Below are 57,367 nucleotides of genomic sequence, written 5' to 3'. Positions count from 1 at the left end.
TGAGGACACCTTTCGGGAAACCATAAGGGTTCTGGGCACTCTTGACGACGGCACGTCTTTGGCTGACTTCATGCGCGTTGGCGTATGGGCGTCCCTCATAGCAGAGGTGTATCGGGAACAACCAGCATTATTTACTGCTGCCGTCCAAGCGCGATTGACGCAACGGGCTGCCTTGTCCACGTGGATGCCTCGACTTCATGAGGACGAGGCAGCGGGCAGCGCTGGGTCCGAATTTGGGCAGTCCGATGAAGGCAAATGGGAACCCCTAAGTCTTTGCATACTCGACCGAGTCGTACGGGAGTACGTCCGCCCTTCTATCGGTTCGACAAGCATTTCCGGTGAGGACCTTCAAGACCCCAACCGCGAGTATCTGGTTGATGGTTTGGTGGACCGCTGGTGCCGGCACCTGACTCAGTCACCAGACCGCGGTCTTGCCTGGGTTGTCCAAAAAGGGCAGAACCGAGCCGTTGAAGTTCATCAATCCGCCCAAATACCACTTGGGCGATTCATAGCGGAGGTTCTACTCCTTTCGCCGATGATCGTTCCTTTCGGCACTACGACAAGCCCCCGAAGTTGGCAACCATTCGATCCCCGAGAAGCATCTCACAGGCTGAGGGTACGCCCTCGCATCCCTTCGCTAGCTGAACTAAGCCCGATGCCGGAAAGATCCAAACTAGCCGTTGTGCACTCGCTCATCTGCCTGCATCGAGTGCTCCGCACAAATTCAAAGTTCAACCACAAAGAGATGCTGAAAGAAGTAAGCGCTGACCAAGAGCGCGTCGCCGCGATCTCCACCGCTCTATGGGGCAAAGAGGCACCCATGAGCGTGACCGCAAGACTTCTATGGATACGCGGAAGGGTTTCGGCCGGGCGGGAAGCGGACCCAGACTTCGCCGATGAACACTGGCCTCAACTGCTTCAGGACCTCCACCTATGTCGCCAGCTAAGAGAGCAGGGGAAAATCTCTGTTGGCGAGTGGGTTGATCTGTTCAGCACCACATCGCCGGACGTCAACGGTCGAATCCGCGACCTTAACGCCCGCGGTCAAACGAAGGAAGCAAAAAGCCTTCGAGAAAGCCTCCTGGACGGCTGGCGGGAACTCTTCAACCTCCTTGAGATAGACCTGAAGCGAGAAATCGAAAAGACCTCCACAGCGGGGACCCCCGACCCGGCACTCCTCCGGCTCGCCCCTTTGCTTCACAATTACACCGGCGTAGCAGTCCGGTCCGATGACCAACAACAAAGACTTGAAGCTGTCCGGTTTGGATCACTTGTCCTCCTTCCTCTTCGCCGCCTCATCGCCCAAGACCGGGGCAATGACACAGCAGCGCGTCAGACCATGCAAGTAATTTCCGGCGCCGCCGGGCGCTTGGTCATGGAAACACATGATGACTCTGTGCGGCGCGAAATGCTTCGACTTTCAAACGATCTCCTAGGCGACCTCCTGAACACCACACTTGTCACGGAGCTTCTCAATGGTGACAGGCCACCAGTTAAAGCAGCCGATCTCAACGCCCTGAACGCTATAGCCGAAACGGCGTTGAACCTACTGGAAGCCGACCCCACAACAGCCTCCGTTGACTACCAACTTCTTGGAAAAATCATCAATCTAGCTGAAGACGCCTTAAGCGCTGTAGCCGATGGACAAGACCCAAACCAAAAAAATGCAAGCGAACGGGCACGAAAAGTCGGCCTCAACAGAGAACGATGGTTGCGATTAGGAGAGGCCGAACGGCCATGACCCAACGCATCCTCACAGCGCTTGAAAGCATTGCCAAAAACTTCTCCACCAGCACATGGACGCAACCCCACAATGCGCCATCTCACCGGGAAGCCCTCGCCAAGGCCATTCAGGAAGGACGCCCCGAATACCCGCACGCCTTCCACTACCCAGAAATTGACATAGCTGGCTACCTCAGCGCACTCGACGACGTCTCCGACATGGCACGTACAGATTTGTCCGGAGACCTCCTTATCGGCGTCGAAGAGCACCTGCACCAGTGCCGGGCAAGGGCAGTCTCCCTGGCATCCGGCGACGACGACGAATACCGGCACGCTGCAGTTTCCCTCGATGGCCTCCCGCATCCCGACTTAGTAAGGGAAGCGATGTCAATATTGGAGCAACCCGTTCATTCGGCAGGTACAAACCAAGCGTCTGTAACGGCCGAAGCCCTTGCCGGCCGCTTCAAAAAGGCCCTGTCAAAGTACAGCCTGAATGAATGGACTGTGGAAACCAGCACGCATATGTCAGCCAGGGCGAGCGTAAACGGTCCCCTAAAACGCCTACGGATCCGCTCTAATACTTCCTTCACTCCAGATGACGCCAACAGGCTCCTCGTGCACGAGGTTGGGGGCCACGTCCTCCGCTGGGAAAATGCCAGGCAGCAAGTGGAACCACTAGCCGCCCTAACCATGGGCTCAACAGTAGCCACCGAAGAAGGCCTCGCATTGTGGGGAGAATCAACCGCAGGTTACCTCAACCCCACAACACTCCGTACATACGCAGCACGGGTAATCGCTGTCAATCAAGCACGAGAAAAAGGAGTTCTCGCAATAGCAGCGAACCTCCAAGAAAGCATCGGCAGGGAAGCAGCCGTAGAAACAGCTCTAAGAGTCAAACGCGGCCTGAAAAACCCAAATGCTCAAGGCGGCCTGACCAAGGACTGGGGATACCTAGGTGGACTGAACTTGATCAGAAGTCTTTCCCGGACCAACAAAGCAGGGCTGGAAGTCATGCAGGCCGTGAAATGGTCGGTGGACTACTTGCCTCTAGCGATGAGCCTCTGTGAGAACAACAGACTTAGAGGCCCTGCATTGCGCTTGGACTTAGAACGACTCGGAGTGCCGATCGACTGATGACTCCTTCGTATTCACACCACGACGGCACAATGTGAGTTCATAGTCGCTGGTAGAGGGGTAACCGCTCAGTACTAGTCGCGCCGTTCTCAGCCCGTTCTGATTGGGCAACAAGAGTGTTAGGTGTATTCTGAACATAACAAATTACTTGACGCTTAAAGCAAGCAACTTTACATAAGATAAATTATCGGCGTTCCAAAATGGGCGGGGGAGTGCCTGCAAAAGGGCGGATTTTCTGGGCGTTTCTCCCGTAAATCCGGAAGCCAACACTGCTCAATTTACTTGCGATTTGCGGCGGGGCTTTCCAGGAAGGAAAGCTCAAGGTGCATCGGAAGTTCCTACGTCGCCGAACCTGCGTCTTGACGTGCGTCCTTGGTGGGGCGGCTGGGCTTTCTCAGTCTGGGCTTGCCGTGCCAAATGAGCTAACCCACGTGAAATTCCTGTTCCTTGGCTTCGCCGTTCTCCGCCCACCGAATTCGGAGGATGTCAGGGGAACTACCACCCATGGTGTACATGACGTTCAAGCGCCGGGTTTGTCCCCCATGGATTATGGTCGGGGTTCCGTCGTGGGCTAGGTGCATGCTGGTTTGTTCGCCGACAGGCTCAAAGACGACCTCTTGCGCATCCTGATCACCCTCATTCGTTATATCGATCCAATGCCTCGTTGTATAACGCGGTTTGCCGTTCTTGTCGTAGTCGCGAACTTCCCGTTCCTGCTGCGGTTGCACAGAAAAGCGCACGCCTTGCGTTGCGGGTTTGGTAACCGGAACGCCAAGTGAGAGTTTCGCAATGTCATACTCGATTGTTTTCCATACCTCATGTTCGAGCTGACTGGGGTTGTTGAATTCGCCCAGGAGTCCTCGTTGGCTGATCTCAGCCGAAAGGCGCGTAATCCTTCGAGCTGTTTGATATCCACGTCACTGGGCAGCGGCGCCGTCGAGAAGTAAAGGTGAACCGGCTTGCCCTGCTCAATGGCTCGTTCAATCTCTTCCACGGTTCCGGACACGGCCTCAGGAGTCGGTGAACCGAGTCGGCCGCCGAAGAGGGCGAAAACGATGTCAGATTCATCAACGCCTTGCGCATTAATCAGCGACTGCGGATGTGCTCCCAGGACGGGAACTGATGAGGTCTCCCAACGCCAAGGTTGCAGGATCGTTTGCTTGGACTCCGCGTTGGCCCCGTTCCACCCATGAATTGCCGATTCGACCGCATTGCGTGCCTCAATCGTGTCCGACGGTGAAGCGATCATGACCCGAAGAACGTTTGCTGTATAGACCATGCCCTCAACGCTAACTGAAAGCACCGACACTCTTAGGCGGGGTTGCTGCTGGCGAAACGGTGTACTCAGGACCGGCGAATGCCCGATGGGATGCGCCCACCATGCGGCGCCATGGGCCCTTTGCGTGTTCGTTTGTTCGGTTTAGTGTCGTAGCAAGGCCGGCAGGGTGGACGTCATCTTCTGCTGGTATCGCGAGGCATTGGGAGGCCTCCAATACAGTGCGTCGCCCGCAAAGGAATCAACTCCCCCAGCTTGACAGAATCTCCATTATCGGCGTTTGAAATTGGCGGGGAAGTGGGCCGAAACAGGCCCTAACCTGCCGATGAGCACATTAGAAACGTCCAGGAACGCAACACTCTGCGCGTGCGGCCGTATTCTCGCAGAGCTATATGGTGTCTTTGCCCGTCGGTGATCCCTTCTCGGGGCGTGCGTTTCGCATCTAGCGGAACGACAGCGCGAGGCCAAGCATGGCTAAGGCGAGTATGGGGAACAGCCAGTTGGTCACGTGAACGAATGCCCTCGCGCCTGTTCCGGCGTTGTCCGTTGGCCCGGAAAGCGGATTGGTGATGTCGTAGTCGTCCTTGGAGTGGGATGACCGGATGGTGTTCATGATTGATAGAGCCACCATGACGAGGGCGCTGGCGATGAGCCATGGCAGGGGGTCGATCGCTAGCCATGCTTCGGCCCGGTCTGTGGGGGTCATGACGGCTGAGAGGAGGCCTGACAGCACGCAGATAGCAGTGATTACGATACAGACCCAGATGCGTCGGATGACGGCTTCGAGGTAGAGCGGCAGCAGGGCTATGAGTATGACTGGGGTAGCGAGGAGGGCCAGCTGGGCAGGTGAAACCAGCAGTAGTTCTGACCGCGTCCAAGGCACGACTGTTTGGTTGAAGAGCAGGAAGGCCAGGAGTCCGAGCAGGGATGGCCAGAGTGCTATTCGTATCCAGTCGTTCTTCGGCGCGGATGGGAGTTCAAGGGCGGCAGCGTAGTCTCGGGCTGACCCGAAGGCTTCTTCGGCCTGTTGTCCGGTATCGCTGAGCAGCTCCCTGGCGCTTGCTATGGTGTCGCCGATGGCGCTCCCGTGCACTTGGCGCAGACGAAGCTCCATGACGAGTTGGTCGAACCATTTCTTATCGCTGGTCTGCTGCATCATGCGGGGATCTCCTTTGTGAGGCGCTCGGGGTTGAGGTAATGGGTGCTGATGTCGGCGAAACGGAGCCAGTCAGTGCTCATGCGGGTTAGTTCGGCGCGGCCCTGATCGGTGAGTGTGAAGTATTTGCGGCCGGGACCGCCGTCACCGGCCCGCCATTCCGTAGTTACCAGACCGGCAGTCTCGTATCGGTTGAGGAGCGGGTATAGGGTCCCGCCCTTGATGGTGCCGAATCCATGGTGCTCGAGTTCGCTAATAATCGCGTATCCATAAGAGGGACCGGTGGCTAGTGCTTGGAGGGCAAGGAAGCCCAGCGTGGCCCGCAGCCAATCGCTCGGCCAGTCCTGGCTCCTTGCGGCTTGTGGGTCAGAGCTCGATACATCCATGACTAGATTGTCTCTCTAAGTAGTTAGTCTGTAAAGATCGCTATTTCCTGGTTGGTTGTGTGGTCCATTGCCCTCAGGCGGCAGCGACGCGCGCATTAAACAGACGCAGGGCCCTTAAATACGAGGCGGGCAATCGTCGCATCGGCCGTTTTCTGTTTGAGGACGCTCAGGTAGGCTCAACGGCATCGAACCAGGGGGCCGAGCGATGAAGCAGCCTGAACTAAGGCCGATGACGGAGGACGACCGCGTCTCAGGAAAGATCGGGGCCTGGATGGGTCTCGTTGTCACGGTGCTGGTGATGATCCCATCGCTGTAACGACTCGCGAACGAGCCATTTCATTGGGGAGATGCGGGAATGCTGGTAGCGGGCCTCGGCCTGATCGTCTTCCATATGGTCAGATTGACCCGATTGAAGCGGTTGCCTTAGCACCGGAGGGTCAGCAGTGCACTGGAAGAGATCGCATCCGTCACCAACTCCTACTTCCCCAGCGGAGGATACGGCTACCGCTACCTCGGCAAAGGCCACCGCGGCTTCATCAGCGGCGGACCCCAAATCGACATCAAGCTAAAAGACGGCAGGGAGTTCACCGTCAGCGTCCGGTCAGCACCTGATTTTTGCACTGCAGTAGAGGAAGCGAAAAACCCGTTTTAGACACCGCTCGGCCCTCGGGCCAAACCTCCCTTGCGGACGCCGGAGTCCCGCAGTCCATGGACTCACCCATCGATCCTGGTGGCACTCGGGGCATGGCCATGGGCCGGGCCTGCCCGTCAAAGCAGCGACCCAACAACTCTGCGCCAACAGGAAAGTACTTGACGGAATGGAAAGTACTTGCTTTGATGGTCCTGTCTGTACAGCTAACCAGGAGACCCCATGAGCAATCACCTCACGCCCGAGCAAGCCCGCGAGCAGCTGGCCGCTATCAAAGGACGGACGGTCGAAACCTCCCGGGACCGTGCGGCGCACGCCGGGGCAACAGCGGTATTTGGCGCGATCACGGCCTTCTACATGGCCAGCCAGAACATCCTTGCCGGCCCGGTCAGCCACACCGTGAAGACTGCGGTGTTTGCAGCCTTGTGGCTGCTCACGGTCTGGTGGATCGAACGGGTGGCACGGACCGTGCCGCGCCGGGCCAAGGTCTGGTCGCGCAGCGGGATCATGGGTTCCTTCGTGCTGACACTGACCCTGGTGCTCCCGTGGCTGAACCACTCCGCCCAGAACGCACCCAACACCTGGCCGATGGTGCTGACGGGTGCAACCGCAGCTGCCGCTCCCGCCCTGGTTGCCGCAGCTGTTATCCGCTGGGGGTCCAAGTGACTACCCCCAGGGGCCAGCACGCCCGACACCGGCTGGATGAACACATCCACGCCCCGGTGCGCCTGAGCATCGTCGCCGCACTGGCCCAGGTCGACGAGGCCGAATTCGCCCTGGTGCGCGACACTATCGAAGTCTCTGACTCGATGCTCTCCAAGCAGGCCTCCCAGCTGGAGGCCGTGGGCTACGTGAAGATCCGCAAGGGTCACGTCGGCAAACGCCCCCGGACCTGGCTCTCACTCACAGCCGCAGGGCGCACCGCCTACACCCACCACCTAGCGGCTCTGCGCGCCATCGCCGAAGACCTCTAGGTTCCTCCCGCCCCCTTGAGCAGTTCGGACAGGAACCTACCCTGGATGCGACGCCGGGCACTGTCATGACGCCCGCTCTCCTGTCTCGGGCCGGTCTACCCCTCGGCTTCTGGTGGGACGGGTCCGCGTGTGGAGGTCGCCACAATCAGCCACCAGGCAGGTTGCGGGCTGCAACTCCCCCAGCGGTGCGGTGAATGAAGTGTGGCCGTCAGAAGCAGGGCCGGGATCGCTTCTTCAGGGCACGGAGATCTTGCAGCCCTCCCAGCCCGCGACCCCAACAGCCAGTCCTGGGGCTACTTGAACTTGGCAATTGGCCGCGTCTTTTGGCCGACCTCGGATTCCTCGTTTCGCGGACCGGCGGTGTTTACCGGTTCGCCGGGGATCTGTTCGCGGTCGTCCTTGTGCTGATTGCCGCGGGTCTTGAGTAGACTCGCGATTGTCGCTATGGCGATGGTGGCGGCGATAAAGAGCAGCGAGAGCCAGATGGGGATCTCTGGCACCCAGAGGAGCGGTTTCCCGCCGTTGATGAAGGGGAGCTCATTGACGTGCAGAGCGTGGAAGACGAGCTTCACGCCGATGAAGGCGAGGATAACGGCCAGCCCCTGCGCGAGGTAGACCAGGCGCTCGAGCAGTCCGCCGATGAGGAAGAACAACTGCCGCAGACCCATCAGCGCGAACGCGTTGGCGGTGAAGACGGTGTAGGCCTCGTTGGTCAGGCCGTAGATTGCAGGGATCGAGTCGACGGCGAAGATAAGGTCTACGAAGCCGATCGCAATGATGGTGAGCAGCATCGGCGTGACAAAACGCTTCCCGCCCTGCACGACGGTGAGCTTGTCGTGGTGATACTCGTTAGTGACGGGCAGGACCCGGCGGACAAGATTCATGAACTTGCCGCTCGCCGGGTTGGACTCGTGATTGCTGAACGCTTGCCGGTAGGCCAAGACGAGGAGCAGGGCACCGAAGATGTAGAAGACCCAGGAGAAGTTTTCGATCAGGGCCGCACCGATGGCAATAAACCCGCCCCGCAGGATCAGGGCGATGATGATCCCGATCATCAGCACCTTCTGCTGGAACTTCTTCGGTACGGCGAATCCGGCCATCACGATGAGGAACACGAACAGGTTGTCGATCGACAGTGCCTTCTCCGTGAGGTAGCCGGCGAAGTACTCGCCGCCGAATGTCCATCCGGACACCGTGCCGATGCCCACTCCGAACAGCAGAGCGAGTCCGATGTAGAACGCTGACCAGCGGGCGGACTCTGCGATGGAGGGTTCGTGGGGTGTACGCAGGTGGGCGAAGAACTCGTAGACGAAGAACAGGATCGTCACGGCGATTGTGATGAGCCAGATCAGAGGTGTGACCTGCATGTGGTTGCTCCCAAGGGGTAGGCGTTGGACAGATACGCCAAGGTCTCCTCCGCCCGGATGACACCGGAACCAAACGGCCCGAGATGCTTCAGTGCATCCGTATTGACGGGCCGATCACAGACGGGAGTACTCCCCTTGATAAGAAGATCATAACCGACCTCCACCGTCGTCCAAACCGCCAGATCATGCCGTCGTTGGCACCCAGCGTCACCCAGATCTCGCCAAGAGCGAGGCCTGAAATGGTGGGAACTGAAAGGCTGTTGGCCTTCCGCTGTGGGCTTATCGGAGAGGGCCTGTTCAGGTTGGGCCGATAGGATGAGTGCATTATGGATGACCCTCCTTCACATATGCCCTGGCCCCTCCACCTTCTGACCGGTTCGCCGGCCATCACGGGAGAGGGGCGCCCGAATGTATGAATGGATCATGCTCGGCATCGGCCTCGTTCTCACGGTCGGTACCGGTTTCTTTGTTGCCTCCGAGTTCGCGCTGGTCAATCTGGACCGCAACGATCTTGAAGCCCGCCAAGCCCGCGGGGAAAAGCGCCTCACCTCCACCATCAAGGCGCTGAAGATTACGTCGACGCACCTGTCCGGTGCCCAGCTGGGAATTACCCTCACAACTCTGCTTACCGGTTACACGTTTGAGCCGGCGATCAGCTCCATGCTGCGCGGCCCACTGCTCTCGGTGGGAATCCCCGAAGGCGTTGTTCCCGGCGTCGGCGCAGTGGCCGGCATCTTCATCGCCACCATTTTCTCCATGGTGATCGGTGAGCTGGTGCCCAAGAACTTCGCCCTGGCCCTGCCGCTGGCCACGGCCAAAGTCGTGGTTCCGTTCCAGACCTTGTTCACCACTGTGTTCAAGCCCGTGATCCTGCTGTTCAACAACACCGCCAACCGGATCATCCGCTCTTTCGGGATTGAGCCCAAGGAAGAGCTTTCCGGTGCCCGAAGCGCCGAGGAGCTCAGCTCCCTGGTCCGGCGCTCAGCGATGGAAGGCGTCCTGGACGCCGACCACGCCGTCCTGTTGCACCGGACATTGCGGTTTTCGGAGCACTCCGCCGCGGACGTCATGACACCCCGTGTGCGGATGACAGCCGTAAACGCCGACGACACGGCCGAAGAGATCGTCGCCCTCGCCACGACCACCGGCTACTCCCGTTTTCCCGTCATCGGGGAAGACCGCGACGACGTGCTGGGCGTCCTGCACGTCAAGCAGGCCTTCGCCGTCGCCCTGGAAGAACGGGCCCGGATCACTGCTTCGGAACTGATGATCGAACCGCTGCGCGTGCCCGAATCCATGGGCGTGGACACGCTGTTGGTCCTGCTGCGCAAGCAGGGCCTGCAGGTAGCCATCGTCTCGGACGAACACGGCGGAACCGCCGGCATCGTCACTCTTGAAGACCTCGTGGAAGAGATCGTCGGCGAGCTTGAGGACGAACACGACCGTGCCCGCACCGGTGTCGTCAGGACCGGGCGGTCCATCACCTTTGATGCCTCGCTGCGGCCGGATGAGCTGCTGGACCGGACCGGCATTGCAGTGCCGGACGGCGAGGAGTATGACACCTTGGCCGGTTTCGTTACCGACCAGCTGGACCGCATCCCGGAACTGGGCGATGAAGTGGAGATCGACGGCGGCACCCTCCGTGTGGAGCGGGTTCTGGGAACCCATGTGGAGCGGATCCGGTTCACCCCGGACACCTCCCAGGAAGCACCACGGAGTGCCCACGACCGCATCATCGATGACCTCACGCAGGAGCTGACCCATGAGTGAATATCTCCCCGGCATCATCTGGCTGGTTGTGCTCCTGGTGGTCAATGCCTTCTTCGTCGGCGCCGAATTCGCCGTGATCTCGGCCCGCCGCTCCCAAATCGAACCCCAGGCGGAGGCCGGCAGCAAGGCCGCGAAGACAACCTTGTGGGCGATGGAGCATGCCACGTTGATGCTGGCCACCAGCCAGCTGGGCATTACCGTGTGTTCCCTGGTGATCCTGAACGTCTCCGAACCGGCCATCCACCACCTGCTGGAAATCCCCCTGGGCCTGACGTCCCTGTCCTACGAAGCGATCAGCATCATTGCCTTCGTCATCGCACTGCTGCTGGTGACCTTCCTGCACGTGGTCCTTGGCGAGATGGTCCCCAAGAACATCTCCTTCTCGGTTCCCACCCGCGCTGCCCTGATCCTGGCCCCGCCGCTGGTAATGGTCGCGCGGATCTTCAAACCCGTCATCTGGACCCTGAACGGGATCGCGAACTCCATCCTGCGGCTGTTCAAGGTGGAACCAAAGGATGAGGCCACCAGCGCCTACACCCTGGATGAGGTCGCGAACATCGTCGAGCAGTCCACCCGCGACGGCATGCTCACTGACACCAGCGGAACCCTGACCGCCGCCTTCGAGTTCACCGCCAAAACAGTGGCAGATGTCGAGGTACCGATCGCCGAGATGGTGCTCCTGCCCGAAACCGCGACACCGGCTGACATCCAGCATGCGGTGGCCGAGCACGGGTACTCCCGTTACATCCTTACTAATGACGACGGTGTCCCGTCCGGTTACCTGCACCTCAAGGACGTTATGGACCTGATCACGGCTGAGAAATTCAGCCAGCCCGTCCCGGCCAAGCGGATCCGCCGCCTCGCTTCCGCCTTCAGCGGCGCCGAGCTCGAGGACGCCCTCGCCACCATGCGCCGCACTGGTGCCCACGTGGCACGGGTCTTCGATGCCCAGGGCACCACCACAGGCGTGCTCTTCCTGGAAGACATCATCGAAGAACTCGTCGGCGAAGTCCAGGACGCCACCAGCGCCTGAAAACCATCTCTTCCCACTGAGAGGGCGCAGCTCCAGCACGGAGTGGCGCCCTCTCTTATCGGCTAGTTCAGTCCTTCTTGACGCGTCCTTGACCTTTTACCGCCTACTTCAAATCACCCTTAGCCTGGTCGCACTGGCCTTAAGTGACGATCTCGTGGAAAGGTCGGGACCCTTTTACGGCTCGATGAGCCCGGTGCGGATGGCGAACCTTGTGAGGTCCAGCCGGTCTCGTAAGCCCAGTTTTTGCAGGACGTTGGCCCGGTGTCGATCGACGGTCTTTACGCTAATGGTGAGGATGTCGGCGATCTCTTTGGTTGAGTTTCCCTCTGCGATGAGTTTCGTAATTTGCTCTTCGCGGGACGTGAGGATGCTGTCCGGCATTCGGTCGCCGCGGCGGTCGCGCTCAAGGTAGTCGCGGATGAGTGCTGTGATCGCGCCTGGGTAGAGGAATGACTCCCCGTGCATCGCCGCGCGGCAGGCCTCGATAAGGTCTCGGTCAGCGACTGACTTGAGGACATACCCCGAGGCCCCCGCACGCAGCGCCTCGAAGAAGTACTGCTCGTTGTCGTACATCGACAGGATGAGGATCCGCACGTCGGGTGCGCTCCGGGATATCTGACGCGCCGCCTGGATACCGGTCATCTGCGGCATGGCAATGTCGAGGACCGCGAGGTCCACTCCACCGGCGGTCGCGGCGGCGACGGCCTCGGTGCCGTCGGCGGCCTCAGCCACAACGGTGAGGTCGGGTTCGGCGTCAAGGATCAGTCGAAGGCCGCGCCGGACCAGGGCGTGGTCGTCGGCGAGCAGGATCCGCGTGGGTTCGGCCATCGTTTCAGCTCCTTGGTTCGACGCCGGGAACGACGAGGCGAACATCAGTCCCCCCGCCCGGTCCTGTCGTGATCGTCAGCTCGGCCCCAATGAGGAGGGCGCGTTCGCGCATCCCGCGGATGCCGGCACCCTCGCGAAGGTTACCGCCCTTCCCGTCGTCGAGAATCCTTAAGGTTAGCCCCTTAGTCGTGGAGGTGAGTGCGACATGGACTCGTGTCGCGTGTGCGTGCCGGGCGACGTTGGTGAGTGCTTCCTGTGCGATGCGGTAGAGCACGAGTTCGACTTCCCCCCTGAGTTCGGGAAGGTCGTCATCGACCTCCCAGGTCACAGGGATCCCGCTCGAGCGGGAGAACTCGGTGCCCAGGGAGGTCAGCGCGCTTCGCAGGCCGAGGTCGGCGAGCACGCCCGGGCGCAGGCGCTGCGCCACCTGGCGCACTTCCTCGAGGCTTGAGCGGACCGCGTCCTGGGCGACGAGGGTCTCTTCGCGCAGATCCTCGGGAGCCCGGTCGACGACCCGTCTAAGGCTGAGGAGTGCAACGGTCAGGCTTTGGCCGATCTGGTCGTGCAGTTCCCGGGAGATCCGCTGGCGTTCTCCCTCCTGGGCAGCTAGCGCGAGGGCGCTGCTGGCGCTGTTCTCCGTTTCCAACCGGTCGAGCATCTCATTGAAGGTGAGGATGAGATGTTTGAGGTCGCCGTTGCCGGCCTCGGTGGCCCGGTCGCCACCGCGCCGCAGCAGGCCAACCCGGCGCATCACGGTCGTCAACGCGTCCAACGGCGCCAGGCTGGCCCGCACCAGGGCGGCGTTCGCAGCGAGGATGAGAGCCAGTCCGACCAGCAGGACCGGCACCTCGGTGAGCAGGACGGGAGACGACACCGTCGCCGGCGAAAGCGCCAACACGAGCGTGCCGACCGCAAAGAGCAAACCGTTGATGATGAACAGCCGCCAGAACAGCAACTGTGCCGGTCCCTTCGGAGGCAGTGCGGCGGTCGCGCCCGCAGCCCTGGTTTCGAGCGGAGTCCGCATGCCACAAGCCTTACCCGGCGCGCGTCCTTTGTCCATGAGGGCTGGCACCCACGAGCCGCGGAGCCCCGGGCGCCGGCATACCGAAAATGGGTGTCAGCCCCGATGGCACCTCCCGGACCGGGAACGGAAGACTGGATCTATTCAAGGAATCGAGGGAACGGAGTGCCCAATGCAGACCATCCACTCCACCGTGCCCGGAGCAGGCGTCCTGCACGACTGCCAGACCTGCGACGGCCAGCAATTCCGCATCCTCCTCGCCCGTCCTGGCCGATGCGAGCTCTTCGTCTACGACCCGGCGGAGCCGGACCGGGCCGTGGCCAGGATCGTGCTCGAGGAGGACAAGGCTGATCAGGTTGCCGAGCTCCTCCACAGCCAGCCGATCACCGACCGCATCGCCGAACTCGAACGCCGGGTCGACCAGCTCGCAGGGGCCGCGATGACGATCGTAGACCCGCGCGTGCCATCGATCTTCACCCGAGCCTCGGTTGGTAGATGCGACTCGGCTGGACCGGCAGACTGAACAACCAGGTCCTCACAGGATCATTCGGGGGAAGGACCCGATGGAGCACCTCAGCCGATTCGCCCGCGAATTCCTTAAGGCCCTCACGAACCTTCTGCCCATCGTTATCGTCGTTGTCCTGTTCCAACTGCTGGCGTTCCGGTCCATGCCCGATGATCCACTGGAGTTGGCGGCCGGGCTCCTGATCGTGGCTGTGGGCATTGCCCTGTTCCTTTATGGCCTGGATCTGAGCATCTTCCCTATCGGCAAAAACCTTGCAAACCAATTCGTCCGGAGCGGGGCCCTGGGCTTGTTTCTGCCCTTTGGGTTTGCTATTGGCTTCGCTGCCTCCGTCGCGGAGCCGGCGGTTATCGCTGTCGCGGAGCAGGCCCAATTAGTCAGTGATGGTCGGATCAATGCGCTGGTGCTGCGCTTCGTCATCGCCGTGTCGGTGGGGCTGGTCCTGGTCCTGGGCATCCTGCGTGTCCTGCGGGGCTGGGCGGTGTACAAACTGCTGATCGCCGGCTACGCGATGGCGCTGGGACTGACGTACATCGCCCCGCCGGAGATTATTGGCCTTGCTTACGATTCGGGTGGGGTCACCACCAACATTGTCAGTGTCCCGCTGATCGCTGCGATCGGTCTCGGACTGGCCAATTCCATCAGGGGACGCAGCCTGCTCGCCGACGGCTTTGGCCTGGTCGCGCTGTGCGTGATGGTGCCCATGATCGGGGTCCAGCTCTACGGCATCTGGGTCTACACCTTCGGCGCGGCCGGGCCGGCGCTGCCTGTCACCGAGACCGGGGAGGGGCCAACGGACTGGGTCGTTGGCATGATCCTGGGCCTGGCCTCAATGGTCCGGGAGGTCCTGCCCATTGTCGGTGTGGTTCTCTTCTTCCAATGGGTCGCCCTTCGGCGCAGGCTGCCCCACCCCTTACGGGTCGTGACCGGCTTCATCATGGTCTTGGTGGGACTGTATGCCTTCGTGGTGGGACTCAAACTCGGGCTGTTCCCGCTCGGCACCCTGATGGCCGAGCAGCTGATCGAGCAGGAAGTCCCGGCCCTGATCCTGCTGTTCGCGCTGCTCATCGGTTTTGCGGTCACCATGGCCGAACCTGCCCTCGTGGCCATTGGAGAACAGGCACAGGACGCATCTCCGGGCAGGATCAGCGCGTTCGCCGTCCGGGTCATTGTCGCCGTGGGTGTGGCCCTCGGGATCGGCTTCGGCGTCTACCGCATCCTGGTGGGCGGGCCGTTCCACTACTTCATCATGGCCGCCTACGCCGTCGCTATCGTGCTCGTGTTTTTCGCCCCGAAGTACATCATCGCGCTGGCATTCGACCTCGGCGGGGTGACGACGTCGGAGGTCACCGTGCCGCTGGTAACCGCCCTCGGGATCGGCCTTGCCGCCGCCGTGGACGGACGGGATGTGCTGATCGACGGGTTTGGCCTGATCGCGTACGCCTCCATCTTCCCTGTCATCTCTGTCCTCGCGTATGCCATGGTGATGGAGAGATTTCCCCGCCTAAGGAGGGAACCGGCATGAAATTCACGGCAGTCATCGTGATCGCCCCGGACGAGCTTGAAGACAAGGTGATTGAACACGCCCAGCGGGCCGGTGCCACGGGTGTGACCATCCTGCCGGGCAAGGGCATCGGGGGTAAGGCCCGGAAGACGTTTTTCGGGCTTACCTTCGAAGGAACACAGTCGGTGCTGCTGATGGTCGTGGGGACACACCTGAGCGCGCCGATCCTGAAGGAACTGCACGCGGTATTGGTCCAGGGAATGGAATCGCGCGGCCTGGCCTTCGCCATCCCGATCGAACACCTGACCGGAATCGACATGCGCCAGGTCGTCAGATTCGAGGAGCACCTGCGCCGGGACGAAACCTGACCTGTTTCACGAGGACCCCTGCTATGAGGAGGAACAATGCTTACCGTCAAAGACGTCATGGTGCCCCAGGTCGTCACCATCTCCCCATACAGCACGCTGCGGGAGGCCCTGTCCATGATGAAGGAACGCCAGGTGAAAAGCCTCGTGGTGGAACGGCAGCACGCCCACGACGCCTACGGCATGCTCAGCTACCGCGAACTCCTCGACACCGTCGTTGCCCAGGAAGGGGATGTGGACCTCCTGAACGTCTACGACGCCGCCACAATCCCCGCCATCACCGTCAACGAAGACCTGTCCGTCCGACAGGCAGCTGCCCTGATGAGCCGCTACCACCTCAGCCGGCTCATCGTCGTGGAAAGCAACCAGCTCGTCGGGCTGCTGGCCATGAATGACATCCTCGCCCGGCTCATGGAGGAACTGACCTGACCTCACCCCACCACGGTCAGCTTGGCCAGCCTAATCAGGTTGACGGAATATCCGTTATTGGCTGAAAACCACGGGTGTAAAAGTGGTTGGAGCAGGCGGGTCTGTGCCCATGGGTCCACGTTTGCGGCCACAAAAGTATGGGAAAAGCTGGCGGACAAAGTCCGTGCCCGATGTCGTTCGGCGCCTTACCTGCTAATTCTTGCGCCTCCAGACGTCTGGCCGGCAGTCCGCATCGCAACACCCGAATGCATGGGAGCGGCAGCTACTGACCTACGGTGTCCTCCTGAGGAGGAAAGCTCACCGAGCACCATAGTTTTGTTGCTCAGGAGTTTCCCGGTCAGGGTTCGAGGGGGCTTGACGCACACACAACAGCGCCCCACTAAAGGCGGACAACGGTCCGTTTGCGAACTTCATCGATAGGCTGTCGATATCATCTCTCGATGCATTAGGGGGGTTGACGCGCACGAAACAACGGGACATACTTGGCGGACAAAAGTCCGCTCTGCGTATTTTATCGTTGTGATGCTGATATCGCCTCCCGATGCATCAGCGCCCGTTACAAGGGAGTAATGAACATGCCTGCCTCTACGCAAATTCCTTTACTTACCGGGGCCGCCTGCGCCGCGGTGCTCGTCCTCTCATCCTGTGCATCGGCACCCGCTGAAGAGAAGCTGTCTTCTGAAGGATCCACGCCCGGTGACGGATTCACGACGTGCGCTGACGTCGACCTGTCGACGCCGCCCGAGTCGCCCGCCACTCTGCGGCTTGGCGGAGCCATCGGCGCCGAGGTATACGCGGGATGGTTCATGATGACTGAGAGCCCTGATGAACTGCGACCCCATGCGGGAGTCTGGTATGAGCTCGAGAACCAGCCGTTCGCGGACCCTGCTCAGCGCGTCTCAGCACTTCAGGCCGGCCAAGTGGACGGTGTCACCAGCACTATGCCACAGGTCATCACGCTGGCCGAGAGCGGGATTGACGTCAAGGTGGTGGCGTCGATGGGGCTCACTAAGCATGACACTCCGGCAGATCCGCGGTATATCGTGCCCGCTGGCAGCGATATAAAGGGCTTCGACGACCTCGAGGGTAAGACGGTGGCTTCCATCGGGCTTGGCACCGCAGCAGAGCTCCTCGCGCGAATGGCTATCGAGAGCGCTGGAGCTGACCCGGACTCCGTCGAGTTCGTGAACGTGCCTCCCGCCCAGCACATCTCCTCAGTGCAATCCGGTACGGTCGACATGGCGATCGGCGTTCAGCCCTTCCTCAAAGGCGCACTCTCAGAGGGCTCCGTTCGCGACCTCGGCGGCCAAGGCATCGGGCTTTTTGAGTTGGAGGGGATCAAAATGATCGAGCCGGTCAATCTCGTCTTCTCGCAGGCATATCTGGAAAGCGAACCTGAGGCTGTCTGCGCGTACCTTGCCGATTTCAGCAAATCGCTGAAGTGGCTCCGCGAAGATCTCACCGAGGCCCGGCAGGTCTTCAGCGAGAAGGAATACATTGCTCTCCCTTACAACATCTACAAGGACTCCCCCGCTTACGACTGGCCCGAGGGTGACGCGCTTCCGCCGGTAGATTACTACAAGGCATTGGCCCCGTACGCGGAGAAGTACGGCTTTATCCAGGACGGTTCTGCCGAAGCGGTGGACAAGCTGATTTGGACGGGCCTCGGCCCGATTGAGGAGTGACGGTGTCGGCGAGGACCGATCGCGGTGAAAAGTCGACGATCCCAGAATCACGGAGGGCAGCATTGACCCTCGACGGGGTCGGCAAGACTTATAGCGATGCCAAGCGGAACCGCACAGTCGAGGCTCTCTCGAATGTCTCTTTAGATGTGCACGAGGGCGAGTTCCTTTCCATCCTCGGGCCGAGTGGCTGCGGCAAGAGCACGCTCTTGCATATAGCTGGCGGCTTCGAGAGTGCAACGGTGGGCACGGTTCTCGTCGATGGTATGCCTGTGACAAAACCTGGCCGTGACCGCGGCATGGTGTTCCAGACCGCGACGCTGTTTCCATGGAAGTCAGTAGCGGCGAATGTTGCATGGCCACTTCGGACCGCTGGGGTCGGTCGAGTCGAAGCGTCCGAACGGGCGGCGCAGCTTCTTGATCTCGTTGGTTTGAAGGACTTTGGTGACGCGTATCCGGCCGAGCTCTCCGGGGGGATGCGCCAACGCGCGGCGATCGCGAGGACGTTGTCCATGGAACCGCGGATCCTCCTAATGGACGAGCCTTTCGGCGCACTAGACGCACTGACGCGTGAACTCATGCAGGAAGAACTCGTGCGGATCACTCAGGCCGCCAACCTCACAGTGGTGTTCGTGACGCATGACATTTCAGAGGCCATCTTTCTGGGTGACCGTGTGGCGGTCATGAGCCGCCGACCCGGCCGCGTCGTCACAGTGGACAATATACCGTTCGGGCGGCCTCGGGGCGCGGACGTCAAGGCGTCACCGGAGCTCGCGTCGTTTCACGCTCAGTACTGGGACATGCTCAAGACGGAGCAGCGTGATGCAGCCGCAGGCCGCTGAGGGAGCTCCCGGGCGCCTCCCCGTGGTGGTGGCACCGCGGGGAGGCCGGATTTGGCAACGCGCCTTGCACGACAAGTGGCCGATCACGGCCGCCTTCGTGCTGCTCGTTCTCATCCTCTGGGAGGTGTCCTCCCGTTTATCCACGGCGCCTGACTATCTCGTCGGTCCCGCGGAGATTTTTGCAACTATGGCTGCGGACGCTCCTAGACTTCTCGGGTTGAGCTTCGCGACTCTGTCCCGGGTGCTCGCTGGCTTCCTGATCGGTGCATTGTTCGGGGCGCTGGTCGGGATGGTGAACGGAACGATCCGAGGGCCCAGAGATGTGACGGACCCCGTCATCACGGTTACCTATCCCATCCCTAAGGTCGCTCTCTTCCCCGCGATTGCGGTCATCCTTGGCTACACAGATGTCTCACGCGTGCTGATCATTGCCCTCGCGGCCTTCTACCCAGCGTACTTCAGCGGATACGCTGGCAGCCAGGGCGTAGACCGTAATCTCCTTAACCTGGCCCGCAATGCCGGCCTGTCACGGGCCCGTACGTTCACCACCGTGATCGTGAGGGCATCCCTGCCGTCAGTATTCACTGGGTTGCGCATTAGCCTCGCCGTGTCATTTGTGCTCGTTTATGTAGCCGAGGCACTTGGCGGTAGCGGACAAGGTTTAGGTTTCAGGGTGGTATTCGTGGCTCAGACCGACCAGTACGTCCTGCTGTTCGCGGCGATCGGATGCTTCGCGATCCTCGGCGTCCTAGGGGACCGGATTTTGCTGTGGATCGGTAGGACGCTTACACGAGGTCAGGAGCTGGAGGTGCTGGGCGATGCGCGGTGATGCGACCCGATTGGCCAGACAAAAATTTGTTCGCGGCCTGGCCGGAGCAATCGGCCTCATCGCCATCTGGTGGGTGGTCTCCGAGATGTTTATTGGCGGAGGCGGTGGGCGCGTGCCTAGCCCCCTCGTCGTTGGCGAGCGGGCTGTCGATCTCCTATCGTCGGCTCGCTTCTGGGAGGCCACGGCGACCACGTTCCTGCGCGGCGCCTTTGGTCTGCTCCTCGCCCTGGCCGGCAGCATCCTCCTCGCCTTCCTGTTGGTGGGAAGCCGGATCGCGAACGCAGCTCTGGAGCCAGTCATCAGTTTGCTCTACCCGGTGCCGCGCATCGCACTGTTCCCGATCGCAGTCATCGCGCTGGGCATCGGGGCCGTCTCGCAGATTACCCTGGTCGCAGTGGAGTGCATCTTCCCGCTCACTGTGGCTATCTACTCCGGCCTTCGATCAGTTGACCGCAACACCGTCTGGCTTGCTAGGAACGCGTCAATCGGTATGCTTCGAACTGCTGCACTCATGTTCCGGATGGCGTTGCCGGCTGTGTTCACGGGGCTTAGGATCGCCGTACCGCTGATGCTCACGCTCACGGTCGCGACTCAGATGTTCACCGGCAGTGCCGACGGGCTCGGCTTCATGATTGTGCAGAGCTCCGCGCGATTCCAGACGGCGAACATCTTCGCCATCGCCGTACTAATCGGACTTTTCGGCTATCTCTTGGACCGTGTCGTCGTAAGGCTTGACCGATACTTCTCCAGGCATCGGCAGGCGGTCGTCATCTGATCTCTAGGTCTGCGCAGCACCGAACTCTAAGATTACCGGTGCTGCGCAGGCAATGACTTTGAGTATGCCTTGACTTCGGTCGGACTCCGGCTTCGAGTCGCAGTATCGTGACAGTTGTGCTGCTCCTGCCCTAATCATGGATGACCCTTCACGGCCGTTTACGTGCTGACGCGCGCCAGCCGTCGCGAAAGGAAAAGCGGTGCGTAATCCCAAGCAACAAACCACTGCAGGCTGGTCACATTTTCGGCTCCAGCGGCCAAGTTTGCTAGTAAAACAATCTAGTTGCTGGCCTTGCCCAGTGTCGTGCGAGACCGGCGAGCTCTATAGATGACATTTTTCCTTAGAATGGGGCTAAAAATGGCAGCGATTGAATCAACAAAAGAAGGCACTGAAACCTTTGATCTCTTAGTAGTTGGAGGAGGTATGGGAGGTTTGACGGCCGCGGTCGCGGCTGCTCAATCCGGCGTTTCTCGAATATTGCTAATCGAAAAGCTTGAGCAAACAGGCGGATCAATGGCGCTGAGCGCTGGAAATTTCGGCACTTTCCCTACCGTGGAAGCCGCAGAGAAATACACCCCGGAGTCAAACCGGGATCTTCAGCAAATCGTTATTGAGGACCTACCTTCTCGCATCCGATGGTTGCGATCGCTCGGAATACGAATTACTTGGACGGGAATCATTTTCGACAGCTACATCAGTTGGAAGACGACTGCCGGTGAGTTGCACGGCGGCCTGTTCAATGCCGCTAAGTCTCTTGGCGTTACCATCCGAACGAGCACGTCACTCGCAGATCTCGAAAGTTCAGATGGAGGCTGGGCTGCAACCCTAGATTTTGAAAATGGCCGGAAGACAATTTCCGTAACTGCAGTGATACTGGCCGGCGGAGGTTTCCAAGGCAACGTCGATTTGGTTCGTCGATATTTAGGGCGTGAAACCCATAATGCCTACCGCCGGGCAAATCTCGGAAGCAATGGGGACACGTTGAGGGCAGCATTGGCTGTCGGAGCCACTACCAGCACGGGGATGAACACGTTCTACGGCCACGCCATGCCGTCGGCCCCTGCTCGTTTCGGCCCCAATAATTACCCCGCGATGACCCAGTACTACGGCAGCCGTGGGGTTGCGATTGATCTTGAAGGCGAAAGGTTTGTTGATGAGTCTGAGGGGATTTTCGAGGAGAACGTCAACTGGGCGCTGGCGGGCCGCCCTAATGCTTCAGGCTTCTATATCTTCGACAGCCGCGTTGACTCCGGCGGGGACCAGGAACTGGCGGGCGAGATCGCCAAACGCGCCGAGAGCGCCGGAGGAATCGTCCTCCGCGCCGATTCGATGACAGCACTCGCAAGTCAGCTTGCGCAGCACGGGGTGCCCGAAGAACGAGTGGCCAACACGCTTGACCGGTTTGCCCGTGCTTTGAGGAATGGCAGAGGCCATGACCTTGTCCCTCCTCGTCGCCGTCGGCTGGAACCATTGGTCCCCCCGTACACCGCTGTCGCCGTGACAGCTGGCATTACTATGACGACGGGAGGACTGGCGACGAACTCCGAGATGGCTCTGTTAGACGAACTGGGCAACCGAATCACCGGCCTATTCGCGGCGGGAGCAGATGTCGGAGCAATCAGTGGTCACGGGTACCTTGGCGGTCTCCCGTCTGCCCTAACAACCGGCTTTAAAGCAGCCTCCTCAGCAGCAGCACAAATTGCGGCTACGAGAAAGACAAAGCCGCTCGGCGGCTAAACGAAGAGTCCGCGCAAAACTCATTCCAGCCCAGGCAGGGCTACAGCTTCAGACGGCTTGTGGTCTCCCGGGGACATCTTTGTGGGCCGACGGCGGACGGTCTGGTGATATCTACCACGCCAGACCCGAGCGGGGCAGGGAACTCGTTAACGAGGTGATCGCCTCATTCCCGTCCTGCCCGATCCCGGAGGTCTCGAGACGCTCAAACAATGGAAGGCAGCGATCTTGGCCTACTTCGATACCTTTGGCGCGTCGAACGGACCCTCAGAAGCGATCAGTGGCGTCATCGAAACCACCCGCAGAATCGCCCGCGGCTTCCGCAACTTCACCAACTATCGACTCAGGTGCCTAATGGCCGCTGGCGGCCACCGCCCCTACCGGATCAAAAAGACAAACCATGCCTAAATGCGAAGAGCCCGTTATCCCAGCACACCCCTGTCCGCCAACGGACTGCCTGATGCCGAGTCCGGAGCAGACGTCGTTTGAGCTGTGAGGAGGTGTACTGGGTGCCACGGTCGGCGTGGAACACGACCCCGGCCGGGCCGCCTCCACGCGGGATGTAGGCCATCCGCAGCGCCCGCTCCACCAGGCTGGTGGTTTGGGTCGAGTCCATTGCCCATCCGATCACGCGCCGGGAACAGGCGTCCCTGCCAGCACACAAGTACACCCACCCTTCGATCCAAACCGCATGCAGGGGCGCCGGTGTCCCACTTTTTTTCCACCAGATCCGGGATCGAATGCACCCGCACCTCACCGGCGGTACCGGCCGGAACCGCCGCGGCGAGATTCCTTCCAGGCCCTGCCGGCGCATGGACGCGGCCAGAGTCTTCCGGTCAACACCCGTCCCGGTCCTGGCCAGCGCGGCCTGAAGCCTGGTGCCCCATAAATCCCGGTGGTGGACGTCTCAGACTCAAGCACAAAGAACCCCATCACCCCGTGCCTGACCCGCCAAGGAGTTCGGGTTGAGTTCGTCAAAGATGAGCTTGGTCTGGTCTTTGCAGGCGCAGCCACGCCCCCTTTGCTGTCTCCGGGCCTGCGAACGTGCGCTCCCCCGTGACCGATATTTCGCTATTAGAAGCTGGTCAGCGCAGGCGTTCTGCATAAAGATTCAGCACTACGTGCATGCGCTAAAGGTGCTGCTGACCTTGTAATTGAGACCTATATCTTCGCATCGAACCCAGATCTCATAAAGTTCAGCACGCTCATAAAGCTTTCGCTCCCCCGTATCATCCTGCACCCAAACGATCGAACCATCAGCCGTGACATCATCTACATGACCGCAGGCTATGGTCACCTCATTCCTTACAATTACCACGGGCGCGCCACTAATGGAGGCCCAGTCCGTGACAATACGGCGTGTTTTGTTTCGAGAATTCATTTTACCTATTCATTCAATATTAACTGTTGAGGAAATGGCTCAGATTGCGGCTGCAGCATGGAGCAAGAGGACGCGACGGCGCACCCGTGCCGGGAATCGATGTGAACGCCTGACGTCCACTGGTCAGGCATTGCGGCGTACCGGCCTGAGTGGAAGTAGCAATGTGGGGCTGCTGTCATGTCCTGGATGCAGCCGTTACTCATACCGACTGCATCCGACCGAAGTCTCAGCCAAAGGTAAGACGCGAAGGCCCTGGTAGACAAGCGTCTTTTCGGTGACCCCAACTCCCAGCCGCAGAGGGGTTGACTCTGCACGAGCATTGTGGATTAATTGCTCTAGAGCAAACGCTCTATGACGTAAATCACGACTACAACGGAGTATTCATGAGCGAGATGCTTGTCGGACGCCACGTGATCGTAGGCGCCAGCGCCGCCGGCACCGCTGCAGCGCTTGCCCTGCGCGCCGAGGGCTACGAAGGCGAAATCGTTTTGCTTGAGAGCGAGGACCGTCTTCCCTACGAGCGGCCGCCACTGTCTAAGCGGGATGCTGGAGGAAATCTGCACGTCCCGATATTCAGCGAAGATGCTTACGAAGCCAATGACATCGATCTCCGCCTTGATACCACGGTGGTCCGGTTAGACAGGGTACGACGCTGTGTCGTTTTGGACGATGGCACAGACCTCGCGGCCGATTCAGTCTTGCTGGCAACTGGTGCAAGCGCGCGAGAGATGTCAGTTCCCGGAGTGCAACTTGACGGGGTACTGACGCTCCGGACCCTCCAGGATGCAGAACGCCTGCATGATCGCTTGGCCGGGGGCGGTCCCCTTGTCGTGGTGGGCGGCGGATTCATCGGTCTGGAACTTGCAGCTGTCGCGCGGACCGCTGGCCTGGATGTGACCGTCATCGAAGCAACCGACCAACCGTTACGCGGCTCTCTTGGCGGAGTGCTGGCGAGTTATATCTGCGGACGCCACGAGCGTGAGGGAGTCAGGTTCCTCACTAACAGACAGGTCGTCGAGATTATCGGGGATCAGGAAGTGCAGGGGGTCCGTCTCGCCGATGGCACAGTCTTGCAGGCGGCCACCGTACTGATTGGCGTGGGGGCTCGGCCGAACGCTGGCCTCGCAATGGCGGCAGGACTCGGATCTGAAGCCGGCGTGCCGGTCGACTCCCGGTGCCGCACAGCGGATTCCTGGGTCTTGGCTGCCGGCGATGTTGCGCTCCCTCCTGGCCCTTGGGGCGGGGTGGAACACATCCAGCATTGGACCAGGGCGGTTGACCACGGGACTACGGCGGGAGCAGTCATGGCTGGTGCAGATGTCGCCCATCAAGACGTTCCATACTTCTGGTCGGAACAGTATGGCGATCTGCTGCAGGTTTACGGACGCCCATCCACCGCAGACCAAACCGTTAGCAGGCCCCCGACGGGCGAGAGAACTTCGCCGATCGTCTTTTGGTTACGGCAGGGAAGGCTCGTGGGAGCTGGAGGTGTCAACGTGGCCAAGGAGCTGCGCCCCATTCGTGCAGTACTTGGGCAGCACCCGAGAATCGACGCGGACCAACTCGCCGATCCGACGGAGCCGCTCCGCGCTTTGGTGACTGCGAAAGAACCACAAACCGTTTCAGCAGCCGGGAGCGCTTTACGCGAATCCGCAGGCGCCTCGCATTGAGCTGGAGTTGGAACCATGACTTGGACAACTGTTTGTAGCACGGCCGATGTTGCCGAAGACGGCGACTCCTTCCGCGTCGACAGCACTCCACGAATAACCGTCTTCAACAGTGCGGGCGAACTGTTTGCCACGGCTGATACATGCAGCCACGCGGCATTCTCACTCGCCGACGGCTACGTGGAAGCTGCGACAGTTGAGTGCCCCGTGCACCTGGCAACCTTCTGCCTTCGCACAGGCGCGGCGTTGAAAATGCCTGCAAAAGATCCTATTGCCACTTATCCCGTCAAGGCTGACGGCGACGCCGTCGTCGTCGATCTGCCCGAATAACCAATGTCTGGCAGCTTGCTTTTGCAAGGCGTTGATACCGGCATTACCTAGTGAGATCACACCCAACCGCACGCAGAAAACTTTCTCGTCGGAATCACCTATCCCTATACCTGGAGGTTGAAATGAGCACTGTAACAGCACTTGGCTACGTCGGCATCAGAGTCGCCGATATTGACGCCTGGACCAAAATGAGCACCGAAGTTCTCGGTCTGCAGACGGTTCCCAACCCGGACGGCAGCGTGAACCTTCGCTGCGACGAGCGCGGCTACCGGGCTCAACTGATCCCCGACAGCCGCGAGGGACTGGCTTACTTGGGTCTCGAGGTCCGGGATCCTGCGGCCCTGGCCGAGCTGGTGCGCAAATTGGAGGCCGCCGGCCGCAGTGTGAAGACCGGCGATACTCAACTCGCGCGCCAGCGCCAAGTTACCGACATAGCCGTCGTGGAGGATCCCGACGGCAACCGGGTGGAGCTGTACACCGGCGGAAGCTACGCGGACCTTCCATTCGTGTCACCAACAGGAGCCCGCTTTGTTACCCAGGGGCTGGGGTACGGGCACGCCTTTATCAGCACCACCGATTTGGAGGCGTCGCGAGCCTTCTACGTAGATGAACTAGGTTTCCGTATCAGCGACCGCATCCCCGCAGGCCCCTCTAGCGACGCGCTCTTCCTCAGGTGCAACCCGCGGCACCACAGCATCGGTCTGGCTTACATACCCAACATGCCGTCCACCCTGCTGCACATCATGTTCGAGGTCGACGACATCGATACGGTCGGCTTCGCCTACGACAAGTGCCGGGCCGGAGCCGCCCCGATCGTAAATACCCTTGGCCGCCACTCAAATGACCGCATGCTCTCTTTTTACCTCAGGAACCCCTCAGGATTTGATATCGAGTTCGGTACGGACGGCATGAAAATCGACGAAACTTCGTGGAACGCCGGCGAAAACCGGTACGCCGTCGAAAGCTTCTGGGGCCACAAGCGCACACCGGACAACGTACGCGGCCCAGAAGAAGGCTGGCAGTACTAATGTTCGGAGATTTTATTCTCGAGGCCGTCCCTACTGAGCGGCCACATTCGGAATGGGGCACGATTGCTGCCGAACTGGCCGGAGCGGAAGTTCACTACGTCCAGGGCCAGCGGTGGAAGCACCGAGTCATCCATGCCGGCGAAGCAGGTCCGCCTCTGCTGATGTATCACGGCATCGGCGGGCACGCGGAAACGTTTGCCCGGAATGTCCGGGCGCTGTCCAAGGACTTTCGTGTTTACTCGGTTGACGCCCTGTTCCACGGCTTTACCGGCAAAGAAGCCTTCGACCTTGCCACCATGTACGACCTCCTGGCCGAGGGCTTTGTGGACCTCGTGGACGCACTCGGCTTTGCAACCGTGCATTACCTGGGTGAATCCATGGGCGCCCAGGCCGGAGCCACGATCGCCCTTCGATACCCCGAACGTGTCGACCGCATGGTGCTCAACGCGGGCTTCTACTTGAACAAGCCACTGCAGGAGAGCTTCCTGCCGGGGCGCCGCTCGGCCGCGAACTTGGGGGAGCTCTCCCGGAACGCCGTTGTGGATCCGACCCCCGCCAATATCAGGGCACGCCTTGAGTGGCTCGTCGCAGATCCGAAGACGATCACTGATGACTTGGTGTCGGTACGCCGACGAATATATAGCGAGCCGGAGGTCAACGCCTCCCTTCACCGGATTTTCAACATCGAAGCGGGCACTTTCGGAACGCACCTATATGACCTGGGATACTCCCACGCCGACCTTGAGGGTTGGAAACCGCAAACCCTGGTTCTCTGGGGCGAACACAACCCGGGGCATGGACCCGATTTCGGCAAATACTGGGCGCATGTCATCGGAGCCCAGTTTTACACCGTCGCTGATGCTGGCCACTGGCCCCAGTGGGAAAAGCCGGACGAGTACAACGCCGTACTAACCCAATACCTCAACTCCTAATCGCAGCTGGAGCACAGAATGACAACTCACGACCACGCCTTCGTTGACGAAGCACGTACCACCATCGACCGGTCGGTGTTCTCCGACACGGAGACGCATCGAAAGGAGCTGGCCCGGATCTTCAGCCGCTCCTGGCTGTTCCTGGCACACGAGGGACAGTTCCGGAAGCCGGGTGATTTTTTCACTACCTACATGGGCGCCGACTCGGTCATCGTCAGTCGTCAGCGGGACGGGGCTTACCGGGTTTTGCTCAACTCGTGCCGGCACCGTGGGATGCGGGTCTGCCGCTTTGACCGCGGGAACGCCAATGTCTTCACGTGTCCGTACCACGGCTGGAGCTACGGCACTGACGGCTCTCTCGTTTCTGTTCCTGAAGCCGAGGCGGCTTACGACGGGGCGCTTGACCAGTCGTCATGGGGACTTAAAACGGCGCCTCGGGTTGAGACCTACAAGGGTCTAATCTTCGCAACTTGGGACCCTGACGCGCCCACCCTCCTGGAGTATCTGGGCGATTTCACGTTTTATCTTGACCTCATGCTGGATCCCGACGGGCAAGGGAGCGATGTTATCGGTGGCGTCCACAAGTGGAAAATGCGGGGTAACTGGAAGTTGGCGGCGGAACAGTTCGCCGGCGATATGTACCATGCTTCCTCCACTCACCTGTCCGCGATCATCGTGGAAGCCCAGTCCGGAAAGGGCCGCGGCATCATGCCTCCATCCACGGGGCTTCAGGTCGCTCTGCCGGGTGGACACGGACTGGGCGGCTTCGACGGCTACGACATCTGGGGAGCGAGCGGTTTGGATGACGAAACGGTCAACTACATGAACGAACTCCAGAATCGCGCTGAAGAACACCTGGGTAAGGAACGTGCCCGCGATGTCGCCCTCATTCACGGAACGATCTTTCCCAACGTTTCCCTGCTGTGGTCACGTTGGAATATTCGAGTCTGGCACCCTAAAGGTCCGGACGGGATGGAAGTGTATTCGTGGCAAATTCTCCCTAAGAGCGCCCCTGAGAGTGTGCGTCGGTCGCTTCTTCTCGATTACCAGCGCCACTTCAGCGCATCCGGCACTTGGGAACAGGATGACGCCGAGCAGTGGAACTATTCGACTAACAGCAGCGACGGCTTTGTCACGAGCAACCTGCCGCTGAATTACCAGATGGGCAGTGACAGGCAGCCCAACGATCGATTCCCCACCTTCCCGGGTGCCATCGACGAAATCTACAGCGAAATCGGACAACGCAACTTTTACGACCGCTGGGAGCAGCTGATGGCTGAGCCCAATCCCGAAGAAACCAAACTGAATGAACCAGCCGTAACCGCCAACACTGACGAAGAAGAAGTAGGAGTGCTGTCATGACGCTGACCAACCTCGCACCAGGTTCCCTGCCTACGGGGAAACATGACTACAAAGTCAACCCCGAGGGGATCGCTGAACTGCTTCTCCACCACGAGCTCAGCCAGCTTCTCTATGCTGAAGCACGCCTCCTCGCTGAAAACCGGTGGCAGGAGTGGCTCGATCTGATGGCCGATGACATGCATTACTACATGCCGATCCGGGAGAATCTACACCCCCGGCTTCCGGACACGGTCGAGGATCCCCTTCACCTGGCTCTATTTGACGATGACAAAGAGTTCCTGACCCAGCGGGTACAAAAATTCGGGACCGGGGTGGCCTGGTCGGAAGACCCGCGTTCACGCACGACCCACTTAGTCACCAATATCCAAGTCGAGAACGTCGAGGAGGGAATCGACGGACAGCTTGAGTACACCGTTGCCTCGGGTTTCCTTATCAACCGAAACCGGCTGGAGGACGAAGTGGACACCTACACCGGGACTAAAATCGACCGGATCCGACGGACCCCTGATGGGTTGCGGTATTTCGGACGCCGGGTGTCTCTCGATGAGTCAGTCGTGCTGGCCAAAAATCTCAGCATCTTCTTCTAGGGGGCCACTTCAATGCAGTGGTTGGACTCACAGGTTGTGGCGCTCACAGGTGGAGGTGCCGGACTCGGTCGTTCGTTGGTTGACGTTTTTGTTGCAGAGGGCGCCCGCGTCGTAGTACTCGAGCGCTCCCGGGAACGCTGCGACCTTCTGAAATCCGCTTTTGACCCAACAAAGCTCAGGGTCGTAAATGGTGATGCAACCAGTCCTGATGACAACGCCAGACTCGTCTCCACTGCAGTGGAGGAGTTCGGCAGGTTGGACACCTTCATCGCCAACACCGGGCTCTGGGATTTCATGACGCCGATCGACAGCGTGTCCCCGGAGCAGCTCTCTAATGCGTTCGACGAGATTTATGCGCTTAATGTCAAGGCCCCGCTCCTCGGGGCTCAGGCAGCCATTCCGGCGCTGCGAGCGAGCGGAGGTGCTTTCCTGGTTACTCTGTCAAACGCCTCGCTGTTCCCCGGAGGGGGCGGATCCTTGTATGTCTCCTCCAAACACGCGGCCGCGGGGATGGTGAAGCAACTGGCCTACGAGTTGGCTCCCGATATACGGGTTAATGGTGTTGCACCTGGAGGCATGTCGACGGACCTTCGGGGGCCAGCCTCTCTGGGCCTGCAGAACAAAGCCCTGAATTCGCTGCCGATAGATCAGATCCTGGAGTCAGGTACGCCGCTGCACCGCTCGCCTCATCCATCCGAATACGCAGGCGCCTTCGTGCTCCTGGCTTCACGCCAATACGGACGCACAGCTACCGGGACGATCCTCGATGTGAGCAACGGCATGGGCATTATTGGGTCTGTCGTTGAGCAACGCCCCAGCTAGCCATTTAAGGGCGCGTAGAGAAGGAGTCACGTGATACACCGCCCCAGCATTGGACAAGGAGATATCCTGTGACAATGGTAGTAATCGCCGAGTCGTCACAGGAGCGCATCCTTGAGGCAGCAGAACAACTATTCGCCGCCCAGGGTTATTCGGCCACATCCATAGCCGAGATACGCGATCAGTCCGGCCTGCCCAATGGATCGATCTATTACCACTTCGGCAGCAAGCTGGGCATTCTTTCGGCGATACTTCAGCGCGGAGTCAAACGACTGGTCGACGACGTCGGCGCCACTGCCGACTTGACTGTTGATTGCTTCATGGTGCGGGCAGCGGATGTGATCCTCGCCCAGCTGCCCTTCTACAAAATCTCTCTTTTCCTGATCCTTGAGGACATCACAGATGTTGCCCAAAAGGATGTCCTGGCAGAGGTGCGGCACAGAATCGAGGACTATATCTCGTTTTTCCTCAACGAAAAGGCCCTGGAAGCTGGCGTTCCGGATGGGAGCGCCCTCGTGCCGGCGCTCGTGAGTCAGACCATCGCGGTGACGCGTGGCGGACTGGTAAGGGAGGACTTCATAGTCGATGAGTTTCGGGAGTTGATGCGTGGTCACGCCAGGCTCGTTGACTTGGCCTTGCGCGAGGCGGGCGGTCACGCGGGGCGACTGTAGCGCACGGCTTGTAGACGGAACTGATGGTGATGCAAAGGTTTACCTGCTGCCGGCCCTGTGAAGAGCCTGTCAGGGCTGTTGGATCATCATTTCTCGTGGAGCACACTGTACTGGGGCAACTGCCGGCTTAGAACGAGTGCTGCGGTCCGCACGGCGGGGGCTGCCCTTGGGATATCAAGTTCGCCGACTTTTCCTGACAGGGACAATGCCGCAACGACGGCACCGCCGCCGTCAAGAACAGGGCTGGCGACACATGAACTGTCCCGGGCAGATTCGTTCTCCTCGTAGGCGAGCCCGGTTTTTGCGCTGGCCGTCAGTTGCTGCCGCAACGTGTACTCATCAACTACTGTGGCTGGCCCAACCCGGGTAAGGCCGCGCGCAAGCACCGCTTCCAAGGCGTTTGGTGGAGAAGCGGCAAGCATGCACTTGCCGACAGCTGTGACATGAGCCGGAAGCCGTCCTCCCACCCTTGAGGGCAGGCAGGGCGTGCCTCTGCCGCGCAGAATCTCGATGTACACCACTTCGTGTCCGTCCAAAACGGCAAGGTGGACGGTCTGTCCGGTGGCATTGCGTAGATCCGCCATGATGGCCATCGCCCGACGACGCAGCTCCTTTGGGGTGGCGGCAAGCTGACCCAGTTCAAAAAGGGCTATGCCCAGGCGCAGGGCTGCACCGTGACGCTCCAGGTACTGGAGCCGCACCAGTTCGGCCGTTAACCGCGACACGGTTGATTTGGCCAAACCAGTCCTTCTGGCGAGCTCGGTAACGCCAAGAGTTCGGTCCTCGATTCGAAAGGCCCGCAGGATCAAACTCACCCGCTCCAGCACCGACACAGAACTGTTCCATTCAGCGGTCCGCATCCTTGCAGTTTGCCGGAGACGATCAGCACAATCAAGCCACGCCCAAGCTTTGAAGCTCAGGCAAAGGAAACAGGAGACAAAGTGAAAAGCCCAACCACGAAAGGCCTTGTCCAGCAGGCAGCAGAAGAGTTGCTTGAAGCAGGTCGAACCCTCGTCCCCGTGGCCCCCCTCAGGCACAGGTTTGAGGGACTGAACGTCCAGCACGCCTACGACATACAAGCCGCTCAGATGCACTATCACTTAGATGCCGGACGGGTTCTCGCCGGGCGCAAGGTAGGCCTGACTTCCCTTGCCATGCAAAAGCAGCTCGGCGTTGACTCCCCCGACTTCGGCTTCTTTTTCGAGGATATGGTGCACTACGAGGATGCCCGGATCCCTGCTGCTAGATTTATAGCACCCAAGGTTGAACCGGAATTCGGTTTCGTCCTGAAGGAGACACTGGTAGGGCCGGGCGTAACCCTCGGCGAGGCCGCTGCCGCCATAGGGCAGATCTACCCCGCAATTGAAATTATTGACTCACGGATCGCCGACTGGGACATCAAGCTCGTAGACACCATAGCCGACAACGCCTCCTGCGGAGCTATTGCAGTCGGACGCACGCCCCTGGAGGTGGAAGCGACTAATCTGGCGGCGGTCTCCTGCGCATTGGTTATCGACGGCCATGAGATCGCGTCAGGGACTGGCGCGGACGTCATGGGCGACCCGGTAGCGCCGCTGGCATGGTTAGCAAATGTCCTCGGCGAACAAGGCGTAGCGCTCAAAGCCGGGCAGCTCATCCTGCCAGGTTCTTTCACAAAGGCCGCGCCCGTCATCGCAAATTCGACGGTAACTGCTGACTTTGGAGAATTAGGCTCCCTGACCATCAGCTTCATCTAACCAAGGAACTCAAATGAGCAAGAAAACAGCTGCGATCGTCGGCTCAGGCAATATTGGCACGGATCTGATGTTCAAGATTATGCGTCGAAGCAAGAACGTCGAGGTGAAGTACATGATTGGCGTAGACCCAGCCTCCGACGGGCTGGCACGGGCTGCCCGACTCGGAGTGACAACCTCCGCCGCAGGGGTCGATTGGCTCTTGGCCCAGGAAGAGCTGCCGGACTTCGTTTTCGAGTGCACCTCCGCGAAGGCCCACGAAACAAATGCACCCAAGTACAAGGAAGCCGGGATTCACGCGATCGACCTAACGCCGGCGGCCGTCGGACCCTACCTGTGCCCGGTGGTGAACCTTGATTCCTTGCAGGATGTGATGAACGTCAACATGATTACCTGCGCGGGCCAGGCCACCACCCCGATCGTCGCCGCGATCTCCTCGGTGGTGCCCGTGGAGTACGCCGAGATCGTGGCGTCCATCGCCTCCAAGTCTGCGGGACCGGGAACCCGGGCCAACGTTGACGAGTTCACCGAAACTACGGCCAAGGCCCTGGAAGAGGTGGGCGGGGCAAAGCGGGGAAAGGCCATTATCATCATCAACCCCGTGGAGCCGCCGATGATTATGCGCAACACCATCTACGCCGCGATCCCCGCCCGGGCCGCCTCACGCGGGGACCTGCAGCACAAGATCCGTGCCGCGATTGACGAGGCAGTCGCCAGGATCCAGGACTACGTCCCCGGCTACTCGCTGCGCGTCGAGCCCCAGTTCGACGCCGCCCGCGAAGACTGGAACGGAAATGGCCGAGTTGGCGTATGGGTCCAGGTCAAAGGCGCAGCAGACTACCTCCCCGAATACGCGGGCAATCTGGACATCATCACCGCCGCCGCCACCCGGACAGCTGACCTGCTCGCCGAGCGCATGGACGCCGCCGCCCTTTCGACCCCAGTAGGAGCATAACAATGACCGAGACACCGAAGCTGAGCGTCCGGCTGACTGACACCACGTTGCGAGATGGCTCCCATGCCATGAGCCACAAATTCACCGAAGCACACGTCCGCTCCGTGGTACGCGCCCTTGACGATGCCAAAGTTCAGGTCATTGAAGTTACTCATGGGGACGGTCTCGGTGGCTCGTCCTTCAACTACGGCTTCTCTCTTACCCCGGAACTGGACCTGGTCCGCGCTGCCGTCGATGAAGCGACGACCGCAAAAATCGCTGTGCTCATGCTCCCGGGCCTGGGAACCATCCACGACCTGAACCAGGCCCACGACGCCGGGGCTTCCGTGGCCCGCATCGCCACACACAGTACCGAAGCCGACGTCTCCATCCAGCACTTCCAGCACGCCCGCAAACTCGGCATGGAAACCGTCGGCTTCCTCATGCTCTCCCACCGGACCACCGCAGAGAACCTGGCGAAGCAGGCCCGGATCATGGCCGACGCCGGATGCCAGTGCGTCTATGTCGTGGATTCCGCAGGCGCCCTGATCCTGGATGATGTCTCGGACCGGGTCTCCGCCCTCGTCGCCGAACTTGGAAACGACGCCCAGGTTGGGTTCCACGGCCACCAGAACCTCAGCTTCGGCGTCGCCAACTCGGTCTATGCTGCCCGCGCCGGCGCCAAACAGATCGACGGGACCCTCCTGGCCCTCGGTGCAGGCGCAGGCAACTCCCCCACAGAAGTTCTTACCGCCGCCTTTGAACGCTTAGGAATTCACACAGGCGTGGACATCCATGGCGTCATGGCAGCCGCGGAGGACGTAGTCAAACCGATTATCACCCGGATGCCCATCATGGACCGGGCCTCCATCATGCAGGGCTACGCGGGCGTCTATTCCTCCTTCCTGATCCACGCAGAACGAGCCGCAGAACGCTATGGCGTCCCGGCCTGGCGGATCCTTGAAGAGATTGGCAGGGCCGGCTACGTCGGCGGCCAGGAAGACATGATTGTCGACGTCGCCGTGCAGCTCGCCTCCGGTTCTCGCGTGGCCTAACCGCGCCCGCGGAAGCGTAAAACGCACCAGCAACGGCTTCCACCCCCCAGTATCAGCCTGTTGGGCAGTCCGACCGGTGGCGGGGCAGCAAGCCCCGCGAATGCCACGAAGGACAATCTTGCCTGCCTTCGCCGTATGGAGGCGAAAAACTGTTGAGTAGGAGCTACCTCTTGCCGGCCGTCTCAACCTCGCCGTGGATGCCGGCAGGCAGAGATGAATCGTAGTCATCGTGCTCTCCTATCCCGGATCCGGCGGCAGCACGGGACGAAACCGCATACCGTGGGGAACTCGGTGTAGGCGGCTGCGACCTGCGTTGCAACCGCCTACACCAACGGGCCGTCCAGCAGTAAAGTTCTGAATTGAAACTACCGTGCGGCGAGGGAGAACGAAGTTACTGAAGAGAGTGCAAACGGCCCGGACCGGCAACTTGCAGCCCTTGCTGGAATCGACTTGAACCTGCTGGTACCACTCCTCGCGTTGCTGGAGGAGGCCAGCGTAACCCGGGCTTCCCAGCGAGTAGGGCTTTCCCAGCCCGCCATGAGCCACGTTCTGCGCCGGGCAAGATCGGTGTTGAACGACGATTTGCTGATTAGAAGTGGAACCGGCATGCTGCTCAGCCCCCGGGCTGAGCGACTCCTGCGGCCCCTGCGCGACGTACTGCGGGGTGTGGGTGATGTTGTGGGCCTTCCGACGTTCCGGCCGGAATCCGATTCCCGGACTGTCAGCATCTCGGCGTCGTCCACCACCGCTTACATCGTCGGGCGACCTCTGCTGCGCCATCTCGCATCCGCGGCTCCCCACGTGACGCTGCGGATGTCAGTCACTCCTGCGCTGTTCAGTGAGTCGCTTTTCAGCCAAGACAACATCGATTTAGCGCTCCTCGCCGACAGCCTAACCACCACTCACCCACGGAAACGTTTGTACACGGACGAGTGGGTGGTTGTACTGGCCAAAGTCGGTCCACGGGACGTCCTGGATCGTGAAGGAGGGGGCAAGGTCATCAGTCCGGAGGCCCTCACCTCACGGCCGCATATTGTTTTCGACTCAAAGCTTCGGACAAGTCCATATGCGCACATGGACCGGTTATCCATGTCCCGCCGTGTGGTCGCGCGCGTCAGCGACTTTCTCCTGATTCCTCATCTGATCTCTGGTTCAGACGCTCTGGCAATCGTTCAACGCAGGGTGGCTGAGCGGCTGTGCACGCCCTTGGGTCTAAGCCTCCTGGGGCTACCGTTCGAAAACCCCTCCCTGGGTATAGACATGGTCTGGAATCCCAGGCTCGCGAACGATCCTATGGTCGGCTGGTTGCAGGGAGAGATCGAACGGATTGCTAAAGGTCTCGACGCCCCGGATCGCAGCCACTAAATTCGCGTGATAAATAAGGGAAATTCATAATATTCATTTGACGCATAGTGCAGCCTAGGCTGGAATTGATTCGGGAGGAGCGGGAGCGCCCACCCGATCAACAGCAGCGACGCCAATGGAGGCACACATGGACGATGCAGTCGTCATGAAGCTCAGGTCGGCCTCACCGCCGGCAATGTTCTTGACAGAGCTGGCCGCGTGTTTGTCCCTCCCGGTGGCTGAAGTTGAAGAAGCCTGCGAACGCCTCAACGGCGTGCATACCCTCACCATCGGATTTACCTCGCCCGACCGGCACTTGGACGGGGACTTCCGTGTCGTCGCCCTGCTCGCAGAGCCCGGGCACCTTGGCGGGCGATCTTCCGCGATCCGCGCAGCCGATACTACGTGGAATGCCTGGCTTCGCGAGTTCCAGTCTGCCCACCGGTGCGGCTGAGCTCCTGCTCCCGGCCAGAATCCCTGCACTCAACATATTAAGGAGAAGCTCGTGAGCACACGAGTTGCCGTTGACATCGGCGGAACATTCACCGATGTCGTCGGATTTGATGAAGCCACGCGCAGCATCGTCGTCGGCAAGACACTAAGTACCCCCCGTGACCTGATTGAAGGTATCGCCACGGGGCTCGACGCCTCTGGAGTCGCCTTCAGTGACCTGGAGTCCATCGTTCATGGAAGCACAGTCGTGATCAATGCCCTGATCGAGCGGAAAGGGGCGAAAACCGCGTTGATCACCACCCGTGGCTTTCGGGACATCTACGAGATCGGCCGGATCAACCGCCCCGATGCATTCAACCTCGACTTCGAACAGCACCGGCCACTGCTTCCACGAGAAGCCGTCTTCGAAGTAACTGAGCGCCTTCGGTCTGACGGCGCCGTCCGCACAGCCTTTGCAGAGCAGGAAGCCCGCGACGTGGCCCGGGAGATCGCTGCTTCCGGATTCGAAGCCGTGGCAGTGACCTTCCTCCACGGCTACCGAAATCCTGAGCATGAAGTACTCATGGGCCGCATTCTCAAGGACGAAGCTCCCGACGTTTACGTAACGCTGTCGCATGAGCTCAGCCGGGAATACCGGGAGTTTGAACGCACATCAACTGCGGTCGCCAACGCCTTTGTCGGTCCGGTCGTCAGCGAATACCTTGGCCGCTTGGAGCATCGTATTGAAAGCGCCGGGGCAACGGGTTCGCTGGCGATCATGCAGTCCAACGGTGGCCTGTCGGACGCTGGCACCATTCGCCGGCAAGCGGTTCAGATGATGGAATCCGGCCCCGCAGGCGGTGTAGTGGGAACCATTGAGCTGTGCCGGCAGATCGGCTATCAGGATGCAATCGCATTCGACATGGGCGGCACCACTGCTAAGGCATCAGTCATTCGTGACCTTACCTTCCCGAACGCTGCCGAGTATTTCGTCGGCGGATACGTCCGCGGCCTGCCAATCCGGATCCCCTGCCTCGATATCGTCGAGGTTGGCACCGGAGGTGGAAGCATTGCCTGGGTGGATGCCGCTGGCGGCCTTCATGTCGGTCCCCGGAGCGCAGGTGCTGAGCCCGGTCCGGCGTGCTACGGCCTGGGAGGCACGAATGCCACGGTAACTGACGCCGCCGTCGTGCTGGGCATCCTGTCCCCGTCCGGACAACTTTCTGGGGGGCTGGAACTTGATGGTGCGGCAGCACGCAGAGCCGTAGCCACGGCTGGGGACGGCGTTGGGCTCGGCGTCGAGGAGACGGCCGGGGGCATCCTGGCCATTGCAGCAGCCTCAATGGCAAATGCGGTAAGGGCAGTTACCACTGAGCGTGGATTGGACCCGCGCGACTTTGCCCTTTTTGCCTATGGCGGGAATGGGCCGGTGCACGTCTCGCTCGTGGCCCGTGAACTGGGTATCACACGCGTCGTGATCCCCCCGGAGCCGGCAGTGTTTTCCGCGCTGGGGATGCTCATGGCCGACCTCAGGCACGACGTAGTACTCACTGATGTACGGGCCCTTAACGCCGTTGATCAGGACGTCCTCGAAAGCGACCTGAGCGCCCTTGAAGCTTCAGCCCGTTCCGCTATCGAGCAAGGCGGAGTCGGGTATAAGGGGCTTTCCTTCCTCCGCGCGGCCGACATGCGTTACGTCGGCCAGGAGCACTCGTTGACGGTACCAATCCCTGATCTCACCGCCGGAGGTAAGGAACTTCTCAAACAAGCCTTCGACGAGGCCCATCTGGAACGGTTCGGGCACAGCGCTCCTGAAGAGCGTGCTGAGCTGGTGAGCCTCCGGGTGTCGGCCGTCGGTTCCATCGATCGGCCCGAGTTCGTTAGCGTGGGCCGAGGGGAAGCTGAACCGTCCGCTGCAGCCCAGACCGGATCACGCCTGGTCCGCTTCGATTACAGGGACGAACCGGTTGAAACTCCTGTCTATGATCGTGGCGCGCTGCTCGCCGGCAACCGCATTATCGGTCCTGCGGCGATTGAGGAGCTTACCACCACAACACTTGTCCGGCCTGGTGACGCCATCGAGGTCGACGACGCCGGCAACCTTCTCCTCACGATTGGAAAGCCATGACTAATCTCCTTCAAGAGCCTGCCGCTCTGGGTGACGTCGAGCGGCAAGGGCTTGATGCCATCACCGCTGAGATCATCCGCGGCAACCTCGTTGCCATCACCGAAGAGATGAAGACCAATCTCATGCGGACCGCTTATAACCAGATCATTTATGAATCCCAGGACTTCACGGTTGGTCTGTTTGATGCGGAGGGAAACACTGTCTCGATCGGTCTTGGTCTTCCAATGTTCGTAGGGGGGCTCTCCGAAGCCGTTCGGACAAAAATTGCCCACTACGGTTACGAGAACATCCACCCCGGCGACATCCTGCTGACCAACGATGCCTACATCATGGGAAGCCACCTCAACCACATGATCTTTACGCTGCCGATCTTCCATGAGGGCCGGATCGTTGCGTTTGCGGCGTCCATGGCGCATTGGTTGGACGTTGGGGGTGTCCTGGGTGGAACTACCACGGACATCTATTCCGAGGGCCTCCAGGTACCGATCGTCAAAATCTTCAAAGGCGGCGTACAGGACGACGAAATCACCCGCATCATCGAAACGAACGTCCGGTTTTCCGACTTCGCGCTCGGTGATCTCCGGGCCCAGGTTGCTGCCGTAAGGACAGGCGAGGCCCGTATGCAGGGACTTCTGGAACGCTACGGCGCCGAAGTCGTGATCCAAAGTTTCTCGCAAATGTATGACCGCAGCGAACGACTGGCCCGTGACGCCGTAGCCCGAATTCCCGACGGCGAATACTTTGCCGAAACCACAATGGACGACGACGGCGTTGAACTAAACCGGCCTGTACCAATCCGCGTCCGCGTGGTGGTCGAAAACGACAACATGACCGTTGACCTGAGCGAAGTGAGCCCCGAAGTTGCCGGCTACTACAACTCCGGCATGACAGCTGGCCGCTCAGCCGTGCAGCTTGCCTTCAAGGCCCTCACATCACCAACCGAGGTCCCCATCAACGAAGGCGCCCTCCGTGCCGTGAACATCGTCCTGCCCCCGGGAAGCGTGGTCAGCGCCCTCAAACCGGCAGCCATGAGATGGTGGATGACCTACCCCATGACAGTGGTCGACTGCATCCTTAAAGCCCTTGCCCCTGTGGTGGAAACCGGAGGAATAGCAGGCCACCACGCCGACCTGGCTGTCACCACGATTTATGGCAATGATCCCGTCACCGGCCGACTTTACCTATTTGTCCCCGCTCCTCAAGGTGGCGGCTGGGGTGCCACACGATTCAAAGACGGTGAAAGCGCCACAATTTGCATCAATGATGGAGACACTCACAACGTGCCCATTGAAGCCAACGAAGCAAAGTACCCGTCAGTCGTGGCAGAGCGGTATGAACTTCGACAGGACTCAGGCGGCGCGGGACAGAACCGGGGAGGCCTCGGCACGGTGCAGGAGTGGGAGCTAGAGGCACCGGGCAAGCTCAACTCCTTCATCGAACGCACCAAGAGCGCACCCTGGGGCATTGCAGGCGGCTCGGAAGCACTGCCAAACAAGATCTCGCTCCAGCGTTCCGGTGAAGGCATCACAGAATTCAGCAACGGCAAACTCGATAGTCTTCCGCTGAAATCAGGAGACCGTTTGATCGTCGAAACGGGTGGTGGCGGAGGCTACGGTCCTGCAACCGAGCGCCCTGTCGAGCGCGTCCTGCGGGACGTGCGTGCGGGCTACGTCTCATTGGCCGCCGCAAAACAGCAGTATGGCGTCGTCATCGATGTCAGGGCAGACGGTGCGATGGTCCTCAATATCGCTGCCACCGAGCACGCCAGGAAAGCACTGAAAGAGGAAACCTCATGAAACAGTTCGGATTCGCTACCGCCATCATCTCCGGCAACGAAGAGCTCGTAGTCCTCGTCGAGGACCAGGTGGCTACTCTGTCGGCTCTCGTTCCCGGGGCTCCCGATAGTTTTGATGCGCTCTTCAACGAATGGGAGACCATGGTCAAGGTGGTGGGGGCTGCGCTTGAGGATAATCCACAGGTCGACTGGCTCAGCGCTGGCATGACCGAGTTCGGAGTTCCAGGTACGGCACGCCCGAGCATCTACTGCGCCGGGGCCAATTACAGCGACCATGTCGCCGAAATGGGAGGAACTGACCCGGGGCCTCCCTTCCACTTTGTTTCACCGGTAGGCGTGCTGAACACCCACGGCGCCAACGTCATCCGACCTGCAGGCGTGCAGAAACTGGACTGGGAAGTCGAGCTCGCAGTGGTCATCGGACGGGACGCTCGCAACGTTTCCCGCGCTGAAGCGCTCAGCTACGTAGCCGGTTATACGATCGCCAATGACGTCTCGGCCCGCGATGACCAGATGTTCCATCCGGTGTTCGGAATCGACTGGATGTTTGCCAAGAATGGTGAAGGACAGACACCGGTTGGACCGGCGATCACCCCTGCAGCGTTCGTTCCTGACCCCTCCGCTCTTACTCTTTCTCTCAGCGTCAATGGTGTTGTACGTCAGGATTCACACACCAGCCGGCTGATCGTCGATGTTGCCCAGCAAATCGAGATGCTGAGCAGGTACATCACCCTCCGCCCCGGTGACCTGATCCTCACCGGCACCCCTGCCGGTACAGCCGCCGCCCACGGCGTCTACCTCAACGACGGAGACGTCGTTGAAGCAAGAGTCGAAAAACTCGGTGCACTAACCAACACCATCGCCGGTTAGGCACCCTTGGCGGGGGCAGGAAAACAAATCCTGCCCCCGCCACGGCCAGTCACCCAGCAGCAAGCAAGAGACACAGGAAAGCGAATCACTTTCCGAGCGTTCAAAGGAGCACGCAATGACTGAAAACCAACGCGCGGGGACTTCCCTCACCGCTGGTATTCCCGATCCCATAAAAGCAGAGGCAGACATGGCTGCCCGGCTTGACCGGATCCCTACAGGCCCTTTCCATGTGAAGCTCGCGAGCTTCCTCGGCACCGGAACATTCTTTGACGGGTTCGATGCCCTCAGCGTCGCCGTCGTCCTTCCACTTATAGTCGCAACATTCAAAATTAGCTTCGCCGAAGCAGGCCTGATCATCTCTGCCGGCTACCTCGGGCAGTTCCTCGGCGCAATTGTCATCGGAGCCCTGAGCGACAAACTTGGCCGCCGCAACGCTTTCGTAATTTGCCTCGCAGTCTTCGGACTCCTCGGCATCGCATGCGCATTCGCATGGAACGCGCAGAGCCTCCTGGTCTTTCGACTCATTCAAGGCATTGGCCTAGGCGCAGAGGTACCAGTGGCCGCGACACTTATCAACGAATACCTTGGGCGAAAAAGCCGAGGACGCATCTCGATCATCTACCAATCCACGTTTAGCTGGGGTCTGTTCTTTGCCCCCCTTGCTGGCCTCATGCTAACCACCACATTGGGGCCAGAAACTGGCTGGCGCGTCCTACTGTTCCTGGGCGGACTCCCGCTGCTCGTCGCTGTTTGGGCGTGGTTCGCACTCCCGGAGTCAGCCCGCTGGCTGGCCAGCAAGGGGCGGATCACAGAAGCCGAAGCGTACGTCACGAAAATGGAACAAGAAGCAACCGCTCGTGGCACCGTCCTGACCGACCCGGAGTACTCGGAAATCGTGTCCAAGGCCGTCCAGTTCCGCCCATCCGAGCTTTTCCGCGGTCAATACGGGAAGCGGACTGTGATGCTCGCCACCGTGTGGTTTTTCGCCTTCTTCGTTATATACGGGTACTCCGTCTGGCTGCCAAGCCTCTACGTTTCCATCGGTGGCCTGCAGCCAGCGTTCTCGCTGACGCTCACAGTGATCCTCGGCGCCGTCCAACTCGTCGTTGTTTACCTCACCGCGTGGCTGGTGGAACTGATAGGGCGAAAAACCCTGCTGCTCACCGGATTGGGCATCGGTGCTCTGGGTGGCCTATTCGGAACAGTCGTCGTAGGAGTTATGGGATTCACCACGTGGCCCTACCTGTTCACAGCCGGTCTCATCATCGCAATCGGAATGACCGTTCCGGCCGGCGTCCTGTACCTCTATACAAGTGAGCTCTACCCGACCCGAATGCGGGGCTTCGCCACATCGAGCGCCAGCAGCCTTAACCGCATAGCCAGTGTCCTCTCCCCCTTCATCATCGGGTTCCTGATCACGGCAGCTGGCGGCGCCACCACCATATTCGCCCTTTTCGCCGCCGGAGCAGTTATAGCTTTCCTGGCCGTGGCTATCGGCGGGATTGAAACCCGTGGACGCCGCCTCGAGGAGATTTCCGCCTAACGAAGTAGCTACGCTCTTGGGGTTGAGTCCTCTCCTGTGACTCAACCCCAAAAGCGTCCAATAGACACGCCTTCGAATAGTTGTAGAGACCAAGCAACTGCCCGAGGACGTCGACGCTGACCAACGCTAAGGGGTGCGTCACCCCCCGCCCATTACCAATCTCGGTTCCCGCTGCAGGCCCCGGCAGCTGATGGTGTGTCTGGATTGCGGGGTCGCGGCGCCCGGCAGCGGCCGGCGCCTGCAGTTCCGGTTCCCGCATAATGTGGCCGGATCTGTGGCAGCTATGAATGACCTGGGCTCGGGTAGCTGCGCCGTAAAAACGCTACTATCGCTGGCCTGACCCGCCAACTCGGGGCCGCGGAAGACGCTGTAGCAGGCCATCAATCCGGCGCTGGAACGAACGTCGGCGAGGTGCCGCGACGGCGAAACCAGCCTTTGCGGCGAACCAAACCGCTTCACCGCATTCACTCGCTCGGGGTCGACGAGCACAGTTGGCACCACGTGGACCCGCGGCGACGCGGACCGAAGGAGCGGCCAATCTAAGTCGGGACGGGCGGGGCCGGGCCGGCACCAGGCTGCTGAATTTAGTCCCGGGGCGGTCGAGGTAGGCCTACCAGGATTGGCTCTCCAAGCAAGGTGAGGCGTTTCGGAGGAATATCTAGGTCCCACCTTTGGATCTGGTGACTTCAAAAGCATGGCCACCAAATTCATCCGCATCGACGACTGGACCGCACTGACCGGGGCCACCGCCGTCATCAAGATCCACGGCACCCCCGTCTGCACAGGAACGGTCGACGCCGTCACCGCAGACGGAAACATCCTCTGGGTCCAGCCGGCGGTCGGCAGCAGAAGACAGTACGAAAAAACAGGAGCCTGCGCGGCTTGGGTTGATGACCACAACCTGGGGCTGCACTACCGAGTAACCCACCCGCAGCGACAAGCCGCTATGAGCTCCCGAATCCTTAAACCTTCAGGCGCTCGGCCCTCCACGTGACAGCAGGTGGCCTACTCATAGCTTTTTCTCAAGGAGCCCACCCACCTGACCACACGGGTTTGACACCCTTGTTTCAGGAAGAAGAAATCATGAGGATAGCTTCCAGGCAGGTCAGGTGGAAGGCGATGAATCTACTGCCCGTCAGTGACTCCGGTACGGACAGCGGCAAGAGTTGTTGCACGCCGCCCCGCAATCCCTTCCAGCCCAGCCACACCCTCAAATTGGAATTAGTCACGTAGGGCACACCCAACGGACGAAACGGATTCCCTATGGGTAGGCAGCACCATGAAGCAGCTGGAGGTAAGGGAAATCCTTGCCCGCTGCTTTATAAGAAGGGTGACGACCCTCCACCAGCGCGCGCGGAGGTAGCGGTGAGTAGGAAACCGCTCCGTGCGGAGGAAGTTGATGTCCCATCCGATGATGCTGGGACAGTATGGCTCAGGAGCAGAACAATGAAACCCCGTACTCAGCGACGGCAGCACGCGGGCGAGGACAAACGATCCCCCCTCCCGCAGCAGCACTCCCAGCCTGAAATTGTTGTCGTGGTCCTTGGCGTAATGTATCCAAGTGTCCTCCCCCAGCCTGTCGACGCTCCAAACCGCCCTGACTTGCCACTTTTATCTTTCGAGCTAGACACCGCTCGGCAAAGCACGGATGTCATCTTTCACGATCCATTTTCTCCCCTAAAAAACTTTGATGAGGCTTCCCTAGCCTCAAATTATGGAAAGAAACACAAGGGCAGAGGATACGAAAATCACGCGGAGGCACAGAAAGCTGTTGCCCGCGATCTGACCTTGCTTTTGGCGGAAACGCGGGCAACTCCCACCAGATCTCAGCAGCCATCACATTCAGGCACTACTCACGGGGACATTATTCAAGGAGCGGATTGGAAAGACCTCAGACCGGGTCATGAGGTTGAGGTGCTCGACGACGGTCTGGTTATTGCACGTGGGCTAATTGAACACCTGTCTTGGGATCAAGGCATTATCCGACTCAAGCTCTCTTATGGAAGAGGTAGACGAACGTACCGCCGGAGGGACGGCTGGCAGGTTCGTACTGTCTGCCAGAATGGGCCAACCCAGTCGGGGAAGAGCACCACCTTTTAGCTGCAGTTTCCGGAGCGTGGGGGCTGGTGTACTCAGTCAGTAGGTTGGTTGCACCTGCTGATGGGTGGTTTTCCTCCGAGGCTACCGTGTGGCCGGTGGTTGTTGTAGAAGTGTAGCCATGGCTGCAGGGCTTCAGTGCGTGCCTGGTTCGAGGTGAAGGGTTGGCGGTAGGCCCAGCCTTCTTGCAGGGTGCGGTTGAAGCGTTCTGCTTTGCCGTTCTGCCAGGGGTGTCGGGGTTTATTCAGGATGTGCTTGGTTCCCAGCTGGGCCAGGGCGTTTTGGAAGTCCCGGGAGAGCCGGTAGGCGAAGGCGTTGTCGGTCATGACGCGTTTGACCGGTGCTCCGTGGGCTGCCATGGCCACTGCCGCCCGGGTGAGGAATCCGGCGCAGGTCGGGCCTTTCTCGTCGGGCAGGACCTCGGCGTAGGCGAAGCGAGTGTGGTCATCGACAGCGACATGAACGTAGTCGAATCCGACTCTTGCATGGCCTCTGGAGTGGTTACGGGCGGATTGCATAGGGTCCGCCCTCCAGCCGCCACCGTCAGGAATCCTGCCGAGTTTCTTGACGTCGATGGGGATCATGTCGCCCGGCGTGTCCCGTTCGTAGCGGCGGGCGGTGGCTCGGGAAGCCCGGATCCGGGCTCCCGTCACCGGGTCCAGGTCCCAGAGTTTCGGCATGCCGGAGCGGGCCAGAATCCGGGAGACCGTCCGGGGGCTGGTCCCGCGGCGCAAGGCCAGGTCCGTTGGGCCTTCGCGGTGTTCCACGCGTTGGGTCAGGACGTCGGCAACGACGTTTGCCGGGATTGCATGCGGGCATGACTTTGGTCTGGAGCTGCGGTCCTGGAGACCGTCCAAGCCGCGGGCACGGTACCGGTTGATCCAGCGGTGAGCGCAGGTTCGTGAGATACCCATTTCTTTGGCGACATGGGCAATCGGGCGGCCGGCCAGGACGCGTTCGACGAGGATCCGTCTACCGGTCGGGGTCAGGCGGGCATTACGGTGGAACATGAAGACCTCTTAGTCGTTGGCTGTGTGTGGTAACCACCAACCTAAGAGGTCTTCACCTATTCACGATGTAACCAACGTCCTGACCCAGTACAGCTAGGGACCATTAATCTGTTGGCCGTCCCACTCCTGTCCGTGGGGACCGGCCAACCGCCGCCACCTCTACTGTTAGCAGAAAGTTTGTCAGCGATGGTCGAAAAGTGAGCCATTTCGCGGGCTTGGCGCCTAGTGGTCGTTGCAACACCTGAGCTTTTAGGAGTTGCAATTGGGACAGATGAAACGACCACGAAAGTCACGGGGCGCCCCTCCAAAGAACGCTGCACGGGCTCACTATGATCAGCTGATGAAACAGGGAATGGGCAATTCCGAAGCGTGTCGAATCGTGGGAATTAGCCGTAGTTCCGGCACTCGATGGCGGCACGGCCACACAGTTGTACTGAGATCCGGCGACGTCAAGACGATCCCTCCCATCTCCCGTCTAAGACCAGCCGCGATTTCTGCCCGATTCCTCTCTGAGTCCGAGCGGATCACGATCGCGGACCTCCTGCATGCCGGGCGGAGCATTCGGGCTATAGCAATGGAACTTGGGCGCAGTCCGTCCACCGTGAGCAGAGAGATCCGCCGCAATATTCACGAACCCTTCGGCAACTACCGTCCGCGGACAGCACAGCGCAGCGCCGAACGTAGACGGAGCCGCCAGCGGACCGGAAAGATCGCGGCCAACCCGGAGCTGCGGGAGTTTATGCGTGAGCATCTGAAGCAACGCTGGAGCCCCCGCCAGATCAGCAACCGTCTACGCGCTAATTTCCCCGGACAACCCGAGATGCACGTCGTGCCCGAGACTGTTTATCAAGCCCTATATGGGCGCGGAAGCCTGGATCTGGCAGTGGACCCGGCCGTCTCGCTGCGCAGTGGACGGACCGGTCGCCGGCCGCGCCGCCGAAAGGAGCACCGGACCAGGCGTTTCCCGGACATGGTCATGATCCGGGACAGGCCCGCGGAAGTGACCGGCAGATTAGTACCAGGTCATTGGGAGGGCGATCTAATAATTGGGAAGGGCGGTCGCTCGGCCATCGCCACGCTGGTCGAACGGACCACGCGCTTCATCATTCTCGTGCACCTGGCAGGAAACCGCGGTGCTGAGAATCTGCGCGATCGGCTGGCTAATTCGCTGAGCCCGCTCCCGCCGCACCTGCGCCGTTCTTTGACCTGGGATCAGGGCACTGAAATGGCTTGCCACCAAAGTTTTTCTCGGCAGACGCATATTCCGGTGTACTTCTGTGACCCCACGAGCCCCTGGCAGCGCGGCTCAAACGAGAACACGAATGGCCTGCTCCGCCAGTACTTCCCGAAAGGAACAGACCTTGGCGTCCACAGCCCCGAACACCTCACCGGGTCGCAGATGAACTCAATCGCAGACCACGTAGAATCCTGAGTTGGCAGAGTCCCGCAGAACACCTGGCTAGACTGACTTCACCGACGATAGAACCATAAACCATTGCAACGACTGCTGAACTCCTCCAAGTGAAACAATCCGTACTCGACGCAGATGTGGATGGACTACATCGAAACGCTTAGACGACGGGCGGCGGCAAACGACGAGCACGGGTAATTGCCGGAAATAGGGCCCTTTCGGGGTTCTCCCCCACCTTTTTTCAAACGCCGATAAGGATATTATGTAAGGCTTAGGTCAGGAGGGGTGGAAAGAGGGCTCGAAAAGGCGCTTGTTTGCAGAAATGAGCATAAGTCAAAAAGTATTTGTGCTCTATGCTTCACAAGCATGCTGCCCGTGGCAAGGTGAAGTTCCGGTCAAACAACGGTTGATGCCTGCAGCTGCTAAGCGTTACGCCACGAGACATCGCTGTGGGCTGTCGAGCTCTTTTGATGCCTAATGCTCGGACCACTGCTAACAGCGGCGGAGTCGACACCATCTTCGCCCTGCTCGGAGCGCTGTTATCGGCACAGCCGGCATCGAGACCCGCACCCGTTCCCTGGAAGACATCCCCGCCTAAAGGTCGGCACGAAAGGCACTAGAACCATGAAACTGATCGGCGTACGTACCCCCGGTACCGACTACACCAGCATCGCCGTCGCCGAAGCCGACGACAGAGTCAGGGTCCTGACGACTCTGGAGGACTTCTGGGCCGACCCGGCACGCTGGCTGGAAAGCGCCCCGGCCCAGGGCCAGCTGCTCAGAACCGGAGACGTCCAGGTCGTCCCCCCGGTGCGTGCTGATGCCAGGGTGATCTGCATTGGGTTGAACTACCGTGCACATGTGGCCGAAGGAAGCTACAAGGATCAAGATCTGCCCCCGCACCCGACACTGTTCGCCCGCTGGACGCAGTCGCTGAGCGTGAACGGCCAACCAGCGCCGGTCCCGGCGAACGAGGCAGGACTGGACTGGGAGGGCGAAATCGCCGCCTACATCGGCCGGACTCTGGTGGACGCGGACGCCGAAACGGCACGGCAGGCCGTACTCGGTTACTCGACTTTCAACGACCTGACCTCCCGGATCGCGCAGAAGCTGACATCCCAGTGGATCCTGGGAAAGAACGGGGACAACAGCGGTCCGCTCGGCCCGCTCGTGACCGCCGACGAGGTCGGAGACCTCCGCGACGGTCTGCGCGTGCAGACCAGAGTCAACGGCACCACGGTCCAGGACGGCAACACCAAGGACATGATCTATGACCTCGGAGAAACCCTGTCGTTGATCTCGCAGACCTTCACCCTCCGCCCGGGCGACACTATCTGCACCGGCACCCCGGAAGGGGTCGGCTACGCCAGGAACCCCCAGTGGCTGCTGCAGCCCGGAGACGTCGTCGAAGTCGAAATCGACAAGCTCGGCGTCCTGACCACCCCGATTGTCGGCAACGACTACCGGCACAGGAGCACCCGATGAGCGCTTCGGCTGAGTTCCGGCAGTACTTCTACCCCCGGTGACCCCAGGATCGAGGAGCTCAAAGGCTTGGAGGCCAACCGATACCGTGAAGCGGCCAAAATGGACGCCTTCACCGGCGGCCTGATCCGTGGTTGGAGCCTCTGGATTTGCAACCTTCCGTGGCGTGCATTCCAGCCGGAGCAAACGCGTGCGGATCAACGGGGTTCTCCAGCGACAACATCGTCGGGCTCCCGGGCTTGATGAACGACTACAGCTACAACTCCGACACTTCCATTGAAAGGACTTCGGACAACTGCTCAGCTGGGCTGCAATCCACTCTCCGTGTCGTCTGCTGTCCAAGTTAGTGCTGCAACGACATGCCCCTCGTCGGGAAGGGCCTCTTGTTCTGAAGGCGGAATGTCCTGGATGCGTTCCATGTCGTGAAGCTTGGCTCGGCTATGGTCAATGAGGTCCGGCGCCGGGTCCAGCAGGACACGCTCGGGCATCGGGGCCGGAAAGGAGATCCGCTCTACGGGATCCGCAGGACCCTGCAGATTGGCGCCGAACACCTCACCGACAAACAGGCCGCCCGGCTGGACGCGAAACTCGCCCTTGGGGACCCGGACCACGAAGTAACCCTCGCCTGGCAGTGCTACCAGAAGCTTCGTCATATCTACCACGCCAGACCCGAGCGGGGCAGGGAACTCGTTAACGAGGTGATCGCCTCATTCCCGTCCTGCCCGATCCCGGAAGTCTCGAGACGCTCAAACAATGGAAGGCAGCGATCTTGGCCTACTTCGATACCTTTGGCGCGTCGAACGGACCCACAGAAGCGATCAATGGCGTCATCGAAACCACCCGCACAATCGCCCGCGGCTTCCGCAACTTCACCAACTATCGACTCCGGTGCCTAATGGCCGCTGGCGGCCACCGCCCCTCCCGGATCAAAAAGACAAACCATGCCTAAATGCGAAGAGCCGCCCATCCACGGAAGGAATTCTATTTCGCGACCCCAGCTGAGGTGCGGGACGTACTGGTGGAAAAGTCGGGAACCTTCTGGAATTCAGCGAACAACCGGACGCCACCGAGTACCTTCAATCCATCAAGCGACCGGGCGAGGGTGCCCAGGATGCGGGTTCCGGACGCCCCGAGCGGGTGGCCCATCGCGATGGTCCCGCCGTGCCGGCTCGCGATCGTGGGGTCGATGCCCGAGGCGCTGATGCACGCCAGGGACTGCGCGGCAAAGGCTTCGTCAAGTTCAACGGCGCCCACCTGGTCCCAGCCTATGCCCGCCTTCGCGCGGGCCTTAGCAGCCGCTTCCACCGAGGCGAACCCGAAGTACTGCGGATCGTTCCCGTGCGTGCCGCGGCCCGCGATCCAGCGCGCGCGTATCGTGACGCACTTGCGGCGGCCTGCACAGATCCGCCAACCGGAAAGGACATCAGACTGGCCGCAAGATCGGGGCGGGCATTCATTCGGAGGGCCTTACAGGACAACGGTGTGGTTGCCATGGCGGATTACGCGGTCCTCACAATGCCAGTGCACGGCGCGCGAAAGTACATGTCGCTCGACATCCGCGCCTCTTCGCTGAAGGTCTGCCGCGGTGTCGACGTGGCTGACCCGAACGACGTCCTGTTCGATAATCGGCCCCTCATCAAGTTCCTGTGTCACATAGTGGGCGGTGGCTCCGATGAGCTTCACTCCCCTCTCCTTGGCCTTGTGATAAGGGCTCGCACCGATGAAAGCAGGGAGGAAGGAATGGTGGATGTTGATCACCGGCACACCGACCGCGTCAAGGAAGCCAGCAGAGAGGATCTGCATGTAGCGGGCCAGGACAACTAAGTCTGCGTTGCCCTGAATAAGCTCGATGATCCGCCGCTCGGACGCTGTCTTGTCCGGTCCGGTCTGCGACGGAATGTGGAAGAACGGAATGCCGAACGAGCGCACATCTTCGGCCATGTCAGGGTGGTTAGAGATGACCATCGGGACCACCATGGGAATTTCACCGCGACGTTGCCGCCACAGGAGATCCAAGAGGCAGTGATCGGATTTGGAAGCCAGGATCACCACACGCTTCGGGACGGACCGGTCCGCCAGCCGCCACGACAGCCCGAATTGCCCGCCCAGGGTCTCGTCAAAATCTCTCTCGATGTCACCGCGGTTTGCCCGGAAGCCGTCGAGGTGGAATACAGTCCGCTGGAAGAAGTTCCCACCCTGCGGGTTGTCCGAGTACTGGTCGAGGGACACGATATTGGCGCCGTAGTGCGCGAGCAGATTCGAGATCCCCGCGACTATTCCCGGACGGTCCCTCCCTTCCACGACCAGCACTCCGTCATCACACGTGGTGCTCAAAGGCGGCGGCGCTACCGCTACTGCCATGTCGGTCATACCGCCACCTCCTGAGCGAAGTTCCGGGCCCACCGGCTGGTGGCCGGAACGCCACCGAATGTATAAAAGTGCAGTTGAACCTGGCCATGAGCGGAAGGGTCAAGTCTCAAGGCGAGCTCCCGGAGAAAACGGTCAGGTCCAGCAGTGCCCAGCAGGTTGGTGATGGAGAACCCGTACTTCTTGGCAATTCCCGCGCTGGAGGCCACACCGAACCGAGCGGCGAACGTGACGAGGCGTTTCACACCGGCCGGACCAGGGACGCCAATTCGGATGGGAAGATCTATTCCCCGGCCGCGGACCTGCTCGATCCACGCGATCGCCGGATCGATGTCGAACCCGAACTGGGTGATGATGGTTCCCGACATCCCATGTTCCCGAAGCGCCTTGACCTTGTCCTCGAGCGCGGACCAGAGCAATTCCCGCGAGATATCGGGATGTCCCTCCGGGTAGCCCGCGATCGAAACGTGTTCGACGCCGTAGTCCTCCAAAAGACCCGATCGGATGATCGCAAGCGAGTCGGCGTATGGTCCTTCAGGGTGATGCGGATCCCCGCCGACACTGAAGACATTCCGGCTTGCACCCTGTGCCTGGAGGGCGGCGAGGAACTCCTCGAGCTGGGCGCTGCTCGAAATGCGACGGGCAGAGATGTGGGGAACAGGAACCAGCCCGCTGTCCCGGACCGCCTTGGCAGCAGTCACCCTCATCTTCAGGTCCTCGTTGCCAAGGAACGTGACGTTCATCCTGGTGCCCGGCACCAGGATGGGCGCAGCCTCGAGTAGTCCGGGTACATCCTTGCCCGTCATCTCGAGTGAGAAATCATCGATCAGCTGGCGCAGGGGAATCGGCACTGGTTCTCCTTTTGTAGGGTTCGGCGTTCGAGTTCGGCTCAGCTGACGGTCGTGGAGGTGCGCCAGCCGCCTTGGTACTGTGTGCGGGCGACCTCGGAGTACGGTGAGGGCGAGACGACCACCCGAACGCGCGTCTGCTCATGCCGCTCCACGTTGAGTTTGCGGCTCCCACCGTTCGGTTCCCCCCAGACAAGCTCAAGCTCGGCTCCTTCCGGGACATCAGGGTTGACGGTGCCAAGTGACATTACCCGCCGCTCGTTCGCGGTGTAGCCGATGTTGTTGAGCGACAATCCAACCAAGTCGCCGGCGCCGTCGACAACGGAGTCGTAGCCCGAGAATCCGTAATTGCCGAGCGGAAGTTCAAGGTACTTGTACTGGGGTCCGTCCACGTCGACTGTGGAGGCGAGGATCCGGGCGACATCCTCCGCGTTCCATGCCAGCGTCACCTTGCGACGTTGCACTGCTGGATCGATCTGTTCCAGGGCGTCGCGGCCGATGAAGTCGTGGTCGAACTTCACAAACGATCCGTAGCCAAGGTTCCATGGGTTTAGGTAGTAGTCGTCGACCTTGTCGGGTACGTGGGATCCGGAGACTGCCAGTCGTGCCTCGTAGCTGTCGACCGGGAGCCACTCACGATAGGCGCGCAGATCTTCACCGGTGTATATGGCAGGCAGCGGCGCGGGTACCCACCCGGACTCGATAGCGGCCGGCGGGTAAGCGCGGGAGCCGACCGGAACAATACCGAATTCCGCTCCTGCCTCCAGGATTGCTTCACGCACCTTGTGGTAGGACTCGTGTGGACCCCAGATCTCAAGCCCTGGGGCGCCTGCCATGCCGTGGCGTAGGGTGCGGGCCTTTACCCCGGCAATGGTGATCCAGGACTGCCGGAAGAACTTGATTTGCTCGACCTGTCCGCCGTTGATTTTTTCGATGACCTGCCAGGCGAGAGGCCCTTGAATCTGGAAGCGCCAGTAGCGCCGGATGACCGGGCGGCCGAGCGGGTACTCGTATGAGCGCCGGTCCACATCGATGTCGACGTCATAACCCCCAGTTTCGGCATTGAATAGCAACCAGTTTGCCGCAGGTGAGCGGCCGACGAACATCATGTCGTCCTCCGCCTCGCGGTGGATGATGCCGTCGCCGATGACGAAGCCGCGGCTGTTGACCGCGATGTACTGCTTAGCGGCGTCAACGGGGAAGTTGCTGGATGTGATCGCAGTGTCGGAAATAAGACGGTGAGCGTCCTTGCCCCGAATGTACAGGGCGTCCATGTGGTGCGTCTGGTCCATCAATACCACCGATTCGCGCCAAGCGCGCTGCTCGTCACGCCAGTTGTGGAACTCAGGTGCGACCACCGGGTGCGAGATATACGGCAGAGTGCGCGAGTTGTGAAGCAAGTCGACGATGTTGGAGTTCTCGTCAATAAGTTGCTGAAGATTCTGCGGAGACATGAGGAACCTCTCTGTTCAGGATGAATGTGAATGATGAATGTGAATGATGAACGTAGTCGCGGTGCTCCTTCGCACTGCTGGAGGTGCTCAGAGGCCGACCGAAGGGTAATCCTTTCCCAGCCAGTGGCTCATGTTGGCAGCCATCTCACGCTGGAAGGACAGCGGACCTGATCGCGCTTCATACTCCGCGTCGAACATGCCCATAAAGACCTGCAGCAATGGGAAGTAATGGGCGCCGAGGGCGAATAGCGCCTGGTAGCTCTGAGCGGCCAGCGCCTCCCGCTCCTCGTGGGTGAAAGAGTGCCAGCTGATGCGCTCGACACAGATGTTTTTGTCCATCCACGGACCTATCTCGCGCTCCCACCGCTCGACGGTGCCCCGTGGGTCCGATTTGTAGGCCTCCAGCAATTCAGGGTTACGATCGGCCTGGTATAGGAACTTGTTAACCAGCAAGCGACTCATCGTGGATCTCCCTCCGGGTACCAGGTGAAGTAAGCCTCTGTCGTGTGGAAAAGCTCCAGCGAGTCGGCATAGTCAGCGGGCTGTTCCCCAGCGACTCCTAGCATGAGCACCAGGTCGAGGAATCCAGCAGTTGCATTTCCGGCCCGGAGCAGGGATTCATAGGTCACGTTCGCCAACACCGATTCGACGTCTCCTTCGGTGAGCCAGCGGATCGCCCTCCGGTCGAACTCGAGATCCGGCGCAGTCTCCTGGAAGCCGCGCGGCCCACCGAGTTCGAGCGACAGGTGCCCGCTGCCGATGATTGCCACTCGCTGATCGCTTGGCCAGGCTTCTACAGTTGCCCTGATCGCACGACCGAGATCATAGAACCGCTGAGCAGTGTGCAACGGCGGAGCAAAGATGTTCGTCAGGATCGGCACGACCGGCAAGTCACCCGCAGGTCGAGTGGTCACGACCGGGCAGATGATGCCATGATCAAGCTTCAGCTCGTTACTCACGGAGAAGTCGAAGCCTCGCTGCATCAGACCGTGCAGCAGGTGCCCGGATAGTTCTTCATGCCCGTCTAAAACATAGGTCGGCATTTGAAACAGCCGCTCCTCGTTATGGTAAGTCCCGTCATACTTCGGCTGCTTTCCGATCAGAAACGCCGGATAATTGTCATAGAAGAATTGATGGAAGTGATCCGCCCCGACGAGCACCAGAACATCTGGTTTTGCCGCCGTCAGGGTTTCCTCGTATGCCTCCACCTTTCGGCGCCACTCCGCAGCTTGCGGATGGCGCCGCTCGGGCGGAACAACGTGCGTCGCTTTGTAATAGAACGGATGGTGCGTCGTCGCCAGCACCGCTGCTACAGTCGCCATATTCAGCCTGCCTCTACGTTTTTGTCCGACCACGGGAGGTGGACGGCTTGGCGGTCCGCGTCCCGGTATGTCGATGAAGCGACAGCACGCGCTCCCTCCTCGCCGAGATGTCCCAGCAGCGGCCCTGCGGTCGGCGCCAGCGCGGACGCCTCACGCAGGTACTCAGTGCTCAGCCCCAGGTATTCGCTCATGAAACCTTTTCCTTTATCAACCATGGCGCAGAGCCGCATACGGGCCCGCGAGCCTCGGCGGGGAGTTTGCGACGAGGAAGCCAGCCAAGGTCCCTAGTCCGCATTAGCCCCGTCCCGGCGTGAGTCACTGATGTGGAAAGCTCACTCAAATTCAAAATTGCTTTTGTCCGCTGCACGGACAAGCCTCCGCTAGGCGGTATAGCTATTGAAAGCCAGGGAACACGATTCGTCAAGTAGGAGCTGTGGACCTCCCCCACCACGGGGCCGTCTGAGACCGTTGGGCGCGCGGATTCTTCGTCGAGACTTTCTTAGTCACAACAACCAGGTCACCGAGCCGGGGTGGTGCACTCACGCCCTGCGCCGGCACAGGAACTGTCAATGCGGGCCTCCCCCCGAGGATGCCTGCCCCGGCCACTGGAACCTCCACAGCAAACGGTTGTGCCGTTGCAGACTGGCATCTGGAACTCGTCGGCTTGCATCGGCCCGGTAGACCATATAGAGCCCCAATCAATTCGGCATGGCGTGTGGTAGCCCAGTTCGAGCTGCCAACTCCGGCTGGCGGGAGAATGTCGAAAAGCCGCGCTTCCCGGAGCAGGCCGATCGTGCCTTCTGAGATACGCCTGTCAGCGTCGGTTTGCGCTGCCCGCTATCGAAGCAAGGGGATCAGCGCTTCCGCGGCTTCGAGACCTGTGCCGCGCTAGCGGCCTGGACTTCGGTGTGGCGGGGAAAAACTTCTGAAGTTGGCGTATTCATGGGGGCCTCCTAAGCGTTTGGGCTATGTCTGTCAGGGGCAGAACTGAAGCCCTCTCAAGCTTACGAGGTCGAATGCTTGTTTGCTGGCGTGGTTGGGGGGCTACTTGACGAAAACAAGCCATAGCGAGAGTATCTACGGACAACAGTCCGTTTTACGGACACCACTTGTCGTGTGGTTTCAATAGTGCCCCGACATCGATACGGAACTCGTTGAGGAGAACACCGTGAACGCCCCCGCCAAAACCCTTCAGGACGTCATCGACTCGACGCCTGACTTTTTCGACTACCTCTACAATCGGCCAATTGGAACCCACAGTCGCACGACCGGCGGGCTTTCCCCGGTCCCGCCTGTGTGGTCGAACTGGCGCGAAGAGCAGCGGGCCTGGCGCGAATCTGCGGTCATCTTCGACCAGTCGCACCATATGCCTGAGTTGTTCATCTCAGGGCCTGATGCTCGCAAGCTGCTAAGCAAGGTCATGGTCAACAGCCTCGAGAACTTCGCCCCCGGGGTCGCCAAGCAGTTTGTCGCCACCAATTCCCGGGGACAGGTCATAGGGGAGTGCGTTGCGCACGACCATGGCAAGAAAGATGGTTATGAGCTAATCAGTGGCAAGCCCATTTTGAACTGGGTGGAATTCCAAGCGGAAAAGGGCGGTTATAACGTCAAGATAGAGCATGACGAGGCGACCTGGGACAATCCAACCGCCCGCCGCAACTTCCGGTTCGGCATGGATGGCCCGAACGCGTGGACAATCTTCGAAGAGGCAATCCAGACCGAGATTCCGGCGATCAAGTTTTTTCACACCGCCCGCGTGCGCATCGCCGGAGTCGACGTCCTAGCCCTGCGCCATGGAATGGCTGGCCACCGTGGGGTCGAGTTGTCAGGTCCCTACGCGGACGGCCCGAAGGTGCGGGCGGCGCTGCTCGCAATCGGAGAGAAGCATGGACTGCGCCCCGGCGGCGCTTCCACATACTTCAGTGCTGTGGCCGAGAGCGGGTGGATCTCATATCCGTTGCCTGCGATCTACACGGGAGCGGACGAGGCAGACTACCGGCAGTGGCTGCCGGCCGACTCATGGGAAGCACGCTTCCAGGTGGGAGGCAGTTACCGACCCGCCACTTTGGAGGAGTACTACGTAACTCCGTACGACCTCGGCCTCGGCCGCATCGTGAAGTTCGATCACGATTTCATCGGCAGGGAGGCACTTGAGTCAATCGCATCCTCGCCTGCACGGACCAAAGTCGCTCTGGAATGGAACGCCGATGACGTTGCCGGAATCCTGCGCTCACAACTCGGCGAGGGGTCGCGCTACAAGTGGATGGAATTTCCTAGCGCGGACTACTCTCAAATTCAACGCGATGAGGTGCGCACCGGAGACGGAGCCCTGGTGGGCCTTTCGACGCATACCTGCTACACGACGAATGAGAAGGCGCTCGTCTCCTCGGGCATCATTGAGACGGAATTCGCACAACCCGGAACTGAACTGATCATCACCTGGGGCGAGCCGAACGGCGGATCCTCGAAATCCTCCGTCGAACGCCATGAGCAGACTCAGGTCCGCGCCACCGTCTCGCCTGTACCTTTCTCGCGCACGGTTCGCGAGCTCAAGCATCAGACCACTGGCGCACACTAGGGAATAGACCAGATGCAGCGAGAACACCCTCGATCGGCGAGGTAAGGACTAACGCGGCATTTTTACCTCAACCCCCTTCCGGCGTCTGGGTTACTTGACGTAACGGCGATAAAGGAGCAGATTTGGTCGACCCTAGGAGTCCGGACTTTGTGGAGGCTATCGCCCGCGGGTTTTATGTCATCAAAGCC

At 60.4% G+C, this 57,367-nt stretch carries 51 protein-coding genes and 3 pseudogenes; 38 read left to right on the top strand and 16 right to left on the bottom strand.

Annotated elements, in window-relative coordinates; all coding sequences use genetic code 11:
• The first annotated feature begins 682 nt into the window (after positions 1–682).
• Together AC5RTE_RS04510 and AC5RTE_RS04505 are read left to right on the top strand one after the other, a co-directional pair.
• Complete coding sequence (locus AC5RTE_RS04510) at positions 683–1,741, top strand: hypothetical protein (protein WP_494040209.1); 1,059 nt, start codon at positions 683–685, stop codon at positions 1,739–1,741.
• Entirely contained in the window at positions 1,738–2,856 is a 1,119-nt protein-coding gene (locus AC5RTE_RS04505) for a tyrosine/phenylalanine carboxypeptidase domain-containing protein (RefSeq protein ID WP_494040208.1), read from the top strand. The genes AC5RTE_RS04510 and AC5RTE_RS04505 overlap by 4 nt, the downstream gene beginning before the upstream one ends.
• Before the next feature lie 643 nt (positions 2,857–3,499).
• On the opposite strand, the gene AC5RTE_RS04500 is transcribed toward AC5RTE_RS04505, so the two are convergent.
• From AC5RTE_RS04500 to AC5RTE_RS04490, 3 genes are all read right to left on the bottom strand, one after another.
• The gene (locus AC5RTE_RS04500; RefSeq protein ID WP_494040207.1) at positions 3,500–4,135 is read right to left on the bottom strand and encodes a DUF4062 domain-containing protein; all 636 of its coding nucleotides are present in this window, start codon (positions 4,133–4,135) and stop codon (positions 3,500–3,502) included.
• A gap of 439 nt (positions 4,136–4,574) precedes the next feature.
• Positions 4,575–5,291, bottom strand: a complete 717-nt coding sequence (locus AC5RTE_RS04495) for a hypothetical protein (RefSeq protein WP_494040206.1) — start codon at positions 5,289–5,291, stop codon at positions 4,575–4,577.
• Positions 5,288–5,674, bottom strand: a complete 387-nt coding sequence (locus tag AC5RTE_RS04490) for a PadR family transcriptional regulator (protein ID WP_494040205.1) — start codon at positions 5,672–5,674, stop codon at positions 5,288–5,290. Before AC5RTE_RS04490 ends, AC5RTE_RS04495 begins: the two co-directional genes overlap by 4 nt.
• Before the next feature lie 871 nt (positions 5,675–6,545).
• Here AC5RTE_RS04490 and AC5RTE_RS04485 point away from each other — a divergent pair.
• Complete coding sequence (locus AC5RTE_RS04485) at positions 6,546–6,989, top strand: hypothetical protein (RefSeq protein WP_494040204.1); 444 nt, start codon at positions 6,546–6,548, stop codon at positions 6,987–6,989.
• Positions 6,986–7,297: a winged helix-turn-helix domain-containing protein gene (locus AC5RTE_RS04480; RefSeq protein ID WP_494040203.1), complete on the top strand. Its 312-nt coding sequence runs from the start codon at positions 6,986–6,988 to the stop codon at positions 7,295–7,297. The genes AC5RTE_RS04485 and AC5RTE_RS04480 overlap by 4 nt, the downstream gene beginning before the upstream one ends.
• A gap of 293 nt (positions 7,298–7,590) precedes the next feature.
• Here AC5RTE_RS04480 and AC5RTE_RS04475 read toward each other — a convergent pair whose 3' ends face one another.
• Positions 7,591–8,664 (bottom strand): TerC family protein, encoded by a 1,074-nt coding sequence (locus tag AC5RTE_RS04475; protein WP_494040202.1) that lies wholly within the window; start codon positions 8,662–8,664, stop codon positions 7,591–7,593.
• A 408-nt stretch (positions 8,665–9,072) separates the two neighbouring features.
• Between AC5RTE_RS04475 and AC5RTE_RS04470 the strand changes: the two genes are divergently transcribed.
• Positions 9,073–10,434 (top strand): hemolysin family protein, encoded by a 1,362-nt coding sequence (locus tag AC5RTE_RS04470; RefSeq protein ID WP_494040201.1) that lies wholly within the window; start codon positions 9,073–9,075, stop codon positions 10,432–10,434.
• Positions 10,427–11,467, top strand: coding sequence for a hemolysin family protein (locus AC5RTE_RS04465; protein WP_494040200.1), 1,041 nt, complete (start codon positions 10,427–10,429; stop codon positions 11,465–11,467). The genes AC5RTE_RS04470 and AC5RTE_RS04465 overlap by 8 nt, the downstream gene beginning before the upstream one ends.
• A gap of 174 nt (positions 11,468–11,641) precedes the next feature.
• Here the strand turns inward: AC5RTE_RS04465 and AC5RTE_RS04460 are convergent, their stop codons facing one another.
• Positions 11,642–12,295: a response regulator gene (locus AC5RTE_RS04460; protein WP_494040199.1), complete on the bottom strand. Its 654-nt coding sequence runs from the start codon at positions 12,293–12,295 to the stop codon at positions 11,642–11,644.
• Between the two features lie 4 nt (positions 12,296–12,299).
• Entirely contained in the window at positions 12,300–13,319 is a 1,020-nt protein-coding gene (locus tag AC5RTE_RS04455) for a sensor histidine kinase (RefSeq protein ID WP_494040198.1), read from the bottom strand.
• Between the two features lie 169 nt (positions 13,320–13,488).
• Here AC5RTE_RS04455 and AC5RTE_RS04450 point away from each other — a divergent pair, with 169 nt between their 5' ends.
• The 10 genes from AC5RTE_RS04450 (at position 13,489) to AC5RTE_RS04405 (ending at position 22,407) form a co-directional block, all read left to right on the top strand.
• Complete coding sequence (locus tag AC5RTE_RS04450) at positions 13,489–13,839, top strand: cation:proton antiporter regulatory subunit (RefSeq protein WP_494040197.1); 351 nt, start codon at positions 13,489–13,491, stop codon at positions 13,837–13,839.
• Positions 13,840–13,879: 40 nt separating this feature from the next.
• Positions 13,880–15,364 carry a DUF1538 domain-containing protein gene (locus AC5RTE_RS04445; protein WP_494040196.1) on the top strand — a complete coding sequence of 495 codons (1,485 nt, stop codon included), beginning with the start codon at positions 13,880–13,882 and terminating at the stop codon, positions 15,362–15,364.
• Positions 15,361–15,711 carry a P-II family nitrogen regulator gene (locus AC5RTE_RS04440; protein ID WP_494040195.1) on the top strand — a complete coding sequence of 117 codons (351 nt, stop codon included), beginning with the start codon at positions 15,361–15,363 and terminating at the stop codon, positions 15,709–15,711. Before AC5RTE_RS04445 ends, AC5RTE_RS04440 begins: the two co-directional genes overlap by 4 nt.
• A gap of 36 nt (positions 15,712–15,747) precedes the next feature.
• Positions 15,748–16,137, top strand: a complete 390-nt coding sequence (locus tag AC5RTE_RS04435) for a CBS domain-containing protein (protein WP_494040194.1) — start codon at positions 15,748–15,750, stop codon at positions 16,135–16,137.
• Between the two features lie 575 nt (positions 16,138–16,712).
• On the top strand, positions 16,713–17,822 hold the full coding sequence (locus tag AC5RTE_RS04430) for an ABC transporter substrate-binding protein (RefSeq protein ID WP_494040193.1): 1,110 nt from the start codon (positions 16,713–16,715) through the stop codon (positions 17,820–17,822).
• 62 nt (positions 17,823–17,884) lie between these two features.
• The gene (locus AC5RTE_RS04425; protein ID WP_494040192.1) at positions 17,885–18,661 is read left to right on the top strand and encodes an ABC transporter ATP-binding protein; all 777 of its coding nucleotides are present in this window, start codon (positions 17,885–17,887) and stop codon (positions 18,659–18,661) included.
• Positions 18,662–18,725: 64 nt separating this feature from the next.
• Positions 18,726–19,490 carry an ABC transporter permease gene (locus AC5RTE_RS04420; protein WP_494040191.1) on the top strand — a complete coding sequence of 255 codons (765 nt, stop codon included), beginning with the start codon at positions 18,726–18,728 and terminating at the stop codon, positions 19,488–19,490.
• Complete coding sequence (locus tag AC5RTE_RS04415; RefSeq protein ID WP_494040190.1) at positions 19,480–20,265, top strand: ABC transporter permease; 786 nt, start codon at positions 19,480–19,482, stop codon at positions 20,263–20,265. The genes AC5RTE_RS04420 and AC5RTE_RS04415 overlap by 11 nt, the downstream gene beginning before the upstream one ends.
• A 327-nt stretch (positions 20,266–20,592) precedes the next feature.
• Positions 20,593–22,002 (top strand): FAD-binding protein, encoded by a 1,410-nt coding sequence (locus tag AC5RTE_RS04410; RefSeq protein ID WP_494040189.1) that lies wholly within the window; start codon positions 20,593–20,595, stop codon positions 22,000–22,002.
• Between the two features lie 225 nt (positions 22,003–22,227).
• Positions 22,228–22,407 carry a transposase gene (locus AC5RTE_RS04405; protein WP_494040188.1) on the top strand — a complete coding sequence of 60 codons (180 nt, stop codon included), beginning with the start codon at positions 22,228–22,230 and terminating at the stop codon, positions 22,405–22,407.
• Here AC5RTE_RS04405 and AC5RTE_RS04400 read toward each other — a convergent pair.
• Positions 22,385–22,813: a DDE-type integrase/transposase/recombinase gene (locus tag AC5RTE_RS04400; protein ID WP_494040187.1), complete on the bottom strand. Its 429-nt coding sequence runs from the start codon at positions 22,811–22,813 to the stop codon at positions 22,385–22,387. The genes AC5RTE_RS04405 and AC5RTE_RS04400 overlap by 23 nt on opposite strands.
• A 950-nt stretch (positions 22,814–23,763) precedes the next feature.
• Between AC5RTE_RS04400 and AC5RTE_RS04395 the strand changes: the two genes are divergently transcribed.
• The 8 genes from AC5RTE_RS04395 (at position 23,764) to AC5RTE_RS04360 (ending at position 30,776) form a co-directional block, all read left to right on the top strand.
• A complete protein-coding gene (locus AC5RTE_RS04395) occupies positions 23,764–25,050 on the top strand; it encodes an NAD(P)/FAD-dependent oxidoreductase (protein ID WP_494040186.1) in 1,287 nt (428 codons plus the stop codon).
• Positions 25,051–25,065: 15 nt separating this feature from the next.
• Positions 25,066–25,377: a bifunctional 3-phenylpropionate/cinnamic acid dioxygenase ferredoxin subunit gene (locus AC5RTE_RS04390; RefSeq protein ID WP_494040185.1), complete on the top strand. Its 312-nt coding sequence runs from the start codon at positions 25,066–25,068 to the stop codon at positions 25,375–25,377.
• Between the two features lie 122 nt (positions 25,378–25,499).
• Positions 25,500–26,405: a VOC family protein gene (locus AC5RTE_RS04385; RefSeq protein ID WP_494040184.1), complete on the top strand. Its 906-nt coding sequence runs from the start codon at positions 25,500–25,502 to the stop codon at positions 26,403–26,405.
• Complete coding sequence (locus AC5RTE_RS04380) at positions 26,405–27,337, top strand: alpha/beta fold hydrolase (protein WP_494040183.1); 933 nt, start codon at positions 26,405–26,407, stop codon at positions 27,335–27,337. The genes AC5RTE_RS04385 and AC5RTE_RS04380 overlap by 1 nt, the downstream gene beginning before the upstream one ends.
• Before the next feature lie 18 nt (positions 27,338–27,355).
• Entirely contained in the window at positions 27,356–28,699 is a 1,344-nt protein-coding gene (locus tag AC5RTE_RS04375) for an aromatic ring-hydroxylating oxygenase subunit alpha (protein WP_494040182.1), read from the top strand.
• Positions 28,696–29,286, top strand: coding sequence for a 3-phenylpropionate/cinnamic acid dioxygenase subunit beta (locus AC5RTE_RS04370; RefSeq protein WP_494040181.1), 591 nt, complete (start codon positions 28,696–28,698; stop codon positions 29,284–29,286). The genes AC5RTE_RS04375 and AC5RTE_RS04370 overlap by 4 nt, the downstream gene beginning before the upstream one ends.
• 12 nt (positions 29,287–29,298) lie before the next feature.
• Positions 29,299–30,108 carry a 3-(cis-5,6-dihydroxycyclohexa-1,3-dien-1-yl)propanoate dehydrogenase gene (hcaB, locus tag AC5RTE_RS04365; RefSeq protein ID WP_494040180.1) on the top strand — a complete coding sequence of 270 codons (810 nt, stop codon included), beginning with the start codon at positions 29,299–29,301 and terminating at the stop codon, positions 30,106–30,108.
• Positions 30,109–30,182: 74 nt separating this feature from the next.
• On the top strand, positions 30,183–30,776 hold the full coding sequence (locus tag AC5RTE_RS04360; RefSeq protein WP_494040179.1) for a TetR/AcrR family transcriptional regulator: 594 nt from the start codon (positions 30,183–30,185) through the stop codon (positions 30,774–30,776).
• An 86-nt stretch (positions 30,777–30,862) separates the two neighbouring features.
• Here the strand turns inward: AC5RTE_RS04360 and AC5RTE_RS04355 are convergent, their stop codons facing one another.
• Positions 30,863–31,636, bottom strand: a complete 774-nt coding sequence (locus AC5RTE_RS04355; protein WP_494040178.1) for an IclR family transcriptional regulator — start codon at positions 31,634–31,636, stop codon at positions 30,863–30,865.
• An 81-nt stretch (positions 31,637–31,717) separates the two neighbouring features.
• Here AC5RTE_RS04355 and AC5RTE_RS04350 point away from each other — a divergent pair, with 81 nt between their 5' ends.
• The 10 genes from AC5RTE_RS04350 to AC5RTE_RS04305 all read left to right on the top strand — a co-directional run bounded on the left by AC5RTE_RS04350 (position 31,718) and on the right by AC5RTE_RS04305 (position 43,604).
• Positions 31,718–32,512 (top strand): 2-keto-4-pentenoate hydratase, encoded by a 795-nt coding sequence (locus tag AC5RTE_RS04350; RefSeq protein WP_494040177.1) that lies wholly within the window; start codon positions 31,718–31,720, stop codon positions 32,510–32,512.
• Positions 32,513–32,525: 13 nt separating this feature from the next.
• A complete protein-coding gene (locus AC5RTE_RS04345; protein ID WP_494040176.1) occupies positions 32,526–33,464 on the top strand; it encodes an acetaldehyde dehydrogenase (acetylating) in 939 nt (312 codons plus the stop codon).
• A 2-nt stretch (positions 33,465–33,466) separates the two neighbouring features.
• On the top strand, positions 33,467–34,498 hold the full coding sequence (dmpG, locus tag AC5RTE_RS04340) for a 4-hydroxy-2-oxovalerate aldolase (RefSeq protein ID WP_494040175.1): 1,032 nt from the start codon (positions 33,467–33,469) through the stop codon (positions 34,496–34,498).
• A 450-nt stretch (positions 34,499–34,948) separates the two neighbouring features.
• The gene (locus AC5RTE_RS04335) at positions 34,949–35,863 is read left to right on the top strand and encodes a LysR family transcriptional regulator (protein ID WP_494040174.1); all 915 of its coding nucleotides are present in this window, start codon (positions 34,949–34,951) and stop codon (positions 35,861–35,863) included.
• A 127-nt stretch (positions 35,864–35,990) separates the two neighbouring features.
• Positions 35,991–36,296 (top strand): hypothetical protein, encoded by a 306-nt coding sequence (locus AC5RTE_RS04330; RefSeq protein WP_494040173.1) that lies wholly within the window; start codon positions 35,991–35,993, stop codon positions 36,294–36,296.
• Between the two features lie 51 nt (positions 36,297–36,347).
• Positions 36,348–38,402, top strand: a complete 2,055-nt coding sequence (locus AC5RTE_RS04325; protein WP_494040172.1) for a hydantoinase/oxoprolinase family protein — start codon at positions 36,348–36,350, stop codon at positions 38,400–38,402.
• Positions 38,399–40,198 (top strand): hydantoinase B/oxoprolinase family protein, encoded by a 1,800-nt coding sequence (locus AC5RTE_RS04320; protein ID WP_494040171.1) that lies wholly within the window; start codon positions 38,399–38,401, stop codon positions 40,196–40,198. The genes AC5RTE_RS04325 and AC5RTE_RS04320 overlap by 4 nt, the downstream gene beginning before the upstream one ends.
• Entirely contained in the window at positions 40,195–41,067 is an 873-nt protein-coding gene (locus tag AC5RTE_RS04315) for a fumarylacetoacetate hydrolase family protein (RefSeq protein ID WP_494040170.1), read from the top strand. The genes AC5RTE_RS04320 and AC5RTE_RS04315 overlap by 4 nt, the downstream gene beginning before the upstream one ends.
• Positions 41,068–41,182: 115 nt before the next feature.
• On the top strand, positions 41,183–42,610 hold the full coding sequence (locus tag AC5RTE_RS04310) for an MFS transporter (protein WP_494040169.1): 1,428 nt from the start codon (positions 41,183–41,185) through the stop codon (positions 42,608–42,610).
• Between the two features lie 694 nt (positions 42,611–43,304).
• Positions 43,305–43,604, top strand: coding sequence for a hypothetical protein (locus tag AC5RTE_RS04305; protein WP_494040168.1), 300 nt, complete (start codon positions 43,305–43,307; stop codon positions 43,602–43,604).
• A gap of 1,138 nt (positions 43,605–44,742) precedes the next feature.
• Here AC5RTE_RS04305 and AC5RTE_RS04300 read toward each other — a convergent pair.
• The gene (locus AC5RTE_RS04300) at positions 44,743–45,717 is read right to left on the bottom strand and encodes an IS481 family transposase (RefSeq protein WP_494040167.1); all 975 of its coding nucleotides are present in this window, start codon (positions 45,715–45,717) and stop codon (positions 44,743–44,745) included.
• 340 nt (positions 45,718–46,057) lie between these two features.
• On the opposite strand from AC5RTE_RS04300, the pseudogene AC5RTE_RS04295 reads away from it, so the two are divergent.
• The 3 genes and pseudogenes from AC5RTE_RS04295 to AC5RTE_RS04285 form a co-directional block, all read left to right on the top strand.
• A pseudogene (locus tag AC5RTE_RS04295) lies at positions 46,058–47,208 on the top strand (IS30 family transposase).
• 544 nt (positions 47,209–47,752) lie between these two features.
• Entirely contained in the window at positions 47,753–48,613 is an 861-nt protein-coding gene (locus AC5RTE_RS04290) for a fumarylacetoacetate hydrolase family protein (RefSeq protein WP_494040166.1), read from the top strand.
• A gap of 398 nt (positions 48,614–49,011) precedes the next feature.
• A pseudogene (locus AC5RTE_RS04285) lies at positions 49,012–49,559 on the top strand (ISL3 family transposase); the annotation flags it as partial.
• A gap of 137 nt (positions 49,560–49,696) precedes the next feature.
• Here AC5RTE_RS04285 and AC5RTE_RS04280 read toward each other — a convergent pair.
• The 7 genes and pseudogenes from AC5RTE_RS04280 to AC5RTE_RS04250 form a co-directional block, all read right to left on the bottom strand.
• Positions 49,697–49,969 (bottom strand): annotated as a pseudogene (locus tag AC5RTE_RS04280) (3-oxoadipyl-CoA thiolase); the annotation flags it as partial.
• A gap of 108 nt (positions 49,970–50,077) precedes the next feature.
• A complete protein-coding gene (gene purU / locus AC5RTE_RS04275) occupies positions 50,078–50,971 on the bottom strand; it encodes a formyltetrahydrofolate deformylase (RefSeq protein ID WP_494040773.1) in 894 nt (297 codons plus the stop codon).
• 5 nt (positions 50,972–50,976) lie between these two features.
• A complete protein-coding gene (locus AC5RTE_RS04270) occupies positions 50,977–51,828 on the bottom strand; it encodes a methylenetetrahydrofolate reductase (RefSeq protein ID WP_494040165.1) in 852 nt (283 codons plus the stop codon).
• A gap of 38 nt (positions 51,829–51,866) precedes the next feature.
• The gene (gene ligM / locus AC5RTE_RS04265; protein ID WP_494040164.1) at positions 51,867–53,279 is read right to left on the bottom strand and encodes a vanillate/3-O-methylgallate O-demethylase; all 1,413 of its coding nucleotides are present in this window, start codon (positions 53,277–53,279) and stop codon (positions 51,867–51,869) included.
• Positions 53,280–53,366: 87 nt separating this feature from the next.
• Positions 53,367–53,741 carry a hypothetical protein gene (locus tag AC5RTE_RS04260; protein WP_494040163.1) on the bottom strand — a complete coding sequence of 125 codons (375 nt, stop codon included), beginning with the start codon at positions 53,739–53,741 and terminating at the stop codon, positions 53,367–53,369.
• A complete protein-coding gene (locus AC5RTE_RS04255; protein ID WP_494040162.1) occupies positions 53,738–54,601 on the bottom strand; it encodes a DODA-type extradiol aromatic ring-opening family dioxygenase in 864 nt (287 codons plus the stop codon). Before AC5RTE_RS04255 ends, AC5RTE_RS04260 begins: the two co-directional genes overlap by 4 nt.
• A gap of 2 nt (positions 54,602–54,603) precedes the next feature.
• Positions 54,604–54,792 carry a hypothetical protein gene (locus AC5RTE_RS04250; protein WP_494040161.1) on the bottom strand — a complete coding sequence of 63 codons (189 nt, stop codon included), beginning with the start codon at positions 54,790–54,792 and terminating at the stop codon, positions 54,604–54,606.
• 977 nt (positions 54,793–55,769) lie between these two features.
• Between AC5RTE_RS04250 and AC5RTE_RS04245 the strand changes: the two genes are divergently transcribed.
• Entirely contained in the window at positions 55,770–57,179 is a 1,410-nt protein-coding gene (locus AC5RTE_RS04245; protein ID WP_494040160.1) for an aminomethyl transferase family protein, read from the top strand.
• Positions 57,180–57,367: the final 188 nt, after the last annotated feature.

It is taken from the genome of Arthrobacter sp. K41 (assembly GCF_059089645.1).
Note: the sequence above shows the minus strand (reverse complement) of the source record. Positions and strands in the feature narration are given on the sequence as shown.

What these genes read in the sequence shown, in the direction of transcription:
- AC5RTE_RS04435 (WP_494040194.1), top strand. Translation starts at nt 15,748, where the DNA reads ATGCTTACCGTCAAAGACGTCATGGTGCCCCAGGTCGTCACCATCTCC.
- AC5RTE_RS04410 (WP_494040189.1), top strand. Translation starts at nt 20,593, where the DNA reads ATGACATTTTTCCTTAGAATGGGGCTAAAAATGGCAGCGATTGAATCA.
- AC5RTE_RS04450 (WP_494040197.1), top strand. Translation starts at nt 13,489, where the DNA reads ATGCAGACCATCCACTCCACCGTGCCCGGAGCAGGCGTCCTGCACGAC.
- AC5RTE_RS04505 (WP_494040208.1), top strand. Translation starts at nt 1,738, where the DNA reads ATGACCCAACGCATCCTCACAGCGCTTGAAAGCATTGCCAAAAACTTC.
- AC5RTE_RS04345 (WP_494040176.1), top strand. Translation starts at nt 32,526, where the DNA reads ATGAGCAAGAAAACAGCTGCGATCGTCGGCTCAGGCAATATTGGCACG.
- AC5RTE_RS04330 (WP_494040173.1), top strand. Translation starts at nt 35,991, where the DNA reads ATGGACGATGCAGTCGTCATGAAGCTCAGGTCGGCCTCACCGCCGGCA.
- AC5RTE_RS04445 (WP_494040196.1), top strand. Translation starts at nt 13,880, where the DNA reads ATGGAGCACCTCAGCCGATTCGCCCGCGAATTCCTTAAGGCCCTCACG.
- AC5RTE_RS04380 (WP_494040183.1), top strand. Translation starts at nt 26,405, where the DNA reads ATGTTCGGAGATTTTATTCTCGAGGCCGTCCCTACTGAGCGGCCACAT.
- AC5RTE_RS04375 (WP_494040182.1), top strand. Translation starts at nt 27,356, where the DNA reads ATGACAACTCACGACCACGCCTTCGTTGACGAAGCACGTACCACCATC.
- AC5RTE_RS04310 (WP_494040169.1), top strand. Translation starts at nt 41,183, where the DNA reads ATGACTGAAAACCAACGCGCGGGGACTTCCCTCACCGCTGGTATTCCC.
- AC5RTE_RS04315 (WP_494040170.1), top strand. Translation starts at nt 40,195, where the DNA reads ATGAAACAGTTCGGATTCGCTACCGCCATCATCTCCGGCAACGAAGAG.
- AC5RTE_RS04470 (WP_494040201.1), top strand. Translation starts at nt 9,073, where the DNA reads ATGTATGAATGGATCATGCTCGGCATCGGCCTCGTTCTCACGGTCGGT.
- AC5RTE_RS04490 (WP_494040205.1), bottom strand. Translation starts at nt 5,674, where the DNA reads ATGGATGTATCGAGCTCTGACCCACAAGCCGCAAGGAGCCAGGACTGG.
- AC5RTE_RS04430 (WP_494040193.1), top strand. Translation starts at nt 16,713, where the DNA reads ATGCCTGCCTCTACGCAAATTCCTTTACTTACCGGGGCCGCCTGCGCC.
- AC5RTE_RS04475 (WP_494040202.1), bottom strand. Translation starts at nt 8,664, where the DNA reads ATGCAGGTCACACCTCTGATCTGGCTCATCACAATCGCCGTGACGATC.
- AC5RTE_RS04355 (WP_494040178.1), bottom strand. Translation starts at nt 31,636, where the DNA reads ATGCGGACCGCTGAATGGAACAGTTCTGTGTCGGTGCTGGAGCGGGTG.
- AC5RTE_RS04400 (WP_494040187.1), bottom strand. Translation starts at nt 22,813, where the DNA reads ATGCGCCGGCAGGGCCTGGAAGGAATCTCGCCGCGGCGGTTCCGGCCG.
- purU (WP_494040773.1), bottom strand. Translation starts at nt 50,971, where the DNA reads ATGGCAGTAGCGGTAGCGCCGCCGCCTTTGAGCACCACGTGTGATGAC.
- AC5RTE_RS04250 (WP_494040161.1), bottom strand. Translation starts at nt 54,792, where the DNA reads ATGAGCGAATACCTGGGGCTGAGCACTGAGTACCTGCGTGAGGCGTCC.
- AC5RTE_RS04385 (WP_494040184.1), top strand. Translation starts at nt 25,500, where the DNA reads ATGAGCACTGTAACAGCACTTGGCTACGTCGGCATCAGAGTCGCCGAT.
- AC5RTE_RS04500 (WP_494040207.1), bottom strand. Translation starts at nt 4,135, where the DNA reads ATGGTCTATACAGCAAACGTTCTTCGGGTCATGATCGCTTCACCGTCG.
- AC5RTE_RS04395 (WP_494040186.1), top strand. Translation starts at nt 23,764, where the DNA reads ATGAGCGAGATGCTTGTCGGACGCCACGTGATCGTAGGCGCCAGCGCC.
- dmpG (WP_494040175.1), top strand. Translation starts at nt 33,467, where the DNA reads ATGACCGAGACACCGAAGCTGAGCGTCCGGCTGACTGACACCACGTTG.
- AC5RTE_RS04455 (WP_494040198.1), bottom strand. Translation starts at nt 13,319, where the DNA reads ATGCGGACTCCGCTCGAAACCAGGGCTGCGGGCGCGACCGCCGCACTG.
- AC5RTE_RS04300 (WP_494040167.1), bottom strand. Translation starts at nt 45,717, where the DNA reads ATGTTCCACCGTAATGCCCGCCTGACCCCGACCGGTAGACGGATCCTC.
- AC5RTE_RS04260 (WP_494040163.1), bottom strand. Translation starts at nt 53,741, where the DNA reads ATGAGTCGCTTGCTGGTTAACAAGTTCCTATACCAGGCCGATCGTAAC.
- AC5RTE_RS04415 (WP_494040190.1), top strand. Translation starts at nt 19,480, where the DNA reads ATGCGCGGTGATGCGACCCGATTGGCCAGACAAAAATTTGTTCGCGGC.
- AC5RTE_RS04390 (WP_494040185.1), top strand. Translation starts at nt 25,066, where the DNA reads ATGACTTGGACAACTGTTTGTAGCACGGCCGATGTTGCCGAAGACGGC.
- AC5RTE_RS04495 (WP_494040206.1), bottom strand. Translation starts at nt 5,291, where the DNA reads ATGATGCAGCAGACCAGCGATAAGAAATGGTTCGACCAACTCGTCATG.
- AC5RTE_RS04460 (WP_494040199.1), bottom strand. Translation starts at nt 12,295, where the DNA reads ATGGCCGAACCCACGCGGATCCTGCTCGCCGACGACCACGCCCTGGTC.
- AC5RTE_RS04320 (WP_494040171.1), top strand. Translation starts at nt 38,399, where the DNA reads ATGACTAATCTCCTTCAAGAGCCTGCCGCTCTGGGTGACGTCGAGCGG.
- ligM (WP_494040164.1), bottom strand. Translation starts at nt 53,279, where the DNA reads ATGTCTCCGCAGAATCTTCAGCAACTTATTGACGAGAACTCCAACATC.
- AC5RTE_RS04255 (WP_494040162.1), bottom strand. Translation starts at nt 54,601, where the DNA reads ATGGCGACTGTAGCAGCGGTGCTGGCGACGACGCACCATCCGTTCTAT.
- AC5RTE_RS04465 (WP_494040200.1), top strand. Translation starts at nt 10,427, where the DNA reads ATGAGTGAATATCTCCCCGGCATCATCTGGCTGGTTGTGCTCCTGGTG.
- AC5RTE_RS04485 (WP_494040204.1), top strand. Translation starts at nt 6,546, where the DNA reads ATGAGCAATCACCTCACGCCCGAGCAAGCCCGCGAGCAGCTGGCCGCT.
- AC5RTE_RS04360 (WP_494040179.1), top strand. Translation starts at nt 30,183, where the DNA reads ATGGTAGTAATCGCCGAGTCGTCACAGGAGCGCATCCTTGAGGCAGCA.
- hcaB (WP_494040180.1), top strand. Translation starts at nt 29,299, where the DNA reads ATGCAGTGGTTGGACTCACAGGTTGTGGCGCTCACAGGTGGAGGTGCC.
- AC5RTE_RS04440 (WP_494040195.1), top strand. Translation starts at nt 15,361, where the DNA reads ATGAAATTCACGGCAGTCATCGTGATCGCCCCGGACGAGCTTGAAGAC.
- AC5RTE_RS04370 (WP_494040181.1), top strand. Translation starts at nt 28,696, where the DNA reads ATGACGCTGACCAACCTCGCACCAGGTTCCCTGCCTACGGGGAAACAT.
- AC5RTE_RS04290 (WP_494040166.1), top strand. Translation starts at nt 47,753, where the DNA reads ATGAAACTGATCGGCGTACGTACCCCCGGTACCGACTACACCAGCATC.
- AC5RTE_RS04305 (WP_494040168.1), top strand. Translation starts at nt 43,305, where the DNA reads ATGGCCACCAAATTCATCCGCATCGACGACTGGACCGCACTGACCGGG.